Below are 55962 nucleotides of genomic sequence, written 5' to 3'. Positions count from 1 at the left end.
GGATCGGGATGCTCACCTCGTCCCCGCCGTTGTCGGCGTACATGCAGACCGCGCCGCCGTGCCGCAGCACCCGTGCGTCGACCGAGGCGTTGCGGGCGGGGGAGACCTCCACGATCGTGTGCACCCCGTCGGGGGCGATCTTGTGGACCTCCTCGACCACGTCCTGCTCCCGGTAGTTGATCACGAAGGAGGCGCCGGCCGAGGCAGCGAGCTGCGCCTTCTCCGCGCTGCTCACAGTGGCGATCACCGTGGCGTCGGCCCAGCGGGCGAGTTGGATCGCTGCGTTGCCGACAGCGCCCGCGCCGCCCTGCACCAGCACCGTGTGATCCGCCAGCGCGCCGGCCCGCAGCGTGTCCGGCATGAACTCGCCAGCGGTCAGGCAGCGGTGCGCGGTGAGGAACGGGATGCCCAGGGCTGCGCCCAGCTCGAACGGAGCGGGGCCGAGGCGTACCGCCTGCCGGACCGGCACCAGTGTGTACTCCGCCGTCGTGCCCCACTGTCGCTGCCAGGCGGCCTCCCAGACCCACACCCGCTCACCGATCAGGTCGGGGTCGACCCCCTCGCCGACCGCTTCGACCACCCCCGCGCCGTCCTGCCCGGGGATCTGCCACCCGTTCGGCGGGGCGTTGCGGCGGGACTTCCAGTCGGTCGGGTTCACCCCGGAGACCGCCATCCGCACCAGCACCTCGCCCGCGCCGGGCTCCGGCACCGGCCGGTCGACCAGTTCGAGCACCGAAGGGTCGCCGTTGCGCTCGTACACGATGGCCTTCATCCGTGGTCTCTACCCGGCTCGACCCCTGTCAACCCAGCTCGTCCACGAGCTCGGGGGTCAGCTCACCGATCGCGTTCAGCGTCACGGCGGCCAGCCCGGCGGCGTCCGGATCGAGCGGGTACGAGCCGTGCGGCACCGCCACCACCCGCATCCCCGCCGCCGCGGCGGAGCGCACCCCGTTGGACGAGTCCTCCACCGCCACACAGCGGGTCGGGTCGACGCCGAGGCGCTGCGCCACGCTCAGGTACACGTCCGGTGCGGGCTTGCCGCGCTCGGTCTGCTCGGTGGAGAGGGTCGCGCCGAACGCGTCGGTCAGGCCGGTCGCCGCCAGCGCAGCCTCGATCAGCCGGGTCGGCGACGAACTGGCCAACCCGAGCGGCCACCGCGCGGCCAGCCGGCGAACGACCTGGTCGGCGCCGTCGATGAGGGGTACGTGCTCCCGGTAGCGTCGGGTCATCTCCTCGACCACCTCGACGGCGACCTGCTCGGCGGTGCGGTCGACGCCCAGCTCTGCGCTGAGGTAGTCGGCCCACTCGCCGGTGCTCATCCCCATCAGCCGACGTTGCGTGTCCGGCTGCCACGTCCCGCCGTGCGCCGCCACGTACGCCCGGCGCACCTCCTCCCACACCGGCTCGGAATCCACGATCACGCCGTCCAGGTCGAAGACCACCGCATCAGTCACGGGCCCATCCTGCCCGACCGGCAGGTGCCCGGTCAGCTGGGCAACGCGGGCAGACCGAGCGGGCTGCCCTCGGGGAGCAGGGTGTGGCCGGACCGGGCGATCGGCTCCAGCAGCTCCCGGAGCCGGTCCGTGTCGTGGGCGCCGAGCGCCTGCCACGGGTGCGCGGCGGCCCGGTCGGTGGCGTCCTCGATGGCCTGGAACTCGGCCCGGGCGTGCTCGGTGGCCGCACCGTCCCCGGTGAGCCAACCCCGCTCGGTGAGCCGCTCACGGGCGGCCTGCCACTGCTCCTCGGACCAGCCCCGTCCCAGTAGGTACTGCGGCGACGAACCGTCCAGCGCGACCCGCCCGGTCAGCGTCTCCACCGGGTCCAGGCCGGCGGCCACCAGCGCGGCCACGTGCCCGTCCCCCCGGTGCTCGCGCAGCGTCGTGGCGGCCTGCCAGAGCCGCGCCAGCGGGTACTCGCCGGCCGGGAGGGCCGCGTTGGCGGCACCGAGCACCCGGCCGGCAGTGTGCGCCGCCGCGGCGGCCCGCCCCAGCAGGTCGGCGGCCTCCACCAGGTGCGACTCCGGAAGCTCGTAGGTCAGCTCGGCGAGCGCCTGCACGGCACCGGTCAGACGGGCGCGCAGCGCCTCCTGCGGGGTGGCCAACCGCCACACCGCCGGCAGCGCGCGGGCCACCATCGGCGGCGCGAAGTTGAAGAAGGCGGCGATCACCGGGGCCGCCTCGGCGGCTCCCAGCGGCGCGGCACGGCCGGCGAAGTAACCGCGCCAGTAACCGCGCAGCCCGACCGCCTCGTACGCGGCCCGGGCCCGGGGGTGGAGGTAGGTGACAGTGTGCACCGGCTCGAAGTACGCCCACATCGACCGGGCGGTCCGCCCAGGCTCGTCCAGCGCCGTCACATGCACCTCCGCGTCCCGGTTCCGGATGCTGCTCACCCCGGGCGGCGAACCGCCCGGGGTGACGCCGAACCTACTGCCGCTGGGTGACGGGCCGGAAGCCCCATGTGAACAACTCCATCGCGTCCCGGCGACAACTGGGACGACCCGGACAGGTCACTGGGCGGCGAGCACGTCCACCACGAAGCGCAGCGGACCGGTCGGACGTCCACCGGCGGCGGCCTCGTCGTTGCCGTACGCCAGCTCGCCCGGGATGTCGAGCTGCACCCGGCTGCCCACGGTGACCCCGACCAGACCCTGGTCCCAGCCGGGAATGACCTGGCCGACGCCGATCGGGAAGGTGGCCGGCTGCCCGGCCTTCCAGGAGGAGTCGAACTCCTTGCCGTCCTTGAAGAACACCCCCACGTAGTTGGTGGTGATGTTCTGGCCCTTCTGCACGGCCGGGCCCTTGCCCTTGATCAGCGGGGTGACAGTGAGCTTCTTGAGGTCGCCAGTGCCCGGCGTCACCGCCGGCTTGGTGCCCAGCGCCGGGTCGGCGCCCTCGGGCAGCTGCGGAGCGGGGGGTGCGCCGGCCTCGTCGGGGGCCGGGGCGGAGGCGGACGGGGTCGCGTCGGCCTGGGTCTTGGGCTTGTCGTCGCCCCCGCCGATCGTCACGAAGACGCCGATCAGCACCGCGACCACGGCGACGGCGGCAAGGCCGCTGGCCCACGCGTTGCGCTTGCGCCTCGCGTCGGCGGCCTTCTTCTCCGCCAACTGGGCGGCCAGGCGGCGCCCCGACTTGGTTGCCGGGCTCTGGTCCGGGCCCGTCTGCTGCGTCCGCTCGCTCACGTCGTCGACTCCCTGCTGCGAAGTGTGGCCGGCACCCGGTGCCGGGGGGAAAGCCGACGCACACGGTACCCGCACCGCGGCCTACCGTGCCCGCCGCGGACGCCTCGGATCGCCCAGCGCGACACTTCCGGAGCTTTCCCGGGCGGTTATTCCGGGACGACCATGAAGTCGGTCACGAACGAGGTGACCCGGCCGTCGGCGGCACGGCCGATCCAGGTGCCGTAGCAGCCGTCGCCCCAACCCGTGGACACGGTGACGACGTTGGCGCCGGTGGCCTCGTCCAGCACGGCGGTGATCAGCCCCGGGACCGGGGACGGGGGCAGCTCGGCCGGGATGAAGACCTCCTCGACCCGGTCGGAGTCCCAGCCCTCCAGGACGGCGAGCGCCGTCGGGTCGGCGAAGGTGCCGACCCCGGCGTCCACGCCGTAGCCGAAGTAGTCGTCGGCGCCGAGCGTGGCGACGTTCTGGTCGCCCGCGACGGCCGGCTCCCAGCGGATCGTCGGCTCAGCCGAGACGACCAGCTCCAGCGCTGCGACGCGGCGGTCCACCTCGGCGTCCTCGCGGAGCACCACCGCCACCCAGGCGCGGGCGGGATGCCGCCCCGGCGGCACTGGAACAGTGAACGGCTCGGCCTCCGGGCAGACCAGCGGGTCACACCCGACCACGCTGCCGGTTGGCAACACGATGTCGCCCACCGGGTGAACCTCGATCAGGTATCCGCCGTGCTGGTCGGTGAAGCGGGCGCCGGGCGTCAGTAACCGGTCCAGATCAGGGGTGTACGGCATGAGGGCTCCTCCGGTCGCCAGCGGCCGGCGGAGCGTACCCGGCGAGGCGGACACCGCCGCCGCTGCCGTACGGTCAGGCGCTCTTGCGGGGTGCGGTCTTGCGCGCGGCGGTCTTCTTCGCCGGCTCCGCCTTCTTGGCGGCGGTCTTCTTGGCGGCGGTCTTCTTCGCCGGCTCGGCCGCCTTCTTCTCGGCCGTCTTCTTCGCCGTGGTCTTCTTCGCTGGTGCCTTGGCCGCCTTCTTCTCGGCTGCCTTCTGCGCCGACCGCGCCGACGAGATGGGCGTCGGCTCGCCGCCACCACCCCCGCCACGGGCCGGCTGCTCGCCGCGAGCCGCCTTGGCGCGCTCCACCGAGGCCTTCAACGCCGCCATCAGGTCCACCGCCGCGGCCGGGGCCTCCTCGACCTCCTCCGGCTGGACGACCTCCCGACCCTCCACCTTGGCGTCGATGACCTCCTGCAACGCGGCCCGGTAGTCGTCGGTGAAGACGTCCGGCTCGAACTCGCCGGTCATCGAGTCGATCAGGGAGCTGGCCATGGCCAGCTCCGGCGGGCGCACCTTGAGGTCCTCGTCGAGGAAACCGAAGTCCGGGGTACGGATCTCGTCCGGCCAGAGCATGGTGTTGAGCAGCAGCACACCCTCGCGGACCCGCAGCGTGGCCAGCTGCTCCCGCTGGCGCAGCGCCACCTTGACGATTGCCACCCGCTCCGAGTCGATGAGCGCGTCGCGCAGCAGCACGTACGGCTTGGTCGCCGCGCCCTCCGGCTCCAGAAAGTACGCCTTGTTGTAGAGGATCGGGTCGACCTGCTCGGCCGGCACGAACTCCAGCACGTCGATGGCGCGGGAGCTGGTCAACGGCAGGTCGGCGAAGTCCTCGTCGGTGAGAATCACCATTTCGCCGCCGCCGATGTCGTAGCCCTTGGCGATGTCGTCGTAGGTGACCTCTTCGCCGCAGACCGAGCAGGTGCGCTTGTAGCGGATCCGACCGCCGTCCTCGCGGTGCACCTGGTGGAACCGAATGTCCTTCTCCTCGGTCGCGGAGTAGAGCTTCACCCCGATCGAGACGAGCCCGAACGACACGGCTCCCTTCCAGATGGCACGCATCCTGCGCTCCCTTCCCCGGTATCGACCATGCTCGCATCCGAAAGAACCGGACGCGAGGTGTTCGGGCTGCTACTACAGTCGGGTCGTGCCCGGCGCGCCGCTCAAGCCGATGCTCGCGATGACCGGGCCGCTCCCGGCGGGTGACGGCTGGGCGTACGAGTTCAAGTGGGACGGCGTTCGCGCGCTGGCCGACATCTCAGGTGGCGGTCAGCACCTGTATGCCCGTTCCGGCGTGGAGATCACCGCCGCGTACCCGGAGTTGGCCACCCTGCCCGAGCAGGTCGACGACGCGCTGCTCGACGGTGAGGTGGTGCTGCTCGGCGAGGGCGGGCAGCCGTCCTTCACCGCGCTGGCCGAGCGGATGCACGTCCGGGACCGGGCCAAGGCAGCCCGGTTGGCCGCGGCCAGGCCGGTGACGTACATGATCTTCGACCTGCTCCGGCTGAACGGCGACGACCTGACCGGCTGGCCGTACGAGCGCCGCCGGGAGGCGCTGGACGCGCTCGCGCTCGGTGGCCTGCGGTGGGCGGTGCCGCCGATGTTCACCGACGGGCCGGCCACCTACGAGGCGGCCGGAGAGCACGGCCTGGAGGGGGTGATGGCCAAGCGGGTCGGGGCCGTCTACCGCCCGGGGGTGCGCTCGCCGGACTGGGTGAAGGTCAAGCTGGAGGTGACCGGCGACTTCGTCATCGGCGGCTGGCGACCGGGCGCGCGCCGGATCGGCGGGCTGCTGGTCGGGGTGCCGGGCCCGGACGGCCGGCTGATCTACCGGGGTCGGGTCGGCGGCGGGATCGGCGCGGCCATCGAGCGGCAGCTCCTCGCCGTGCTGGAACCGCTGCGCTCCGGCGTGTCACCGTTCGCGCCGGGTGTGCCGCGCGAGGATGCGCGGGGTGCCATCTGGGTAACACCCCAGGTGGTGGTGGAGGTGAAGTACGGCCAGCGCACCCCCGACGGCCGGCTGCGCTTCCCCCGGGTGCTGCGGTTGCGCCCGGACAAGCCTCCGGAGGAGGTCGACGATGCCGGCTGAACGGCTACGGGTGGACGTCGAGGGCCGCGCGCTGGAGTTGTCCAACCTGGACAAGGTGCTCTACCCGGCGGCCGGGTTCACAAAGGGTGAGGTGATCGACTACTACACCCGGATCTCCCCGGTGCTGCTGCCGTACCTGCGGGACCGGCCGGTCACCCGGATCCGCTATCCCAACGGGGTGGACGACAAGTCGTTCTTCGAGAAGAACACCCCGGCCGCGACCCCGGACTGGGTGCGGGTGGAGAACCTGCCGGCGCCCGGCTCGACGAAGGGCCGGGAGACCATCGACTACGTGGTCGCCGACGACCTGCCCACCCTGGTCTGGCTGGCCAACCTGGCCGCGTTGGAGCTGCACACGCCGCAGTGGAAGGTGGGCGAACACCCGGACATGATGGTCGTCGACCTGGACCCGGGGCCGCCGGCCGGGCTCGCCGAGTGTTGCCCGGTGGCGGTCCTGATGCGCGACCGCCTCGCCGACGACGGCATCGAGTCGTACCCGAAGACCTCCGGTAAGAAGGGCATGCAGCTCTGCTGCCCGATCGCCGGCACCCAGTCGTCCGACCTCGTCTCCGACTACGCCCGACGGATCGCCCAGGAGTTGGAGAAGGCCCACCCGAAGCTGATCGTGTCGAAGATGGCGAAGAACCTCCGACCGGGCAAGGTCTTCATCGACTGGAGCCAGAACAACGCGGCGAAGACCACTGTGGCGCCATACTCGCTGCGTGCCCAGTCGGTGCCGTCGGTGTCGACGCCGCTGACCTGGGACGAGGTGCAGGCCGGCGCGCGCGGCCGGAAGCCGGCCGTCCGCCAGTTCACCGCCGCCGAGGTCCTGGCCCGGGTCGAGGAGTACGACGACCTGCTCGGCCCCCTGCTCGACGGCGGCCCGGAACTGCCGATCAAGGGCTAGGCCAGCCGCCACCGGCGGGCGAAGCACGCAGCCGCCACCAGGCGCCCACGATCAGGGCGACCGTGATGACGGTGACCGCGATGTCGCCGGCCAGGGCCGCAGCCGGGCTCGCCGGGGAGTATGGCGGCACCACGTACGCGAACGCGGCGGCGGTGACCAGGCCCGCCGTGCCCGCCACGAGCACGTGCCGCTGCCCCCAACCGCTGCCCGACGACCAGTACGCGATCAGTCCTCCCACGGCGGCGGCGAGTCCCAGCGCGATGGCCACTCCCGCCCAGCCGGGCGTCAGGTCGGCCCCGACTCGGACGAGGACGACCAGCAGACCCACCCAGAGCGGGTGCGGCACCCGACGGGCCCGACGCGGGCGGGGGTGACGCCAGCGGGGCAGCAGGGCGACGGCGACCAGGGCGAGGACCACAACGGTGGCGAAGGCGAGTTGGAGCGGACTGGCCAGGAAGCCCTTCCGGCCGCTGCTGTCCGAGAAGATCAATAGGCTGCCGAGCAGGTAGAGCACGCCCACCACGGCGAGACCGGGCTGGCCCAGCCACGGCCGCAGCCGCCGCTTCGGCCCGAGGAACGACTCGATCAGCACGATCGGCGCGCAGATGGTCAGCACGATGTGGTTGCCGACGTAGTCGAAGGCCTGCCGGAGGCTGAATTCGAGCCCCGGCACCAGCGTCGCCTCGGCGGCGGTCCAGGAGTCGGCGTACTGGGTGTCGTCGAGGTAGTCGGGGTTGAACAGCGACTGGTCGACCAGCCCGGCCTGGAGTACGCCGAACGCGGCCGCGAGCAGCACGATGGTCGGCCAGCCCGCGCCGAGGTGCCGGGCGGTCTCCCGGATGAGGATCGCCGCGCCGCCGTACATCGGGCCCAGGAAGATCAGCACCGGCAGGAAGTCGTCGATGGCGAAGCCACCCCACGAACACTCGGCCGCCCAGGGCGCGAGCAGCAGCAACGCGATCACCGGCAGGAGCCGCCGACGCAGTGGCAGACGGCCAGCGGCGACCGGGCGGTCAGCGGCGGCATCCTCGGCGGCGGGATGGTCGCCGGTGACGGGGTCGGGTCCGGTCGGCATGGGCGCTCCTCGGCGGCGTTTCGGGGATCGTTCCCTGCACCGTGCGCGGGCCACCCGGTCACCCGATACGGCCATCGGCCGACGACCGGTGCGACCAAAGTCGTTGAGTACTGTGATGCCGACGTCGACCCGGGGAGCGTGGAGATGCAGCCAACCGTCACGGCCGACCTGACGGCCCGGCCCGTCGAGGCCGAGCGTCCGCTGCTCAGCTACCGCGACGAGGCGACCGGCGAGCGCGTCGACCTGACCGCACAGCAGGTCGGCCAGTGGGCGGCACGCAGCGCGAGCCTGCTGCGGGACGGCTGCCGGCTCGGCCCCGGCAGCCGCGTAGCGGTCCTGCTGCCGCCGCACTGGCGTACCGCCGCGGTGTTGTTGGGCGCCTGGGCCTCCGGCCGGGCGGTGTCGTTTCGACCGCGCGCCACAGCGGGCCTGGCGGTGCTCGAACCGGGCGGCGACCGGCCGTTCGACGCGGTCTTCGTGACGCCGGAGCGGCAGGACGACTGGTTGGAGGACGTGCCGGACGCGCCGCACCGCTATCTCGTCGGCACCGGGCCGGGGCGGCTGGACGACGTGCCGTTGGGCTGGTTGGACTGGTCCGCCGAGGTGCTTCGGTACGGCGACGGCGCGCCCGACCACACCGCCATCCACCCGTCGGACCCGGCCACCGCTGACGGCACCACCTACGGTCAGTGGGGTGCGCTCGCCCAGGAGTTCGCCACGATGCTGGCCCTGCGCGCCGGCGATCGCCTGCTGGTCGACGCCGCCGAGACCGAGCAGCCGCTGAAGTGGTTGCTCGCGCCGCTCTCGGCCGGCGCGTCCGTGGTGATCAGCGCCAACCTCGACCCGGCGCGGCGGGACGCGGTCGTCGCCGCCGAACAGGTGACCCGGGTCCTCTGAGGCCGTCTCGTCACCCGACCGGTGGAGCCGCAGCCTTCCGTCAGCTCTCACGTTTCGCCTGCTCATACGCTTCGCCGGAGGCACGCGCGATGGTCCGGGCGCGGCCACTGTGCACACTGGCGGAGGGTCGATGGCTTCGAGGCGTACCCGTCGGAGCGCGGTTGCGGCGGTGGCCGGCGCTCTGTTCGCCCTCGGGGTGGTCGCGCCCGGTCCGGCGGCAGCGCCGCTGCCCCGCGCGGCCCAGGCCGACGGCCCTACGGTCCCCGATTCGCGGGAGCCGCGCCCACCGCTGCTCCCCGCCGACTTCCAGGGCACCGGCCGGTACGTGGTGCGGGACCTCGGCATCGACGTGCCGTTCTCCTGGCAGGGCCGCGACGGCAACAGTCAGATGACCGCCGGCGGCCCGGACCACCCGATCTGGTTCACGAACCTGATCTACGAGAACACCCTCTACACGCTCACCTACAAGTGGCCGAACATCCCGCTGTTCCCGCCCCGCGCGTGCAGCAAGGTGCCGGGGTTCTTCAACCGGCAGATCTTCAACGACAAGCTGAAGACCGCCCGCTACGTGGGGCCGGAGGTCCTGCAGGGTGAGAAGGACCGGCACGTGGACCACTGGCGGGTCGGGGTGGTCGGCGGCTCCACGGTGCCGGGGGAGTTCTTCCGGTTCCCGATCGCGCTCGGCGACATCTACGTCGACCAGCACGACCCGAGCCGGTGGTGGCAGGTGTTGCAGTTCGGCCTACAGAACCTCTTCGACCCGGAGCTGGACGAATGGTTCACGATGGACACCTTCGACCACCGTCCCGGCGAGGTCACCCTCCCCGACCGCTGCCCACCCCCCACGTCGTAGCGCGTCCCGGCGCTCACAGGGCGAACAGCAGGGCGGCGTCGAGGAGGACGACGAGCGCGGTGGCGAAGTGGATGCCGAAGGCGACGGCCTTCGTCCCGCCGTTTCTTAGCACGATGACTGTGTCGCCCAGCGGGACGAGCGCGACGATCAGCATGAACCACGCGACCGCGTCGGCGGTCGTGAAGGCGATCAGAGCGAGGCCGAGCAGCCCGAACGTGAGATCCTTCAGCCCTTTCACCGTCAGGTAGGCGGGGTCACCGTCCGGGCGGGCCGGTACGCCGTAGCCGGCGGCCGCTGCCTGCGGTGCCAGCAGGAACCGCGCGCCGATGAAGACGACGAAGAGGCTGAGTACGACGGCGAGCCCGTAGGCGAGGGGTGTCAGCATGGGTCTGCTCCAGTTCCTAGCGCTGCTAGATATAAGAGCGACGCTAGCAGAGCACCGACAGGATAGCTAGCGGTGCTAGGGTTGCTGTCATGTCGACACAGGCGCGCCGGGAGCGTGAGCGGGCTGAGCGGGAGCGGGCGATCATCACCGCGGCACGGGACCTGGCGTTGGCCGAAGGCTGGGACGCGGTAACCACCCGACGGCTCGCCGCCGAGATCGAGTACAGCCAGCCCGTCCTCTACAGCCACTTCAAGGGCAAGGACGCCATCATGGCGGCGGTAGCCGTCGAGGGCTTCGCCGAGCTGGCAACCGCACTGGTCTCGGCCCGCGCCTCCGCCGCCGACCCCCGGCAGGCGGTCGCCGACGTGGCAGCCGCGTACGTCGCGTTCGCCCAGCAGCGGCCCGCGATCTACGACGCGATGTTCACCCTCGCCGTGGACCTGCCGTTCGCCAGCCAGGACGTGCCAACCGACCTGGCCCGAGGCTTCGCCGAGTTGGCCGAGACGGTGCGCCCATTCGTCGCGGACGACGACCTGGAGACGGTCACCGAAACCTTCTGGGCCGGCCTGCACGGGCTGGTCACACTGATGCGCTCCGGCAGGCTCCGCCGCGCCGACCACGACCGGCGGCTGGCGGTGCTGGTGAGCCGATACTCCCGTTGAGGGCCGCCATCAGGGCCGGGGTCGCGGGCGGCTGGGCCTGGGCGTGCGTCGGGCGCAGGGCGCGAGGTGGTCGACCGGCAGCGCGCAGCGCGCGCCGCCGGGCAGTGGCCGGTCGCAGAAGACCCAATGTCGTACGCCCTGCTGGTCCTCCGCGGAGACGGTCACCCCGCCCGGCTCGACCCGCGCGCTCAGTCGGACCAACACCCGAGCGGCGGTACGCGCGAAGATCCGGGCGCGCAGCAGGTCAGGCACCGTGATCGGCAGGTGGATCACCCAGCGGTCGGTCATCGGTAGCGGCACCGCTGGCGAATCTGCCAGGGCCGTGGCGGCCTTTCCCGTCCTTTTGTCGGAGGTGGCTCGTCGCGTCGGCTCGCCAGCCGACTCGTCTGGTTGCGCACGTGGCTGCCCTTCCTCGGATGGGATCGACGTGGAGGGGCGGTCTCCGCCGGTTGCGCTCGGCGGAGACCGCCCACCCGCGGCCGTCCGGGGGGTACGGCAGCGGGGCCGCGCCCGGGGGCGCGGCGGGTGGGGTCTCGACGGGTGGGGTCTCGACGGGTCGGATCTCGACGGGTCGGATCTCGACGGGTCGGATCTCGACGGCGATGCGAGGCCAGTACGAGAGGCGCCAACCGACCGCAGCAGCACCGCATCACCGAGAGCGACGCTACCGATACCTCTCACCTCTGTCAACACACTCCTATCTAGCAAATCTCGCTGCTGTGGTTGCTGTTGCTTCACCTCCAGTTGTTGCCGCTCTGTCATCCGGTGCTCAATACTGGGCGGGCCAACCGACTGCAAGGGGCCTCCGCGTGCCGATTCCCCCGACGATGAGCGAGCTGATCGATGATCTGCTGAGGCGGATCAAGGTGGGAGAGTTTCCGCCCGGGTCGCAGATACCGTCCACCCAGCAGCTGTCCGACCACTACGACGTGTCGGTGTCGACCATTCACCGCGCGGTGGCGAAGCTGCGGAAAGAGGGCGTGCTCGTTGGGCGTCCGGGGCGCGGGGTCTTCGTCGCGGAGTCCCGCAAACGCTGACGCTCGTTGACTGCCTGGAACGCGCCGGAGCGCGAGGTCGTCGAGATCTTGGACAGTTTCCGTTCAGACGGGACGGAAAGTGTCCAAGATCTAGAGTGTTGGACCAGCACGGCACGGATCAGGGTGGCGCGCACGAGAGTTGCCGCGTGCCGGTGGCAGCCCCACGCGGGCGACTGATTCGTCTACGACATCAGCTCCACAGCGAGCGCGAGAGGCATCCCGTTCCCGCGCCACGGCCCGCGCCCAACGCGCTGATCGACGCGGGTTCCAGGAAACCGGGGCATCAATCTGCTCCGGACACCGCGACTTCCTGGAAACCGAGTCGATCAAGGCCGCGCGGCTCAGTCGACGGTCGGTAGCTTCGGGCCGAGGACGTCGTCGGCGTCGACGATCGTGTACGCGTACCCTTGCTCGGCGAGGAAGCGCTGCCGGTGCGCCGCGTACTCCGTGTCGATCGTGTCCCGGGACACCACCGTGTAGAAGTGCGCCTGTCGGCCGTCGGCCTTCGGCCGGAGCACCCGACCGAGCCGCTGCGCCTCCTCCTGGCGTGAGCCGAACGTCCCGGACACCTGGATCGCCACCGCCGCCTCGGGCAGGTCGATGGAGAAGTTGCCGACCTTCGAGATGACCAGGGTTCGCAGCGAGCCGGACCGGAACGCGTCGAACAGCCGCTCCCGCTCCTTGTTGGTGGTCGAGCCCTGGATGATCGGCGCGTCGAGGTACTCGCCGAGCTGGTGCAACTGGTCGATGTACGCGCCGATCACCAGCACCTGGTCGTCCGGGTGCCGGTCGACCAGCGCCTTGACCACCGGCAGCTTCGTGCGGGCGGTCGCCGCCATCCGGTAGCGTTCCTCGGCCTCCGCCGTCGCGTACGACATCCGCTCCGCGTCGGTCAGGGTCACCCGGACCTCGGTGCACTCGGCCGGGGCGATCCAGCCCTGCGACTCGATGTCCTTCCACGGCGCGTCGTACCGCTTCGGACCGATCAGGCTGAACACGTCACCCTCGCGGCCGTCCTCGCGTACCAGAGTCGCGGTGAGGCCCAGCCGGCGACGGGCCTGGAGGTCCGCGGTGAACCGGAAGATCGGCGCGGGCAGCAGGTGCACCTCGTCGTAGACGACCAGGCCCCAGTCGCGGGCCCCGAAGAGGTCCAGGTGGGTGAACGCGCCGCCGCGCCGCGAGGTGAGTACCTGGTACGTGGCGATGGTGACCGGGCGGATCTCCTTGCGCTCGCCGGAGTACTCGCCGATCTCCTCCTCGGTCAGCGACGTGCGGGCGATCAGCTCCCGCTTCCACTGCCGACCGGCGACAGTGTTGGTGACCAGGATCAGGGTGGTCGCCTTCGCCTCGGCCATCGCCGCCGCGCCGACCAGGGTCTTGCCGGCGCCGCAGGGCAGCACCACCACCCCCGACCCGCCGGCCCAGAACGCCTCGACGGCCTCCCGCTGGTACGAGCGCAGCGTCCACGGCTTGCGACCGTCCTTGCCGGCCTCGGCCAGCTCGATCGGGTGCGCCTCACCGTCGACGTAACCGGCCAGGTCCTCCGCCGGCCAACCCAGCTTGAGCAGCGCCTGCTTGAGCCGGCCGCGCTCGGACGGGTGCACCCGGATGGTGTCGTCGTCGATCTTGTCGCCGAGCATCCCGGCGAGCTTCTTGCTCTTCGCCACCTCGATCAGCACCAGCCGGTCCAGTGCGCGCAGCACCAGCCCGTACGCCGGGTCGTTGGCGAGCTGAAGCCGGCCGTACCGGTCCATCGTCTCGGCCACGTCCACCAGCAGCGCGTGCGGCACCGGGTAGCGGGAGTACTTGAGCAGCGAATCCACGACACCCTCGGCGTCGTGGCCCGCCGCACGGGCGTTCCACAGACCCAGCGGGGTCAGCCGGTAGGTGTGCACGTGCTCCGGCGAGCGTTCCAGCTCCGCGAACGGCGCGATCGCCATCCGGCAGGCCTGCGCGTCGGGGTGGTCGATCTCCAGCAGCAGGGTCTTGTCCGACTGCACGATCAGTGGTCCACCGCTCACGCCAGCGTCCTCTCCTCGGTTGGCCGACCGGCCGAAACGGGTCGCATACCCGCTGCTGGCCGACCATCCAGTGTTACACGATGCGGGACGGCGAAAGAAAGATGCTCACCGGGCGCAACCGTGATGGCACTCACGAACGTCTAGTAAACGGGACGACTGTCTGGGGAGGTTCCATGGAGCATGTCCGGATCACTTCCCGGCTGGTCGCCCTCGTGGTGGTCGTGCTGGTCGGCGCGGGAGCGTGCGCGTTCGATCCGCAGTCCGGCGGGAGTGGTGGCGGGGGAGCCGCCCCAGCCGGTGCTGCGGAACAGGCAACGGGGGCGGGCGACACGCCCGGGCCCGACCAGCGCGGCCGGCCCACGCCGGCCGCGCCCACAGCGAAACCCTCCCGGAAACCCACGCCGAAGCCGACCCGCCCGGCGCCCACCACGACCCCCGGCACCGGTACGCCGACCGTCGCCGGCTGCCCACGGGGGCAGCACCAGCGCGCTGTGGAGACCCACCTGGCCCGGTTGGGCGGGTTCGGGGCGGTGACAGTGGACGGCCGGCAGTCCGCCGCCGACTGCGCGGCGATCAAGAAGTTCCAGAAGAGGTACGGCATTCGCCCCGTCGAGGGTCGCGCCGGACCAACCACCCTCGACGTGGCCCAGCGCCTCGCTACCACCGATACGACCCGCTGCAAGGCCGGCACCGGCACCACGTTCTGCGTCGACCTGACCCGGCAGACCGTGTGGGCGCTCCGCGGCGGCAAGGTGATCATGGCGCCGACGGTGACCCGCACCGGCATGTCCGGCTACCGCACCCCGGCCGGCACGTACGCCGTCAACTACCGCAACCCCAAGGAGTGGTCCGACCCGTACGAGGTGTGGCTGCCGTACTGGCAGCACTTCACCCAGGGGATGGGCTTCCACGAGACCACCACCTACCTGCACGAGAAGTCGATCGGCTCGCACGGGTGCGTCAACCTGCTGCACGCCGACGCCGTCCGGATGTGGGAGCTCGGCAAGGTCGGCACCCGGGTGGTGCTGATCGGCCGACGCCCCGGCACCTGACCGACACGGAGCGAATCGGGGGCATAACCCCCTGTCCGACCAGACTTTCGAGTGTCACCCTTGGAGTCCAGGGCCGGACCGGGCGGGGAGGCTGCGCATGACGGTCGACCAGGACGTGATCGCGGAGCACGAGCACGCACCACCCGACGAGGTGTCCCGAACGACGGTGATCGCGTACGCCGTCGCGGCGACGCTCCTCCTCGGGTGGTTCCTCTTCGGCTGGCTGGTGCTCCAGCAGGGCTTCGTCGACTCGGTCGGGGAATCCGCCGGCGCCGGCTTCGCGCTGCTGCTGATCATCTCGGTGGTCGGCACCGTACGCCGCAGCCGCCGCTGACCGAGAGCGCCCGTCCGGTGGCGCCACCGGTCAGTCCGCTACCACCGCCGCCGTGATCCGGTGCAGCGCGAACGTGTGCAGCATCTCGGTCCGCTCGTCCTCGGCCCGCAGGTAGCCGGCACCTATCGAGACCGGCTTGAGCAGTCGGGACGCCGTCGCCCCGTGCGCGTCGACGTAACCCACCCAGACCAGCGCCTTGTCCCGCACCGCCTGCTGGAGCACCGCCAGTGCCTCGCTGTGGGTGTGCGCCGGCACCGGGCCGCCGCCCAGCCCGGGCGCCCCGCCGCGCACCACCGCCGGCGCCCGTCGGGCGGCCCGCGCCGCCGCGTCGCCTCGCCGGATGTGCTCCACCACGCCGAGCAGCCGGGGCATGGGCAGCTTCGGGGCGGCCAGCGGGTCGATCGTCCGGGTGGTCACCGACACCCGGGGCGGGGCCCGCCGGATTCGCGGCCGGGCCAGCACCGTGCTGCCGGTGCCGTCCTCCTGCACCGGGGCGTACCCCGCGTCGCGCAGCGCGCCCAGCAGCCGACCAACCTGGTACTGAGTGCACAGCACCGTCGGCGCGAGCCGGCGCAGCGCCAACGACTCCAGCCGCCGGTCTGCCAACACCTCGCTGATCAGCGTCTCGTCGTCGCTGCGCAGGTACGCCCCGGCCAGGCCTACCCGCAACCCGCCGTGCTTACGGGCCACGTCGTCGATCAGGTAGCTGAGCCCCTGCGGCACCGGGGTACGCGACCGGCGCCGGAACACGTCGTGCAGGTCGTCGGCCGTGTAGCCGGAATCCAGTGCCCGCCGCACGCTCGCCGTGGTGACCCGGTGCACGCTGGCCCCGCCGGCCGACTCGAGCTCGGTCATCGCCTCCAACTCGACGGCGAGCGCCGGCTCGGGTGGGCCGGGCACCACAACGGTCAGATCGGCCTGCACCAGGAAGTGGTCGACCGGTGCGGGCAGCAGGGCGTCCAGCGCCCGCGCGGCACCGGACGGGTCGCCACTCTCGACGTCCGCGTGCACGCCCAGCGGGTCGTCACCCCGCTCGTCGGTCGACGTCAGGTCCCCCAGCAGCAGCCGACCGTACGAGGTGAGCGCCCCCAGCCCCGTCACGCCCAGCTGTGCGGCCTCGGCCAGCACCTCCCGGTGGGCGGCGTCCCTGCCCCGGCTGCGACGCGGTGCCCGCCAGTCCAGCAGGTCCTGCACCTCCTCCGGGGTGGGCGCCGTCGCCTGCTCCAGATCGGCGAGTACGCCGAGCACCGCCCGTCGGGTGGCCGGCACGCTGGCCCGCTCAGCCTCGGCGGAGAGCGCGGTGATCGGCCGGTCCCGGTCGTCACGGCGGCCCACCAGCCCCACCTGCCGGGTCATGGTCAGCCACGCTCGGGCGAGCTGCTCCCACCGCTGGGCCAGCGAGGCGGCCCGCCACACCTCGTACCCGCCGGTCGGCAGCACCTGCTGATCGGCCCCGTACCGGCCGGTGGTCGCGCCGGGCATCTCCAGCTCACCGAGGAGCCCCGCCGCGTACGCCACCTCCAGCAGCAGCGCGGTGGTCGGTTCGTCCAGCCCGGTGGCACGCGCCAACCGGCGCAGGTCCCGCACCCCGATGCCACCCGAACGCAGCACCGGCGCGGGCTCGTCGGCGAGTTGCTCGAGCAGCCCTTCGGTGTGCCGGACGACCTCCATGCTCTGCCCGGCCCCGGCCGAGTCGACCGCCTTCGGCTCGCGCGGCGCGGCGGACACCGACGGAGGGCTGGTCCGCAGCGCCCCGAGGGGGCCACTGTCGCGGCGCAGCAGCAGGCCGACCTCGCGGGGCAGCTCCACAGTTCCGCTGGCCGTGGACGAGCCGGTCGTCACGGGGACCAACAGCCGGTTGTCGACGAGCCACCGCACCGGGGAGCCGGTCGGCGCGCCGCCGTTTGTCGGGTCGGAGAGGACCGGGTCGGCCGCGCCGAGCGGCGGCGCCTGCAACGCCCCCGGCGGCACGCTGCCCACCGGCGGGCCGGCCGCCAACCGATCCAGGATCGCCCGGGCCGAGGGCGGGGCGGCGAGCACCGTCCGTCGGAGCTTCGCCGGGTCCGCGCAGAGCGCGGCCGTGCGCGGGTCCAGCTCCGCGGCCGGCCGGCCGAGCCCAGCGGGGTACGGGGCGACTTCGTCGACGGCGGGCACCACCTGGAGCGCGTGCTCCGGGCCGTACAGCAGGAAGAGCGCACGCAGTCGGCCCACGGCGGCCCGGACGGCCGTCGGAGCTGGCGGTTGTGGCCCCGAGGTCGCCATCGCGAGCACTGTGTCGGTGGCCGTGGTGGCGTCGTCCGGGTTCCGGGTGAGGCGGGCGGCGTCGAGGATCTGGAGGGTGAACTGGTCCAGACCGTCCAGCGCGCGGGCCACGGAGACCCGGGACTGGGCCCGGATGGCCAGGGCGGAGACGTCGGCTGGCACGGGCACGACGAGGTCGGGCCGCAGCTGGAGGAGCGCGGCCAGTGACTCGTCGGGCAGCGACCGCAGGTGGTCGGCGAGTGAGGTGGTCATCGTCTTTCCACGCTAGCCCGGCACCGGGCTTCCGCGCCCCTCGGACGTCCGGCCGACTGGGAGTAGCCGGTACGTTTCTCGACATGCCCGCACTGACCGTCGGATTCGACCTCGACATGACCCTGGTGGATTCCCGCCCCGGCATCGCCGCGGCGTACCGGGCGCTGACCGCGGAGACCGGTGTGCCGGTCGACGCCGAACTGGCGGTGTCCCGGCTCGGGCCGCCGCTGCGTACCGAGATCGCGCACTGGTTCCCACCGGAGCAGGTCGAGTCGGCCGTGCGGGTGTATCGCGAGCTGTACCCGGCGTACGCGATCACCCCGACGCTCCTGCTGCCCGGCGCGCGGGAGGCCATCGACGCGATCCGTGCGCGGGGTGGCCGGGTGCTGGTCGTCACGTCCAAGATCGGCCGGCTGGCCCGGTTGCACCTGGACCACCTCGGTCTCGCTGTCGACGAGTTGGCCGGCGACCTGTTCGCCGAGCAGAAGGCGACCGCTCTGCGGGAGCACGGCGCGACCCACTACGTCGGTGACCATGTCGCGGACATGGTGGCGGCGGCAGCGGCCGGGGTGCCCGGCATCGGTGTGGCGACCGGGCCGTGCTCCGCCGATGAGCTGCGCGCGGCCGGGGCGGAAGTGGTGCTGGACGAGCTCACCGAATTCCCAGCGGCGCTCGACCGGATGATCCAGCTAGCCTTGGAGCAGTAGCGGCTCAAGTGAAGCAGGGGTTTTCAGGTGCCTACGGGTCGAGTGAAGTGGTACGACACGGCCAAGGGATACGGCTTCGTCACGAGTGACGAGGGCGGCGACGTGTTCCTGCCCAAGGGGGCGCTGCCGGCGGGTGTCACCGACCTCAAGGGTGGCCAACGGGTCGACTTCAGCGTGGTGGACAGCCGCCGGGGCGCGCAGGCCATGGGGGTCAAGCTGCTGGACGCGCCGCCGTCGATGTCGGAGCTGCGCCGTCGGCCGGCCGAGGAACTGCACGGCCTGGTCGAAGACATGATCAAGGTGCTGGAGGCGAAGGTCCAGCCGGACCTGCGCCGGGGTCGGTACCCGGACAAGAAGGCCGCGCAGAAGATCGCTCAGCTGGTCCACGCGGTGGCCCGCGAGCTGGAGGTCTGAGGCACCAGGCCGGCGGTGGCGGCCCGGTCGAGCAGTGCCGCCACCGCGGCGAAACCGGCCTCGCCCAGGTCCGCGGTGAACTCGTTCACGTAGAGGCCGATGTGCCGGTCGACGACGTCGAGCTCCATCTCCTGGGCGTGCGCCAGCACGTACTCCCGGCTGGCCGCCGGGTCCGCCCAGGCCTGCCGGACCGACTCGCGGACCCAGCCGGCCGCGGCCTCCGGGTCTACCGCCCCACGTCGGGCCAGGATCGCACCGAGGGGGATCGGCAGGCCGGTGTCGGCCTCCCACCATTCGCCGAGGTCGACCAGGGCGCTCAGGCCGTGCCGGTGGTAGGTGAACCGGGCCTCGTGGATGACCAGCCCAGCGTCGTAGCGCCCGGCCGCCACGCCCGGCATGATCTCGTGGAACGGAACCACCTCGATCCGGGCCGGCGGTCGCCCCGCCGACCAGAGCCGGAACAGCAGGTACGCGGTGGTCCGGTCGCCCGGCACCGCCACCGTGGCACCGGTCAGATCGGTGCGGTCCGGCCCGCCGTCACGGTCGCCCCGGGTGAGCACCAGCGGGCCGCAACCACGACCGAGAGCGCCGCCGCAGGGCAGCAGGTGGTAGTCGTCGAGCAACCAGGGCAGCGCCGCGAAGCTCACCTTTACCAGGTCGAAGGCGCCCCGCTCGGCCGCCGTGTTCGTGACGTCCACGTCGGCGTACGTCACGTCGACCGGCGGCGCGCCGGGCACCTGCCCGTGCACCAGCGCGTGGAAGACGAACGTGTCGTTGGGGCAGGGCGAGATCGCCAGGGAGAGCGCCACACCCTCACGGTAGCCCCGCCCTCCGCCCGGGGTCCGTGCCCACCCCTCGACTGTGATCCAAGACCGGGCCGAGTGAGGCGGCGGCGTCGACGGCGGCGACGCCCGCCGGGTGGAACAACGCGTAGGGACGACTTGCCCAGCAGGGTCGAGCACCCGGCCCAGTCTTCCTTTGGAGCTGATGTCGTAAACGAATCGCCGGGGCCGGGGCCGGGGCCGGGGGCGAGGGTTCTTGCCGGGGATCCCAAGAGGGTGGTGATGCCGCAAACGATTCAGCTCCAAAGGGATCGCGGAAGTAGGTCATCCACCGGTCGGAGAGGTTTTCCACAGCGTTATCCACAGGTTGGCGCGGGGTGTTGATAGCGCGTCGACCGGCCGGGAACATCGGCCTGTGACCGAGGCGAGTGACCACATCGACGAGTCCGGCGGAGCCGATCTCGGCCGGGCGCTCCGCGCGCTGCGTCGGCGGGCCGATCTCAGTCAGCGGCAGTTGGCCGAGAAATCCGGGGTGCCGCAGCCGACGCTGGCCCGGATCGAGTCGGGGCGGGCCGTCGATCCTCGGTTTCGGACAGTGGAACGCCTTGTCCAGGCGGCAGGTGGGCAGTTGGCCATTGGCGTCCCGCCATCCATCTCCGGCGTCACCGAACCCACGCCGGTCCCGCACGACGACATGCGGGACGAGGCAGGCCGCCGGTATCCGGCTCACCTGGACGTGTGGCCGGTCCACGAGCCTCGGGACTGGCCCGGCGCCTGGTGGGCGGAGTGGTACCGGTTGCCGCCCCAGCGGTATCCACTGCCGCTGCCACCGGCCGCTTACGAGTTGAACCGGCGCTATCGGGACAACCGGCGGTGGGCTGCCGAGGTCCGGCGGACTGCGCAGGTGCGTCGGGTGATCAATAGCGATCTGCCGGCCACCTGCTGGCGGTACGTCGCCGAGCTTCCCGACGGAGCGCTGGTTGGTGAACTGCGGGCCCATGAGCGCAGCCCGTTCCTGGAGTTCGGGGAGTGGCATCCGGGCATGCCAGAGCGGGAGATGGTGCTCGACGGCGTGCTTGTCGATGCCCGGTATCGGCGGTTGGGGCTCGGACGTCGGCTGGTCACCGCACTGGTGACCGGCATGCGCGCGGCCGGCATCGATGATGCGGCCGCCACTGCCGAGGGGTTCGGCATCGACCTGCTGCTGGCGTGCGGCTTCGAGATCGAGGCACGCCGCCCGGCCGCACTACGTCTGGGCCATCCTGGCAAGCGCTGTTTCTCCTGAACGGAGGCATGGTTACCGCAGTGCCGGGGCTGCCGCGGTCAGGGCGGCCAGGGCTTCGCGCAGCCGCCAGGCGTTCCGGTCGCGGGGGCCGATCGGGTTGGAGATGGTGCGTAGTTCGGCGAAGGGCACCCCGGCCTGCGCCGCGGCGACCGCCACGCCGTACCCCTCCATGGCCTCGGCGACCGCTTCCGGATGCCTCCGGCGCAGCTCGTCGGTGCTGACCGTGGTGCCGGTGACGGTGCTGACCGTGAGCACCGGGCCGGCCGTGGCCGTCGGGAGGGCGGCTCGTAGTGCCGCCAGCAGGCCCGGGTCCGCCGGCACCCTGCTGCCGGCACCGAGCAGTGCGGGCGGCATGCCCAGCTCGTCGACCGGGATGAAGCCGCCGGGCGACTCGGCGCCCAGGTCGGCGGCGATGCTGGCGGTGCCGAGCACCGTGTCGCCGACCTCGGCCCGCCCGGTGAAGCCGCCGGCCACACCGGCGCTGACCACCGCACGGTACGGGCGGCCGGCGGCCTCTGCCAGCGCCAGCAGCCGGGCGGTGGCGGCACCGGCGAGGGCCGGGCCCACACCGATCGGGGTGACTGTCACGCTGGGGTCGGTCAGCCCGGCGCGGACCGCGTCCGCCTCGGCGGGAACCGCCGTCACCACCAGCAGACCGGTCACGAGAGTGAGCCGGGTGACTCGCGGCGGGTGTCGTCGTCGGCTCCGCCACCCGGGCCGCCGACGGCCGACGACGGACGGTAGATGTGGTAGCCCGGCGGGGCGAGGCTCGGGTCGTCGTACTGCGGTGAAGAGGTCTGGGCCGGTGCCGGTGAGGTGGGCGTGGGGTCGCCGGGCTCGTCCGCCGGCTCGTCCTCGGTCAACTCGTCGTCACCGAGCGGTCGGCCGGCCAGCTTCTCGCCGTGCAGCCGGGCGGCGGCCAGCACACCCCGGATCGCGGCCAGGACGCCGACCCCGGCGGCCACGGCGATGCCCATTCGACCATCGAACGGCACCAGCCCGAGCCCGCCACCGGCGACGAAGGCGAGCATCAGCGCCGTCTCGGAGTGGGCGAAGGAACTGGCCCGCAGCCGTTCCGGGATGCGCTCCTGGATCGAGGCGTCCACCGCCAGCTTCGCTATCCCGCTGGCCAGCGCGGCGACCAGGCAGAGTAGGGCGACCATCAGCAGCGAGAACTGGATGACGGCGAGCACCGCCACCCCGGCCACGATGATCATGCTGCTGGACTGGATGGCGGTCGGCCGGTGGATGCGCAGTCGGGTGCCGATGGCGGTGGCCAGGAAGGTGCCGACCGCGAGCGCGCCGCCGACAACGCCCAACGCCCACTCGGCGCCCAGTTCCCGGCCGAACACCACTGTGGTCAGGTCGCCCTTCTTGATGGCGAAGGCGAGGAAGAGCAGCAGGAAGCCGTAGAGCGCGCGGAGCGTCGCCGCGCCGATCAGGGTGGCGATCACCAGCCGGCCGGACGGTCGGCCCCGGCCCAGCGGCCGGTCGCCGCGGCGGCGGCCCAGCGCGCGCAGTGGCCGGGGGACCCGCTCCGGTGGCTCCGAGTCGGCCTTCGGTGGCAGCCGCAGCGAGATCACCATGCCGACCAGGAAGATCACCGACGCGACCCGGAGCGGCCACTGCGGCCCGAACCAGAACGCGGCCAACCCGATCGGCGCCACCAGCGCGCCCGCGACCGTGCCGTAGACGCTGGCCCGAGCACCCACCTGGGACAGGCCGAGGCCCTCCGGCAGCAACCGGGGCACCGCCGCGGAGCGGGCCACGCCGTACGCCCGGGAGAGCGCGAGCACCCCGAACGCGGCCGGATAGAGCCCGAAGCCGTGGATGTAGTCGGAGATCAACCAGGCCAGGAAGGCGCGGCCGAGCATCGTCGCGGCCAGGGCGTACCGCCGGCCGTGCCGGAAGTGATCCAGCAGCGGGCCCACCACCGGGGCGAGCATCGCGAACGGCACCATGGTCACCAGCAGGTAGAGCGCGACCTTGCTGCGGGCCTCGCCGAGCGGCACGTTGAAGAAAATCGTGCCGGCCAGACCGATGGCGATCAGAGTGTCACCGGCACAGGACAGCGCGTGCAGGTCGAACAGGCGAACCATGCCGACCTCGCCGCCGGCACCCCGGGCGCGGGCCCGACCGGCCCGGCGGGTCACCCATCGGCCGCTGCCCACCGAACCACGCAGCAGCAGACGAATGGCGCGAATGCCGGTGCCGACGGTCCGCCCGAGGACGGATCGCCCGGAGCGGGAGTACGACGGCATGTGCACCATCCTCGCCCATCTGATCCGGGTACGCCGCACCACCGCTGGGAAAGGTTCCCCGGGAGTCCCTGTCACCCCTGCGAGGCGCATGGGGAACAATGGTGAGGTGACCAGGCCCGTCTCCACCCGTGCCGCCCGTCTCGACCAGGTCTGCGCCGCCGCCGTCGAGGTGGCCCGCGCCGGCATCACCGAGGTGGACGCCGACGATGTCGGCGACCACCTGCAGGTCGTTGCCGAAGGTGATCGACTGGTCACCCACTACTTCGAATGTCGCCTCGCCGGCTACAACGGCTGGCGCTGGGCGGTCACCGTCACCCGGGTGCCGCGCAGCAAGACGGTGACCATCTGCGAGACGGTCCTGCTGCCCGGCCCGGACGCGCTGCTCGCGCCCGGCTGGCTGCCCTGGCAGGAGCGGCTCAAGCCGGGCGACCTGGGCCCGGGTGACCTGCTCCCGACCTCGCCCGACGACGATCGACTGGTCCCCGGTTACCTGCTCTCGGACGACCCGGCGGTCGAGGAGACGGCATGGGAGCTGGGCCTCGGGCGCGCCCGCGTGCTCTCCCGGGAGGGCCGCATCGACACGGCGCAGCGCTGGTACGAAGGTGACCACGGCCCCGCCGCGGCCATCTCGTCCGCCGCGCCCACCGCCGCCCGCTGCGGCACCTGCGGCTTCTACCTGCCGCTGGCCGGTGCGATGCGGCAGGCATTCGGGGCGTGCGGCAACTTCTACGCCCCCGACGACGGCCGGGTGGTGAGCGCCGACCACGGTTGCGGCGCCCACTCCGAGACGTTGATCGAGGCGGTCGAGACCGCTGTCGACGAGCTACCCACTGTGTACGACGACAGCGCGGTGGAGGCCATGTCGGTCAGCCGGGCCCCGGGCTCGGTGGAGGCGGCTGAGCCGGCGGAGCCGTACGGGCACTCCTGATCGTCCGCGCCGGAGCGCCCCGGCGCGGCGGCCGGCTCACCTCGCGCGGCGGCGGCGTCGGTTGGCGTCGTGCCGCATCATCACGGCGAGGCCCGGGAAACCCCACAGGAAACCGGCGAGGCAGGTCCAGAGCCAGTTCTGGTGACCGTGGTCGGTCAGCCAGCCCCGGAAGAAGATCAGCAGGACCAGCCCGGCGACCGCCCACGCGATCAACCCGGCGAGGGCGAACGGCACCATCGGCGGATCCAGCGGTGCGGGCCGCGGTGGCTGCTCGTTCGGCATTCGGCAAGCGTACGGGATCTACTTCCCCTGCCCACCGACGATCTGGGACGATGCGCGCGACAACTGGAAGATCACCTGCGAGGACCTGATGGCCGTAGCGCCGCCCGAGAACGGCACACCTCCCAACCCCGCTCATCCGCGTAACGGTTTCGACCGTTACTTCGAGATCTCCGCCCGTGGCTCGACGTTGAGCCGTGAGGTACGCGGTGGCCTGGCGACCTTCTTCACGATGGCGTACATCGTGGTGCTCAACCCACTGATCCTGGGCGGTGCCGTCGACGGTGACGGCAAGAGCCTCCCGATTCCCGCGCTGGCTGCCGCGACCGCGCTGGTCGCCGGCCTGATGACCATCCTGATGGGTGTGGTCGGCCGATTCCCGCTGGCGCTCGCCGCCGGTCTGGGTGTCAACGCGCTGGTGGCGTACGAGATCGCCCCCGAGATGACCTGGGCCGACGCGATGGGCCTGGTGGTGATCGAGGGTCTGATCATCGCGGTGCTGGTGCTGACCGGTCTGCGGACTGCTGTGTTCCGCTCGGTGCCGACCCAGATGAAGAGCGCGATCGGGGTCGGCATCGGTCTGTTCCTGACCATCATCGGCCTGGTGGACGCCGGCTTCGTCCGACGCATCCCGGATGATGCCAACACCACGGTTCCGGTCGGCCTGGGCATCGGCGGCAAGCTGGTGAGCTGGCCGATGCTGGTCTTCGTGGTGGGCCTGCTGATCACGCTCGTGCTGGTGGTCCGTCGGGTGAAGGGCGCGATCCTGATCGGCATCCTCGCCTCGACGGTGCTCGCGGTGATCGTGGAGGCCGTCGGCAACATCGGCCCGTCGTTCGTCAACGGTCAGCCCAACCCGAAGGGCTGGTCGCTGAACGTTCCGGAGCTGCCGAAGTCGGTGGTCGACCTGCCGGACCTGTCGCTGCTCGGCAAGTTCAACGTGCTCGACTCGTGGGGCCGGGCCGGTTGGCTGGTCGTGCTGATGTTCATCTTCACGCTGTTGATCACGGACTTCTTCGACACCATGGGCACGATGGTCGCGGTCGGCCAGGAGGGCGGCCTGCTCGACGAGCAGGGCACCCCGCCGAAGGCCAAGGAGATCCTGCTGGTCGACTCGATCGCCGCGGCGGCCGGTGGTGCGGCCAGCACCTCCAGCAACACGTCGTACATCGAGAGCGCCGCCGGTGTCGCGGAGGGCGCCCGGACCGGCGCGGCCAACCTGGTCACCGGCGCGCTCTTCCTGCTCGCGATGTTCCTGGCGCCGCTGGTCGTGGTCGTGCCGTTCGAGGCGGCGTCGACGGCGCTGGTGGTGGTCGGCTTCCTGATGATGACAGCGGTGCGGACGATCGACTGGTCCGACTACGAGATCGCCATTCCGGCGTTCCTCACCATCGTGCTGATGCCGTTCACCTACTCGATCTCCAACGGGATCGGCGCTGGCCTGATCACCTTCGTGGTGGTCAAGCTGGCGCGGGGTAAGGCCCGGGAGGTCCACCCGTTGCTGTACGGGGTGGCCGTGCTCTTCGTGCTGTACTTCCTGCGTGGGCCCATCGAGTCCCTGGTGCTCTGAGGCATATCCGGGCGGGGAGTCGATCAGGATTCCCCGCCCGTACCATCTGAATCCCCTCGTGAGCCTGGTCATAACGGATGTCGTTAGCCATGCTCATTAGTTAAGCTAACTACTGTGACGGAGCGGACGGTGACGGCGGAACGCGTGCCACCGGCGCAGCTGGCTCCCCAGCTGCGTGATGCGATCACCCGACTCAACCGGCGGGTCCGACAGGCCCGGCCGGTCGGCGACCTCACGGTCACCCAGGTCTCCGCGCTCACCAGCCTTCGGCTGGCGGGCACGATGACACCCCGGGAGCTGGCCGATGTGGAGCGGGTGCAGCCGCCGACGATGACCAAGATCGTCGGGAAGTTGGAGGACCGCGGCCTCGTGCGGCGGACACCCCATCCGACCGACGGGCGGCAGGTCATCCTCGCGGCGACCGAAGGAGGGCAGGCCGTGCTCGACCAGTTCGAGCGGGCCCGCGACGAGTGGCTGGCCCACCGGCTGGCCGCCCTCGACGAGGACGAACGGGAGACCCTGCAGAGGGCCGCCGAGATTCTTCAGCAGCTCGCTCGCGCCTGAGCCGTACCCGCGCCACCGGGTTCGTGCCGTCACCTGTCGATGACGCGTACGTCCTCAAGGAGGCGCACCAAGAGTGCAGGCGAAGCTGAGCACGATGTTCCAGTCCCTACAGGTCCGCAACTACCGCCTCTTCGCATCCGGGCAGCTGATCAAGTTGATCGGCGTCTGGATGATGTTCATCGCCCAGGACTGGCTCGTCCTCGAGCTCTCCAACAACTCGGCGACCGCGCTCGGCGTGGTGACCGCCTGCCAGTTCACCCCGGTGCTCCTGCTCACCCTGCTCTCCGGCCGGCTCGCCGACCGGTACGACAAGCGGGTGCTGCTCTTCGCCGCCAACGCCTTCTGGAGCCTGCTGGCGCTCGGCATGGCGGTGCTGGTCCTCACCGACCTGGTGCAGCTCTGGCACGTCTTCGCCTTCGCCGCGCTGCTCGGCACTGCCAACGCTGTGGAGACCCCGGTCCGGCAGGCGTTCGTCTCCGAACTGGTCGGCACGCCGCTGCTGCCCAACGCGTTGTCGCTGAACGCCGCCGTGTTCAACTCCGCCCGGATCGTCGGCCCGGCCGTCGCCGGCCTGGCCATCGCCGCGTTCGACGTGGGCCCGGTCTTCCTCTTCACCGCCCTCAGTTCGGTCGCGCCCCTGGTCAACGTGGTCCGGATGCGGACGACCGAACTGCACCGCGACGCCCTGCTGCCCCGCGACGAGCGGGCGTCCGCCCGGGTCGTCGACGGGCTGCGGTACGTGTGGCGCCGCCCCGACCTGCTGCTGCCCATGGCGGTCATGTCGGTGATCGGCATGTCGCTGTTCAACTTCCAGCTCACCCTCGCCGCGTTGGCGAAGACGGTCTTCCACACCGGCGCCGCCTCCTTCGGCCTGTTCAGCACGGCGCTGGCCGTCGGCGCGCTCGGCGGCGCGCTCAGTGGCACCGGTCGGCGTAGCCGCCCGTCGGTGTGGCTGGTGCTGGGCGCGGCGATCGCCTGCGCCAGCTTCGGCACCCTGGTCGGCCTCTCCTCGGCGTACTGGCTGGTCGTGGCGCTGCTGGTGCCGACCGGCTTCTGCATGGTCTTCTTCGCCCAGGCCGCCAACCAGCGGATCCAGATGGGCGTCGACGCGGCCTTCCGGGGACGGGTGATGGCCCTGTGGGTGCTGGTGTTCCTGGGCACCAACCCGGTCGGCGCGCCGCTGATCGGCTGGGTCGCGGAGCACTACGGCGCCGGTGCCAGCATCTGGATGGGTGGCCTCATCTCGCTGGCCGCCGCGCTGGTCGCGCTCACCTGGCAGCTGCGCCACTCCGGTGCCCGGCTGCGGTTCCGGGTGCTGCCCATGCCCCGCTTCTACGTCACCTCCACCGACTGCTGAGGTTTAGCGCCGGCGCCGGGCACGTCCGGTTGCGCGGATGCGGCCAAACCGCTGGCGGGGTGGCACGGTGGGGCTTAGCGTCGATACGTGGGAGTCGGACGCGCGCTGATGCTGGCCCTGGCGTTCCTCGCCGTGGCCACTCTGCCGGCGGCATTCGCCCTGCTCTTCTGCTACGACGAAATCGTCGACCGGGTGGTCTGCGGCTGGTCCGAGTGGCGTGACCGCCGACGGGAGAGGCGCACGATCGCCCGGCTCGACCGGGCCATCGAGGCCGACGCGCTGACCCGGGACATCGACCTCAGCGAGTTCGACCGCGTTGACCGCCGGCCGCTGGAGCAGCTCGCCGCCGACCTGCGCCGCCTCGGCGGTCAGCGGATCGGCGGCGGCGGCCGATCGATGGTCTGGCACAGCGCGCTGCTCCAGGCGTACGACGACCGGCTTCGCCTCGCCTGCCGCGCCCTCGGCATCGCCGAACACCTCGCCGAGCTGGCGGGCGTCGATCAGGAGATCGAGCGGGTCCGGGTGGAAGGCGTGCTGCACGCCGCCGGGCTCGCCCTTCCGGCGGCCCGGGCTGGGCTTCGGCAGCGGCACCGCTGAGCGGCAGCACACTGTGCGACTCGGCGGCCGACCGCGTTACGAGCGGATAGCCGCCTGGTCGCTGTGACCCGGTGGCACGTGGCTGGCCGCTGTCGAAGGCCTGCTGCGGAGGACCTCGCGGGCCTGTTCGGCGGCGCGGGTGATGCTCTCGCTGATGAAGTCGAGGAAGCGGGCGATGTTCTCCAGACGGGCGGCGGCGGGGGTGTGCGCGCCGAGGAGGGCGACGCCCTGCCGTGCGATCACGACGAGATGGTCGTTGGCCCGGGCACTGGCGATCGTCGCCTGGAAGAAGAGCTCGTCGTCGACGACGTAGCGGTCGCGGCGGCGCTCGTCGCGTTCGCGGCGGACGAGGCTCTGGCTCTCCAGGAAGGTGATCGCCTTGGAGATCGACGCCGGGCTGACCTGGAGGCGCTGGGCGAGTTCGGAAGCGGTGAGACTGCCCGAGTCGGTGAGGAACAGCCTGGTCAACACTCGGGCCCCCATCTTGTTCAGACCGGAGGCCATGAGGACGGTGGTGAACGCCTCCTCGTAGTCGGCCACGGCCTGGGCGTCGCGTCCGTCCGGTCGGCGGGCCGCCTCGGCCCCACGGGAGGGGGCGGGCCTGCGCCGGCGGGCGCGGCGCTCGGTCGCGTGGTGGGCCAGATCGGCGCGGTAGCCGGTGGGACCGCCGTTGCGCATCACCTCGCGCGTGACCGTCGAGGTGGGACGGTCGAGGCGCCGGGCGATCTCGGCGTAGGGAAGGCTGTCGGCCAGCCCCAGCCCGATCTGCTGGCGTTCCTGCTGGGTGAGCCTGCCTCCCGGCATCGCGATCTCCCTCGTGGTCCCGTAGGGCGGCGGCCCCAGACTCCGCCACCATAGCGTTAACGCACACACTAATGCAACGATGACGGCAAGATCGTTGCATTAGATTCAGAGTAGTTGCAACAACTTTGTTGGTCTGAACAGCTAAAACACTCTTTGGTTGCAACAAAGTTGTTGCAGAAACTGGAAAGCAACGTAGCGTTTCCCATATCAGAAACAAGCACCGACTTGGGAGAGCGCAATGCAGACGTTCGACACCCCCGCCCCCATCTCCGCCGTCCTGGACATCCCCGCCGGACGCATCCAGCTCATCGCCGCCGACCGCGCCGACACCACAGTCGAGGTCCTCCCTGCCGACCCCGCCAAGAGCCGCGACACCAGGGCCGCCGAGCAGACCACCGTCGCCTACGCCGACGGCGTCCTGCGAATCACGACCGCACGGCCCATCAACAAGATCTTCGGCCCCTCCGGCTCTCTGGAGGTCATCGTCCGGTTTCCCGCCGACTCCCGTGTCGAGGCCAGGGCCGCCAGCGCCGAGCTTCGGGGCGTCGGCCGCCTCGGCGACGTCACCTTCGACGGGGCGTACCGGGAGATCAAGATCGACGAGGCGGCGAGCGTGCGCCTCACGGCCATCGACGGCGATGTCGAGATCGGCCGGCTCAACGGGCCCGCCGAGATCAGCACCGCCCGGGGTGACATCACCGTCGCCGAGGCCGTGCGCGGCACAGTCGTCCTCCGTACCCAGTCCGGCGACATCTCGGTCGCGGCGGCGGCCGGCGTCTCGGCCGCCCTGGACGCCGGGACCGGCCACGGCCGCGTCAGCAACGCCCTCAAGAACGACGGCGCCGTCGAGCTCGACATCCACGCCAGCACCCTGCAGGGCGACATCAACGCCCGCAGCCTCTGAGAAGGACGGATCGAGATGACGAACAACAGCATGCCCTCGACCACCTCGCCGTGGACCGGCCTGGCGTCGGTCGACGACACGGCCCTGGCCGTCACCGACACCGGCGGTCCCGGCATCCCCGTGGTCTACCTCAATGGCCAGTTCGCCACCCAGGGCTACTGGCGGCGGGTGATCGCCGAGCTGGGCACCGAATTCCGGCACATCACCTACGACGAGCGGGCTCGCGGCAGGAAGTCGAGGCGCTCAGCCGACTACTCCTTCGAGGCGGCCGTCCGGGACGTCGACGCCGTGCTCGCCGCCCGAGGCGTGGACCAGGCGGTGCTGGTGGGCTGGTCCTACGGAGCGGTGGTCGGGGCACACTGGGCCAACCGGAACCCGGAGCGGGCCCTGGGCGCGGTCCTGGTCGACGGCGCGTTCCCGCACGACTGGCTCGACGAGGCCATGGCGCAGCGGATCCGCAAGATGTTCCGACGGATGAACCTGTTCATGCCGCTGCTCCGCCCGACCGGCCTGACCCCACGGATGAACGCCGACCAGATGGCGGACAGCAACATCGAACTCGGCGAACTCTCCCGCGAGCGCGAACTGGGCCCGGTGCTGGACGCCATCACCGTTCCGGTGCGGTACGTGGTCGCCTCGGGAACGTCCCTCGGCAGTCGCGGGGACGAGCAGGAGCAGATCCGCGCCAGCCTCGACGCGGTGACCGCCCGCAACCCGCACATCACCATCGGGGCGAAGGTCGCCAGCAACCACGGTGCGATCCTCAAGAAGGACTTCCGCGCCGTCGCCGAGGCCGTACGCGGGGTCGCCGCCCCTCATCGGGAAGAGGCCGGAGACATTCGGTGAGGTCCGAACGCTCGCGTTGGCGGGTGACGCACTGTCACCCGCCAACGCGAAGCGTCAGGAAGATTCGCGGGCGGCCGGGCCGCTGCCGAAGAGCACGTCGTCCCAGCTCGGCAGCCGCTTGCGTGGCTTGCCGTTGGCGTCGGTGGACTCGCCGGCGGCCGCCGCAGCGCCCGTCCGGCGGGGCCGCAGCACCGCCAGCGACGGCACGGCCGGCACCTCCTTGGGCGCGTCCGAGTCATCGTCGAAGGCCGAGCCCTGGCCACCGCCGAGCAGCGCGGCGGCACCCCCACCGACGGGCCGTTGCCGAGGAGCGTCCGACCCGGCGAGGGCAGCCGGGGTACGCGGCTCAAGCCCGCGACCCGACGAGCCGCCGAGCGGGCGGTCCAGTGAGGCGAGCAGGGCGTCACGGCCGGCCCGGATCGGATCACGGCCAGGACGCGGGTGCTCGGACGCCGCCGGCAACCCGTGCCCACCACGACTCGGCTCACCGCGCTTCGGACCAGGCAGGGCGTGCCCGCCCCGCTCCGGTGCCGGCTCCTGGCCGAGGATCGGCGTGGGGCGCTCGGCGCACAGGTACTGCGCCATGTCGTCGTGCGGCGTGACCACCTGCCGGGCCTTGTCCATGTCCCAGATGGCCTGCGCGGTGGCCTTGCCGGACGGCCAGGTGGCGAGGATCCGCCAGGTGCCGTCGTCGCGCCGGTAGGCGTCCCAGGAGATCTTCTCGGTGTCGATGCCGTGCTGGCTCAGCCGACCGTTGACCACCTCGGCGAGCGGGGTGGGCTTCTCCGCGCCCTTGAGGCGGGTGCGACGGGCGTGCTGGGCGAGCATCGCCCGCTCCTGCAACACCGGGCCGGCATAGCGCAGCACCCGGTCGACCGGCACGCCAGCGATGCGGGCGACATCCTCGGCGGACTCACCGGAGCGGATGCGGGCCTGGATGTCGCGAGGAGACAGTGAGGGAATCGGATCGACGGTGGTCGGTGCCACCGCGAGCGGCGGGGCACCCGGCTCGGGGTGCATCACGCCGGCGATGCGTTCGTCGATCGGCAGGGCGAGAAGTCGCCCCACTTCGTCGGCGAGCACCAGGGCCTGGCCGTCCTCGGAGAGGGCGACGAAGCGTACTGGGCGCATAGCGTTGCCTCCGTCCCGCTTCGCTGACCGCACGCCACGAGTCGGCCACCCAGGCGTCTCGGACCACCGTACGCGCATCTGCCTCGGGGTGGGGGAAGCGACACCCCGCATGTCGTGACTGAGCTGCGGCGATGATCACGGTCGGTGTCCGTGGAGGCTCCAACGGACACCGACCGTGACGAACGTCAGAGTCGCTCGACCACGTAGTCGATGGACGCGGTGAGCGCCTCGACATCGGCCGGCTCGACGGCCGGGAACAGCGCCACCCGCAGCTGGTTGCGACCAAGCTTGCGGTAGGGCTCAGTGTCCACGATGCCGTTGGCGCGCAGCGCCTTGGCGATCGCGGTGGCGTCCACCCCGTCGGCGAAGTCGATGGTGGCGACCACGTTGGAGCGCAGCGCCGGGTCGGTGACGAACGGAGTGGCCACGCTGGACCGCTCGGCCCAGCCGTAGACCGCGGCGGCGCTCTCGGCGGTGCGCTTCGCCGCCCAGGACAGGCCACCCTGCGCGTTCATCCAGTCGGTCTGTTCGGCGGCCAGGAAGATGGTGGCCAGCGCCGGGGTGTTGTAGGTCTGCTCCAGCCGCGAGTTGTCGATCGCGGTGACCAGGTCGAGGAAGGCGGGGATGTAGCGCCCGGACGCCTTGATCTCGGCGGCCCGGTCCAGTGCTGCCGGGGACATCAGGGCCAGCCAGAGACCGCCGTCGGAGCCGAAGCACTTCTGCGGGGCGAAGTAGTAGACGTCGGTCTCACCGACGTTGACCTCCAGGCCACCCGCGCCGGAGGTCGCGTCGACCAGCAGCAGCGCGCCCTCGTCGGCACCGGCCACCCGGCTGATCGGGACGGCCACACCGGTGGAGGTCTCGTTCTGCGGCGTCGCGTACGCGTCCACGCCGGACTCGGCGACCAGGGTCGGCGCGCTGCCCGCGTCGGACTTGCGGACTGTCGGCTCACCCAGGAACGGGGCGTCCTTGACCGACTTGGCGAACTTGGCGCCGAACTCGCCGAAGCTGGCGAACTGGGCCCGGTCGCGAATCAGGCCGAAGGTGGCGACCTCCCAGAACGCTGTGGTGCCACCGTTGCCGATCACCACCTCGTAGCCCTCGGGCAGCGAGAAGAACTCGGCGATGCCGGAGCGCAGCCGGGCCACCTGGTCACGGACCGTCTTCTGCCGGTGCGAGGTGCCGAGGTAGGTGGTCGCGACCTCGGCGAGAGCGGACACCGCCGCCGGGCGGACCTTGGACGGGCCGCAGCCGAAGCGTCCGTCGGCGGGCTTGATCTCATCGGGAATCCGGATGATCGGTGCGTCAGCCACGGTCTTGAAGATCCTTCCGCAAGGGCGAGGGCGGGCCCGGCGACACTGCCGGCCCTCATCCTCGCACCCGGGCCGGGCGGCGACGGGCGCGGTCCCGGCGGTCGGTCTGAGTCCTTCGCCACAGTCGGCCCCGTAGACGTCGAGACGGGCCCCTCCTCGACGCCCGGCGTCGGGGAGGGGCCCTTTCCTACCAGCTCAGACGCCGTGCGGGATGGCCGCCCAGCCCTCGACGTCGGACGGCTTGCGGGTCTCCGGGCCCAAGTAGCGGGCGGACGGGCGGACCAGCCGCTGGAGGCGCTTCTGCTCCAGGATGTGCGCGCTCCAGCCACCCATCCGTGCGCAGGTGAACATCGAGGTGAACATGTGCGCCGGCACCTCGGCGAAGTCCAGCACCACGGCCGACCAGAACTCGACGTTGGTGGCCAGCACCCGGTCCGGGCGGCGGGCCTGAAGCTCGGCGAGGGCGGCCTTCTCCAGCGCCTCGGCGATCTCGAAGCGCGGCGCGCCCAGCTCCTTGGCCGTACGCCGGAGCACTCGGGCGCGCGGGTCCTCGGCACGGTAGACGCGGTGGCCGAAGCCCATCAACCGCTCGCCGCGGTCGAGGACGCCCTTGACGTAGCCCTCCGCGTCGCCGCTGCGCTCCACCGCCTCCAACATGCTCAGCACCCGGGACGGGGCGCCGCCGTGCAGCGGGCCGGAGAGGGCGCCGATGCCCGACGAGATGCAGGCGGCCGCGTCCGCCCCGGTGGAGGCGACGATGCGAGCGGTGAAGGTGGACGCGTTCAGGCCGTGCTCGGCGGCCGAGATGAAGTACGCGTCGACGGCCTTGACGTGCCGCGGGTCGGGCTCGCCGCGCCAGCGCTTCATGAACCGCTCGACGATGGTCTGCGCCTTGTCGATCTCCTTCTGCGGCACCGCCGGCAGGCCGAGGCCGCGGGCGGACTGGGCGACGAAGGAGAGCGCGGTCACCGAGACCCGGGCGAGATCCTCACGGGCCTGCTCGTCGGAGATGTCCAGCAGTTGGTTGAGACCCCAGTACGGGGCCAGCATGGCGACCGCGGACTGCACGTCGACGCGGATGTCACCGGAGTGCACCGGCACCGGGAACGGCTCTGCCGGCGGCAGGCCCGGCCCGAACCGGCCGTCGACCAGCAGTGCCCACACGTTGCCGAACGACACCTGGCCGATCAGATCCTCGATGTCGACTCCGCGATAGCGCAGCGCACCGCCCTCACGGTCAGGTTCGGCGATCTCGGTCTCGAAGGCGACGACGCCCTCCAGCCCGGGTTTGAAATCGGCCATGTCGCTCTCCTGGATCTGGTAGGTGCGCCCGATCGCTCATCCGGCCCGATCGGCCGAGCGCCTTAGGCGACCCTCAGGGATGTGTTCGGAACATACTGCCTGCTGAGTAAGGGATACGCGACCCGCTGCGACTGTGCTGCACGCGACATCCCCGGACGCGCATTCTCCGCCCGGCTCAGTGAGACTGGGGCAGGGCGGGCTGGTCAGCGCGGGAGGGTGCTGGCGGGGCCCGCGAAAAGGAGTGGGGACGTGACGGGTGACACACCCGCCCCGGCCGCGATGCGTAACGAGTACGCCGCGGACCTGGGCCTGACCGAGGCTGACCTGGCCAGCGACTGGCACACCCAGTTCGACAGTTGGTTCGCCGACGCGGTGGCCTTCGGGCTGTCCGAACCCAACGCCATGGTGGTGGGCACCGCCGACTCGGCCGGCCGGCCGAGCGGGCGGACGGTGCTGCTGAAGGGGTACGACCCGGAGGGCTTCGTCTTCTTCACCAACCACCTGTCGCGCAAGGGCGTCGAGGCGACCGCCAACCCGTACGCCAGCCTGGTCTTTCCGTGGTTTCCCATGCAGCGTCAGGTGGTGGTCGCCGGGCGGGTCGAGCACGTCGACCGCGCCACGAGCGAGGCGTACTTCGCCAGCCGGCCGCGCGGCTCCCAACTGGGTGCCTGGGCCAGCCCGCAGTCCCAGGTGGTGTCGGGTCGGGCGGCGCTGGAGCAGCAGTACCAGGAGGCGGCCGAGCGGTTCGCCGACCAGGCCGAGATCCCGACCCCGTCGCACTGGGGCGGGCTGCGGGTCCAACCCGAGTCGGTGGAGTTCTGGCAGGGCCGCGCCGGCCGGTTGCACGACCGGCTCCGCTTCCGTCGCCTCGACGAGGGTGGCTGGGTCGTCGAGCGGTTGGCGCCGTGACGGGTGTGCGGGAGAACCGGCCGCGCGCAGCGCGCCGCTGGGCGATCGACGTACGCCCGCTGCGGGTTCCGGCGTACCGCCGGCTCTGGCTCGGCAACACCGTGGCGATGTTCGGCTTCCAGTTCACCGCCGTCGCGGTGCCGGTGGAGATGTACGCCCTGACCCGGGACTCGTTCTGGGTGGGCCTGCTGGGAGTGGCCGCCTTCGTACCGTTGCTGGTCTTCGGGCTCTGGGGTGGCGCGGTCGCCGACGCCCGCGACCGGCGTGCCGTGCTGCTCGGCGGCTCATTGTTGCTCTGGGCATCCACTCTCGGGCTGCTGCTCCAGGCGGTGCTGGACGTGCGCAGCCCGGTGCTGCTGCTGGCGTTGATGGCGTTGCAGTCGGTGGCGTTCGCGATCAGCTCGCCGGCCCGCAGCGCCATGCTGCCCCGGCTGGTGCCGGAAGACCTGGTGGCGTCCGCGACCACCCTGAACTACACGACCTTCACCGCCGCCTCGGTCGCCGGCCCGCTCGCCGCCGGCCTGATCCTCTCCGCCTCGCCGGACACCGCTGTGGTCCTGCCGATCGCCTACGGGCTGGACGCGGTGCTGTTCACGGCGATGCTCTGGGCCGCGTTGCGGCTGCCCTCGCTCCCGCCCGAGCCCACCGCCGACGGCCAGGCCCGACGTGCCGGCCTGGCCAGCGTCGTCGACGGGTTCCGCTACCTGGCCACCACCCCGGTCCTGCTGCTGTCCTTCGGGGTGGACCTGATCGCGATGATCCTCGCCATGCCACGGGCCCTCTTTCCGGAGATCGCGCACGAACGCTTCGGCGGCGGTGGCTCTGTCGGTCTGCTCTACAGCGCCATCGCGATCGGCTCGATGATCGGTGGGTTGACCTCCGGCTGGATCGGCCGGCTCCGCCGCCAGGGGCTCGGCCTGGTGCTCGCGGTGGTCGGCTGGGGCCTGGCCATCGCCGCGGCCGGGTTGGCCCACCAACTCTGGCTGATGGTCGTGCTGCTCGCCGTGGCCGGCGCCGCCGACCTGATCAGCGCGGTGCTGCGTCAGTCGATGCTGCTGGTCTACGCACCGGACCGGATGCGCGGTCGACTTCAGGGCGTCAACACTGTCGTGGTGGCGGGTGGCCCACGCCTGGGTGATCTGCGCGCCGGCACCATGGCCGCCGGGTTCGGCGGCGGGGTGGCCTGGGTGGCCGGTGGGCTCGCCTCCGCGGTGCTCGTGGTGGTGCTCGCTGTCGCGTTCCCGGCGCTGCTGCGTTACCGGGCGGCGACGGCGTCGAGCGACAACCGGGCCTGACCGGTTAGGGTCGCCGGCATGGAAAGCCCCGATCCGCGCCCGTTCTCCGGCGCCCAGTGGACCATCTCCGCCGCCGGTCACGAGGCCGTCATCGTGGAGGTCGGCGGTGGGCTCCGGACGTACCGGCACGACGGTGTCGACCTTCTCGACGGGTACCAGACCGACGAGGTCTGCCCCGGTTGCACCGGGCAGGTGCTGGCACCCTGGCCGAACCGGATCCGCGATGGTCGCTACCCGTTCGGCGGGCAGACGCACCAGCTCGCACTGACCGAGCCGGAGCGGCGCGTGGCCATCCACGGGCTGGTCAACTGGGTGCCGTGGCAGTTGCTGGAGCAGTCGGCGGACGCCGTGACTGTCGGCTACGACCTGCCGCCGCAGCCCGGCTATCAGTGGCCGCTGCGGCTGCGCAGCCGGTGGAGCGTCGACGCGGACGGGCTGCGCGCCGAGCACGAGGTGACCAACATCGGCGGGGAGCTGGCACCATTCGGCTTCTCCGTGCACCCGTACCTGCAACTGCCGGGCGTCGCTGTGGACGACCTGGTGCTGCGGCTGCCCACCCGGAGCCGGGTGCTGGTGGACGGTCGGTTGCTGCCGGTGGGGGTGACCCCGGTGGCCGGCACCGAGTACGACTGGACCAGCCCCCGGCGGATCGGCGCGGCCGTGCTGGACTCCTGCTTCGGCGAGGTGATCCGGGACGCCGACGGCGGTTCGTCGGTGAGCCTCGCCGCTCCGGACGGTTCGGCCGGAGTGCGCATCTGGGCGGACGCCGAGTTCGGCTGGTGGCAGGTGTTCACCGGGGACGCCCTCACCGGCGAACGGCACCGCCGCTCGGTGGCGGTCGAGCCGATGACCTGCCCACCGGACGCGTTCCGGTCGGGCAAGGACCTGCTCACCCTCAAGCCCGGCACCACCTGGCGAGGTGCCTGGGGCATCCGCCCCGGCGCCTGATGGAGTTCGCCGAGGTCGTCCGCCGTCGACGGATGGTGCGCAACTACGACCCGGACCGCCCGGTCCCGCCCGACGTGGTGGACCGGCTGCTCGACCACGCGGTCCGCGCGCCGTCGGCCGGCTTCGCCCAGGGCTGGGGTTTCCTGGTGTTGGAGGAGCCGGCCGATCGGGAACGGTTCTGGGCCGCCACCACCCCCGATGGCGGTGGGCGGGAGCGCTGGCTCGCGGGCATGCGCAGGGCGCCCCTGATCGTGGTGCCGCACGCCAACGAGTCGGCCTACCTGCGGCGGTACGCGGAGCCGGACAAGGGTTGGACTGATCAGTCCACGGACCGGTGGCCGGTGCCGTACTGGCACGTGGACGCCGGCTTCGCGGCGTTGCTGATGCTGCTCACCGCTGTGGACGAGGGGCTGGGGGCGTGCTTCTTCGGCATTCCGCCGCAGCGGCTGGCCGCCTACCGGGACGCGTTCGGCGTGCCGGCGGAGTACCAACCCATCGGTGCCGTCACAATCGGTTACCGGGCAGCTGACCATCGGTCACCATCGTTGCGCCGTGGGCGTCGCCCAATGGACGAAGTCGTGCGGCGCGGCCGGTGGAACTGAGGCGGACGTCCCGTTCGTCCGGTTGAGGATCGGACGAGCGATAGCGAAACTGACATCAGGGAGCAGAACGTAGCGTGCGCTGGGCGGCTAGGCTGGCACGGTCATCGGTGCCGCGCCGCGCGGTGCCCGCCGCGGCCCGGCTCGGCGCCGTCGGTCGGCCCGGCCACGGGGAGGGGAGCGTGCCGTCGTGATCTTCAGAGCGGTCCGGGACGGGCGTCCCTATCCGGAGCACAATCTGACGCTCAAGCAGTGGGCGGAGATTCCGCCGCGGCCACTGCGCCTGGATCAGATGATCACCACCAAGCGCGAGCTGGCGCTCGACAAGCTCCTCGCCGAGGATTCCACCTTCTACGGTGACCTCTTTCCGCACGTCGTGCAGTGGAACGGCGGGCTCTACCTGGAGGACGGGCTGCACCGGGCGCTGCGCGCCGCCCTCCAGCAGCGCAACCAGATCCACGCGCGAGTGCTGGTGCTCTCCGAGCCGATCGAGTGACGAGCCCTTCTTTCGTGCGCTGAACCTTCGTTAGGGTGGCGTCCATGACCGCTCCGCTGGACCTGCTCGACCTGGACCCGTCGCTCAGCGAGGAGGAGCGGCAGATCCGCGATGTCGTCCGCCAACTCGTCGACGACCGGGTGCGACCCCACGTCGCCGACTGGTACGAGGACGGCCGGGTGCCCGCCCGGGAGTTGGCCCGCGAGTTCGGCAAGCTCGGCCTGCTCGGCATGCACCTGAGCGGCTACGGCTGCGCCGGCGCCTCCGCGGTCGCCTACGGGCTGGCCTGTCAGGAGTTGGAAGCCGGCGACTCCGGCCTCCGTTCCCTGGTCTCCGTGCAGGGATCGCTCGCCATGTACGCCATCTGGCGCTACGGCAGCGAGGAGCAGAAGCAACGCTGGCTGCCGTCGATGGCCACCGGTGAGGCCATCGGATGCTTCGGCCTGACCGAGCCGGACCACGGCTCCGACCCCGCCTCGATGGCCACCCGAGCCCGCCGCGACGGCGACGACTGGGTGCTCGCCGGCGGGAAGATGTGGATCACCAACGCTCCGATCGCGGACGTCGCGGTGATCTGGGCCCGCACCGACGAGGGCGTACGGGGTTTCGCCGTACCCATGGACACGCCCGGCGTCACGGCCCGGGAGATCCGCCGCAAGATGTCGCTGCGCGCGTCGGTGACCGGCGAGATCGTGCTCGACGACGTCCGGCTCCCGGTCGACGCGCAACTGCCCGAGGCGGTCGGGCTCAAGGCGCCGCTGAGCTGCCTCACCGAGGCCCGCTACGGCATCGTCTGGGGCGCGCTCGGCGCGGCCCGCGACTGCCTGGAGACCACCCTGGCGTACGCGACCACCCGCACCCAGTTCGGTCGCCCACTGGCCGGCTTCCAGCTCACCCAGGCGAAGCTCGCCGACATGGCCGTCGAGTTGGTGAAGGGGCAACTGCTCGCGCTGCACCTGGGCCGGCTCGCCGACGCCCAGCGGCTGCGGCCCGAGCAGGTCAGCGTGGGCAAGCTGAACAACGTGCGGGAGGCGCTGGCCATCGCCCGGCAGTGCCGCACCATTCTCGGCGCCAACGGTGTCTCCGGTGAGTACCCGGTGATGCGGCACGCCAACAACCTGGAGAGCGTGCTGACCTACGAGGGCACCTCCGAGATCCACCAACTGGTCATCGGGCAGCGGCTCACCGGGCTTTCCGCGTTCGCCTGACCTGCCCGTTTGTCGCTTCCTGGCGCTCGCCGCGCGAGTGTCGTAACGGGGCCGTACCGTCATTGACAGACGACGTGTCTGACGAGGACGGTGAGGGTGATGGCCCGCGACGCTGGCAGCAACGAGCCCACGAGAGAGTTCCCCGGTTACCCGACCGGCGACGATCTCAAGGCGCGGTCGAGCGCGACACCCGAGTGGAGCACTGATACGCCGGGTGACCCCGGTGGGCCTGGTGGTCCCGCTGGCCCTGGTGGTCCTGGTGAGCCGGGTGGACCGACGAGCGGTGGCGATGGCCCCGGTGGTGGCGGTGGCGGTGGGGCGGCCCGCGGTCTGCTCCTGCTGCTCGGCGCCGCCGCGCTGGCCGTGGTCGTGCTGCTCGGCATCCAGGCGACCGGCATCCTGCCGGAGTTCCGCAACCCGTTCGCCAAGGAGCAGACCGACCGCAGTCAGCCACCGCTGCTGAAGTCGATCCAGGACCTCAGCCGCTACGTGGCCGCGGAGGGCAACTTCCAGGTCGTGGTCGACACGCAGAACGACCGGCGCAACGTTCCGGACTTCCTGCTCAACGAGCGCACCCTGTTCGTCGGGGCTGGCAGCGTCGAGGCGTACGTCGACTTCACCAAGATCGCTGAGGGCGCCATCGTCCAGTCCGCCGACGGCAAGTCGGTCGAGATCAAGCTGCCCGCGCCGCAGCTCGGCGAGACCAACCTCGACATGGAGAAGAGCTACGTCTTCGCCGAGCAGCGCGGTCTGCTCAACCGACTCGGTGACCTGGTCGGCAACGACCCCAACCGGCAGCAGCAGGTCTACCAGCTCGCCGAGGACCGGATCACCGCCGCCGCCCGGGACAGCGGGCTCTCCGCCCGAGCCGAGGAGAACACCCGCAAGATGCTGGAGGGGCTGCTCCGCTCCCTCGGCTACCAGCAGATCACTGTGACCTACGTGGCTCCCTGACCTGCCCCTCCGTACGCCGAAGCGCCCGCACCGACTCCCGTCGGGACGGGCGCTTCCGTCTGGTGCTCGCGCGGATAGGTCTGCGACTGCTCCGCGGGTGCGTCTGTGAATGCCACGCGCGTGGGTGCGTCCCCAAGCCGAGCGTTCTTAAGGAGAGCCCGGCACGTCCACCTTCGCTCCGCTCCGTTGCCGATTTGCCGGATTTTAGGCGTCGAGCGGGCTGCGGTACGAGCAATCTTGGACAGTTTCCGTTAGCTCTTAGCGGAAACTGTCCAAGATCTCGGATTACCTGGGCGGTGCGGGCGGGATCAGTGCCCGGTGGAGGCGAGGTAGCGGTCCTCGTTCGGCATCAGCACCCACAGGATCAGGTAGACGATCACCTGCGTGCCGGGCAGCAGCAGCGACAGCAGGAACAGCAGCCGGACCATGCCGGCCGACATGCCGAACCGCCGCCCGAGGCCGGCGCAGACACCGGCGATCATGCGCCCCTCGCGGGGCCGGACCAGTTTGCGACTCATCGTCGTACTCCCACTCTGCGGCGGTGCGCCGCGTCTGCAATCCACGGTAGAAAGGGATGGCCACCTTGCCCTCGGTCCCGAGGACGAGCGGCGACCCGTGGACCCGTAGGTGCATTACCCGGGCAACCCCGCACTGACGCCTCCCCGCGCAGCCTGCCTGCCCGCGCGCCGTTGAGTCAGGACCGCGCCGATCTTGCAGTTTCTGTCATTGATGTGCCCTGATATGCCCTTTATGTCGCGACAGAAGCTGCAAGATCGCGGGGCGGGGCGGGGCGGGGGTGGGGACGGTGTTCACGTCCCGGACCGGGTGGGCGGTGAGCTGGGCGGGTAGGCTGGCTGATCGGCCTTCCACACCCCGGAGGGCCGGCACCCCATACCCCGGACGGTCACGAGCGGGGCCGCCAGACCGGCGGTCACGACCCGGCCGGGTCCCGTACGCCGGGACGACGGCGAGGAAGCGCGGCCATGATCAGTGTTTTCGACCTCTTCAGCGTCGGTATCGGGCCGTCCAGCTCGCACACGGTGGGGCCGATGCGGGCCGCGCGGACGTTCGTCGGCGGGCTGAAGGCCGACGGGCTGCTCACGGACACGGCGCGGGTGCAGGCCGAGCTGTTCGGCTCGCTGGGTGCCACCGGGCACGGCCACGGCAGCGGTCCGGCGGTGCTGCTCGGGTTGGCCGGCGAGTCGCCGGAGACGGTCGACACTGACACCGTCGGCCCTCGGGTCGAGCGGATCCGGGCCGAACGGCGGATCAACATCCTCGACGCGCACGAGATCGACTTTGACCCGGATCGGGACCTGACGCTGCACCGCCGCCGGTCGTTGCCGTACCACCCGAACGGGATGACCTTCGTGGCGTACGACGGGGCCGGCGCCGAGCTGCGCAGCCGCACCTACTACTCCGTCGGTGGCGGGTTCGTCGTGGACGAGGCGGCGGCCGGGGCGGACCGGATCAAGCCGGACAGCACAGCGGTGCGGTACCCCTTCCTGACCGGGGCGCAGCTGCTCGACGTCACCACCCGCACCGGGCTGTCGATCAGCGAGGTGATGCTGGCCAACGAGCGTTCCTGGCGCAGCGAGGCGGACATCCGGGCCGGTCTGCTGGAGATCTGGCGGGTGATGCAGGAGTGCGTGCAGCGCGGCTGCGAGCGGGACGGCGTACTCCCTGGGGGGTTGAAGGTTCGGCGGCGCGCGGCGGAGCTGCGGCGCGGCCTGGAGGCGGAGGCCGGGTCGACCGACCCGCTGCACGTGATGGACTGGGTGACGCTGTTCGCGCTCGCTGTCAACGAGGAGAACGCCGCGGGCGGCCGGGTGGTCACCGCGCCGACCAATGGCGCGGCCGGGATCATTCCGGCGGTACTGCACTACTACACCCGGTTCGTGCCGGACGCCGATGACGACGGTGTGGTGCGGTTCCTGCTGACGGCGGGAGCGATAGGTGTGCTCTTCAAGGAGAACGCCTCGATCTCGGGAGCCGAGGTGGGCTGCCAGGGTGAGGTCGGTTCGGCGTGCTCGATGGCGGCGGCGGGGCTGGCCGAGGCGCTCGGTGGCACCCCGGAGCAGGTGGAGAACGCTGCCGAGATCGGGATGGAGCACAACCTGGGGTTGACCTGTGACCCGGTGGGTGGCCTGGTGCAGATCCCCTGCATCGAGCGGAACGCGGTGGCTAGCATCAAGGCGATCACGGCCGCCCGGCTGGCGCTGCGCGGCGACGGGGTGCACAAGGTGTCGCTGGACAAGGTCATCAAGACCATGCGGGAGACGGGCGCCGACATGAAGGTCAAGTACAAGGAGACGGCGCGTGGCGGTTTGGCCGTCAACGTGATCGAGTGCTGAGTCCGGTCGATTCGGGGCAATCGTTCACCGACTGCTAACCTGTCGTCCGTTTCAGGAGGCGGGAGGCTGCGGTGACCTCTGGCGTCGCGGCGTTGTGGTCGCACCGCAACTCGCTGCGCATCCTGGTCAGGCGGGATCTGGCGGTCAAGTACCAGCAGTCGGTGCTGGGCTACTTCTGGTCGTTGATCGAGCCGCTCGGCATGGGCGCCATCTACTGGTTCGTCTTCGGGGTGCTCTACTCCTCCGACACCGGTCGGCACCTCGGTGAGGCGGCCGGGTCGTACCCGTTGTTCCTGATCACCGGCATCTTCGCCTGGATGTGGACCAGTTCGGCACTGAGCGAGGCGACGAACGCACTCACCGGCCAGTCCCGGCTGATCACCACGATGAACGTGCCCCGTCAGGTCTTCCCGATCGGCCGGGTCACCGGACGGTTCGCGGAGTACGCGGCCGGCCTGCCGATCCTGATCGCCATCGCGGTGATCTACGCGGTGCACGGTCGGATCCACCCCGGTTGGTCGCTGCTCTCCCTGCCGCTGGCGGTGGCCGTCCAGGCCGTCCTGTTGACCGGGCTCGCCCTGCTGCTGTCCGCGTGGAACGTGCTGATGCGCGACGTGGAACGGTTGATGCGGCTGATCATCCGGGTGCTCTTCTACGCCACGCCGATCATCTATCCGCTCAGCCTGGTCCGGGAGTCCGGGCTGCCCGGCTGGTTGAAGGTGGTGTACGAGCTGAACCCGCTGGTCGGGATCTTCCAGCTGCACCACGCGATCTGGTATCCGGACGAGTTCCCGGACGCCCGGCTGCTCGCCACCACGATCGTCGGCAGTGTGCTGGTGCTGGCCGCCGGTTGGTGGTCGTTCCGCCGGTTGGAGCCCGCAGTGCTCAAGGAGCTCTGACGTGGCCGCGCCGATCATCGAGGCGGACGGCCTGGGCATCCGGTTCGTCCGTAACCGTCGCCGCCAGCTTCGGCTGCGGGAGTTGTTCATCCACCGGGGCGGCCGTGGCGCGTTGCCCGGCCAGTTCTGGCCGTTGCGGGACGTGTCGTTCACCGTGCAGCCCGGCGAGACCGTCGGGGTGATCGGGCGCAACGGCACCGGCAAGAGCACCCTGCTGCGGCTGATCGCCGGGGTGCTCATTCCGGATGAGGGCGGCATCCGGGTGCACGGCGCTGTGGCGCCGTTGCTGGAGTTGTCCGCCGGTTTCTCCAACGACCTGACCGGGCGGGAGAACCTGCACCTGGTCGGTGGGCTGCACGGACTGTCGACGGGCTACCTGAAGCGGCACTTCGACGAGATCGTCGAGTTCGCCGGTGAGCAGGTGGAACGGGCCATCGACACGTCGGTTCGGCACTACTCGTCGGGGATGAAGGTGCGGCTGGGCTTCGCGATCATCTCGCACCTGCCGCACCCGATCCTGCTGATGGACGAGGTGACCGCGGTCGGGGACGCGGAGTTCCGCAAGAAGTGTTACGCGACGATTGATCGTCTGCTCGGGGAGGGGCGCACGCTCGTGCTGGTGTCACACAACGAAAAGGACCTGACCCGGTTCTGCCGTCGGGGGTTGTACCTCGACGCGGGCCGGTTGACGCTCGACGGCACCATCGGCGAGGCGCTCGACGCGTACCACGCCGCGGTTCCGCGGTGACGCTCGCGATCGTGCTCGCCGCCGGGACGCCCGCGGCGGGCCTGACCACCGCGACCGGTGAGCCGCTGGCCGACCGGCTGGCCGCCCAGTTGCGCCTGGCCGGGGCGGACGAGGTGCGCTTCGCCGCCACCCTCGACGAGCTGACCGACCTGGTCACCACCGCGACCGCCCCGGTGTTGATCACCGGCACGGACCTGGTCGCGCACACCGCCGTACTGCGGCACCTGGCCACCAGCCCGGTGGGGCCCACTGTGGCGCTGGTGCTCGGCGACCCGCCGGTCCCCGGTCGGACGGCGGTGCGGGAGGAGCGCGGGCAGGTGGTCGACGCCGGCGCGTTGGACTCCCTCGACGGCACCGCCACCGGCGTGTTCGGCGGCGCGCTGCGGGTCGGCGTGGACGATCTGCCGACCCTCGCGGCCGCCGCCCGGGCCGCCGCGTCGGGGATGCTCCCCGTCGCCGCCCCGATCGGCCCGGCCGGCGACGTGGCGCCGCTTCCGGCGATCGGCAGGGGGCCCGGGGGATCGGTCGCGGCCGGTGGCCCCGGGTCCGCCGTGGACCAGCTCTTCGCGGGTCTCGCGGCGCTCGGCACCCTGGTCTTCGCCCAGCGGGTACGCCTGCTCGTCGCCCACCGGGTCGAGGACCAGGCCGGGCTGACCGCTGCCGAGGCGGCGGTGACAGCTGTCGACGAGGACCGGGCCGAGCTGCGGTTGTCGGTGAAGGAGAAGGACGACTTCTTCTCCACCTACTTCGTCAGCACCTGGTCGCCGTACGTGGTCCGGCTCTCGGCCCGGCTCCGGCTCACCCCGACCGGGGTGACGGTGATCTCGGTGCTCTTCGCGCTGGGCGCGGCGGTGCTGTTCGGGGTCGGTGGGCGGCCCGCGCTGGTCGGTGGCGCGGTGCTGCTCTACCTGGGCTTCGTGCTGGACTGCGTGGATGGCCAGCTGGCCCGCTACACCCGGCACTTCAGCGCCTGGGGTGGCTGGCTGGACACGATGGCGGACCGGGCCAAGGAGTACCTGGTCTACGCCGGGCTGGGCTTCGGGGTGAGTCACGCCGGGCTGGGCAACGGGTGGGCGCTGGCGATCGCCGCGATGACGTTGCAGACCGTCCGGCACATGACCGACACCTGGTACGGGGTGCTGCACGACGAGGCGGCCCGTCGCCCGCGTACGGCGACGAACGCCAGCGGCGGGATCGGTGACCGGCTCAACGCGGCGTCGACCCGGGTGCAGGCGGACACCGGCTCGGTGTCGTACTGGCTGAAGCGGACAGTGGTCTTCCCGATCGGTGAGCGGTGGGCGCTGATCGCGCTGACCGTGGCGCTGTTCAACCCGCTGGTCAGCCTGATCGCCGTGCTGGTCTGGGGGGTGCTGGCGTTCGCGTACACCGGGGCGCTGCGGACGCTGCGGGCCCGCTGGATGTGGGTGCCGGTGCTGGACACTGTCGATGCCACACTGCACCGCGACGACGGGCCGTTGGCCCGCTGGTTGCCGGTGGTCCGTCCGATGGGGCCGCTGACCCTGGCGGTGATCGCCGCGCTCGGCCCGGCGGCGCTGCTGGCCGGGGCGGTGCTGAGTGACGAGCCCGACGGGCTGCGCTGGGCGGTGCCGGTGGCGCTGCTGGTGCTGCTGGTCGGTGGCCTGGGCGCCGGGGCGGCGCACAACGGCCCGTTGGACTGGCTGGTGCCAGCGGCGCTGCGGGCCGCCGAGTACCTGTTCGCCATCGCGGTCGGGGTGGTCGGTGCGGTGCCCGGCTGGCTGATCTTCGGGTACGTCTTCGTGCTCACCGTGCACCACTACGACCTGACCGCCCGGCTGGAGAAGCGGCAGACGGCACCGCCGCTGCACGCGGCAACGCTGGGCTGGGAGGGGCGCTCGGTGCTGCTGGCCCTCGCGGCGATCGGCGGTATTGCGGGTATCGGACTGACTACACTGGGTGCGTACCTTCTCGTGGTTTTCGTGGTGAGCGTCGTCCTGGCCTGGTTCGTGCGACCGGCCCGTAGCGCGCGGGCGTCGGTGGCGCCGGCGGGCGCTGGAGGTGCCGTGCCGCGCTGACGGAGGGCGGCCGGATGACCCTGATCAGCTTCGTGGTGCCGGCCTTCCGGGTGCAGGGATACCTGCGGGAGTGCCTGGACTCCATCCTCGGTCAGCCGGAGACCGACATCGAGGTGATCGCCGTCGACGACTGCTCGCCGGACGCCAGCGGCGACATCATCGACGAGTACGCGGCCCGCGACCGGCGGGTCCAGTCGGTCCGGCTTCCGGAGAACGTCGGCCTCGGTCCGGCCCGCAACATCGGGCTGGACCGGGCCGCCGGTGAGTACGTGTGGTTCCTCGACGGCGACGACTGGCTGGCTCCGGAGTGCCTGACCGAGGTCGCCGAGCGCTTGCGGGTCACCCGTCCGGACGTCCTGCTGGTCGACCATGTCCGCACCCACTGGAACGACACCGCCACCCGCAGCGCGATGGCCGAGGTGTTTCCGGAGTCGCCGGGCCCGGGCACCTTCCGGTTGCGGGACCGGCCGCGAGCGATGCACCTGCTGCACACCGCATGGAACCGGCTGGTCCGTCGGGAGTTCCTCGCCGACCTGGGGCTGCGCTTCGCGCCCGGCTGGTACGAGGACGTCTCGTTCAGCTACCCGGTGCTGATGGCCGCGCACCGGATCGGCGTACTGGATCGGGTCTGCGTCAACTACCGCCAACGCCGTGCCGGCGCGATCACCCGGACCCGGGGTGACCGGCACTTCGAGGTCTTCCCGCAGTGGCACCGGGTCTTCCACCTGATGGATTCGTGGGGGTCGGCGACGGAGGCCCTGCGCCCGGCGGTCTTCGAACGGATGATCTGGCACTACCTGACAGTGCTCGGCAACGGTCAGCGGATCGCGCCGGAGCTGCGGGAGGCGTTCTTCGCGCAGATCACCGCCGACTACGAGCGCTGGCTGCCGCCCGGCGGTTATCCGGTTCCGGACGGGGTCGAGGGGATCAAGCACAAGCTGGTCGCCTCGGGTCGGTGGCGCACCTTCAGCGCGTTGCGGGCCGCCAGCCGGGCCCGCGACGCCGCCCGCCGGCACACCCGCACCGCCCGGCGCACTGTCGGGCCGGTCGCCCGGCGCGGTGCCCGGCTGACCCGCGACGGGCTGCTGCGCGAGTACTACCGGGCCGAGATGCGGCGGCCGGTCGACCCGACGCTCGCGGTGTACGCGGCGTACTGGTACCGGGGTTACTCCTGCAACCCGGCGGCCATCTACGAGGTCGCCCGCCGGTTGGCGCCGGGGGTGCGCGGGGTGTGGGTGGTGCGCCGGGACCGGGTGGACACCGTGCCGGCCGGGGTGGAGTACGTGGTGGCCGGCACGCCGACGTACTACCGGGTGCTCGCCCGCGCCCGGTGGTTGGTCAACAACGTCAACTTTCCGGACTTCGTCCGCAAGCGACCGGAACAGGTGCACGTGCAGACCCACCACGGCACGCCGGTCAAGGTGATGGGGCTGGATCAGCAGCGCTACCCGATCGGCGCGGGCCGGATGGACTTCGCCGGGCTGCTGCGCCGGGTGGACCGCTGGGATTACAGCGTCAGCGCCAACAGCTTCTCCACCCAGATGTGGGACCGTGCGTACCCGGCCACGTACACCACCCTGGAGGTGGGCTACCCGCGCAACGACCGCCTGGTCACCGCCGGCCCGGACGAGGTGCGCCGACTCCGCGCGGAGTTCGGCCTCGACCCCGACGAGCAGGTCGTCCTGTACGCCCCGACGCACCGCGAGCACCTGCCCGGCTACCGGCCGCCGTTCGACCCGGACCGGTTCGTCCAGGCGCTGGGTGACTCGGGCCGGTTGTTGATGCGCAGCCACTACTTCCACGACCGTGATCGAGGTCCTGGCCAGCCGAAGGACTGGGAGCGGGTCCGTGACGTCAGCGGCCATCAGCGGGTGGAGGACCTCTACCTGGTGGCGGACGTGCTGGTCACCGACTATTCGTCGGCCATGTTCGACTATGCCGTTCTGGACCGGCCGATCGTGCTCTACACCCCGGACTGGGAGGCGTACCGGCTCGCCCGGGGGGTCTACTTCGACGTCACTGCCGAACCGCCGGGCGCGGTAGCGTCCACTTTCGCCGATCTGCTCGACCTGTTCCGTACCGACGGAGTGCGCTCGGACGCGGCGGCGAAGGCCCGCGAGCATTTCCGGACCCGGTTCTGCACGTTGGACGACGGACGGGCGGCGGAGCGGGTGGTGCGGCAGGTGTTCCTCGGTGAGCCGGGCGAGCGGTCCACGCGCTGCTGATCAAGGCTTCTGTCGTGTAATAGCAGCGTCATCGATCGAACATGAGACGTTTACCCGATGTCACAGACCCATGATCCTGGTCACAGTCTTGTGGGGTTCGGCCGACGCGCTGAGGGGGAAGACGGTGAGCACCGTCACGCTCAAGGATGTGACCAAGGTTTTCCGGGATGGCACGCTGGCCGTCGACAGCGTCAACCTCGATGTGAACGACGGCGAGTTCATGGTGCTGCTTGGGCCGTCCGGGTGCGGCAAGTCGACAGTGCTGCGAATGATCGCCGGGTTGGAGGAACCGACCACCGGAGCGGTCATGCTCGACGGGGAGTTGGCGAACGACCTCCCCCCACGGGACCGCAAGATCGCCATGGTCTTCCAGGACTTCGCCCTCTACCCGCACATGACCGTCGGCGACAACATCGCGTTTCCGCTGCGGCTGGCCGGGGTCGAGCCGGAGCCGCGGGGCGAGCGGGTCAGCGACGTGGCGAGCGCGCTGGGCATCGGTGACGTGCTGGCCCGCAAGCCGGGTCAGCTCTCCGGCGGGCAGCGGCAGCGGGTGGCCATGGGCCGCGCGATCGTCCGCCGGCCGGGCCTGTTCCTGATGGACGAGCCGCTGTCCAACCTGGACAGCGGCCTGCGGGCCGAGTTGCGCGCGGAGATCTCCGGCCTGACCCGCGAGCTGGGCGTCACCACTGTCTACGTCACGCACGACCAGGCCGAGGCGCTCACCATGGCCGACCGGGTGGCCATCATGCGCCGCGGCGTGCTCCAGGACGTGGGCACACCGACCCAGGTGTACGGCCGACCGGCGACGCTCTACGTGGCGGCGTTCCTGGGCAGCCCACGGATGAACCTGTTGGAGGCGTCGGTCTACGTCCATCTCGACCGGTACGTCACGCTCAACCTCGGCGACCAGTCGCTCTACCTGCCCTGGAACGACATCCGCAGTCGGGCGGTGGCGCATTACCACGGTGAGCGGATCGTGGTCGGCATGCGGGCCGAGGCGCTCACCCCGGTCGCACCGGACAGCCCCGGCGACGTGCTGCGCGGGCGGATCCGCTACCTGGAGCATCACGGGCACGAGTCGTTGGCGTTCCTCGACATCGGCGCGACAGCGATCGTGGTCGACGAGATGGGCGCGCCGCAGGAGACGCCGCCGGTCGGCCAGCGCGGCCTGCGCCGGTTCGGCTCGGTGATGCAGCGGCTCACCGGCAAGCCGGTGGACGCGCAGGAGGCCCCGGCCAGTGGCGTCCAGACCAGCGTGCTCCCCGATCCGGGCCGGCACCACCGCCGCCCGGCGGAGCTGGCGGTACGGCTGGCGCCGTACCCGGCGGTCAGCGCCGGCCACCCGCTCGCCGTCTCCGTACGGATGGACGCCCTGCACTTCTTCGACGAGCGCGGCGACCGGATCGACGTGGGTTGGCGCTGACGACGTGCCCGGACGGGGTGGCGGGCCCACTGTCCAGTGACCTACCGTCTGCCCACCAGTCCACTGTGAAACACCACCGAGAGGGGTGCACCCGTGTCGGGTGACCGTCCCAGCCCGCTCGTCATCGAGCGCATCCTGCGGGATCGCGAGGGCATCTGGCAGCAGATCGTAACCGAGCGTGACCTCAACGCCCTGACCGGGCGGATGCTGGCCAGCTCCGCCATCGCGTTGGCCTGCTACGGGGCGGTGCTGGGCTTTTTCCACAGCCCGCTGATGGCGGTGACCTCGGCGGTGAAGCTGCCACTGCTGTTCCTGGTCACGCTGGTCATCTGCCTGCCCACGCTCTACCTGTTCAACCTGGTCTTCGGTGCCCGGCTCTCGGTGCGGCAGTCGTTGGCTCTGGTGATGGTGGCGATCACTGTCACCTCGATGCTCGCGGTGGCGTTCGCGCCGATCAGCCTGTTTTTCCTGATCACCGCCAACGACTACGGGTTCTTCAAGCTGCTCAACGTGGCGATCCTGACCCTGTCGGCGCTGGTCGGTCTGCGCTTCCTGACCAGCGGGATGCAGGTGCTCAACGACCACGGCCTGCTCGCGCCGGTGGCCGCCAACGCCACTGTCGGCGAGCAGGCCAGCGCCCCGGCGCCGGTCCAGGCCGTGCCGGCCGCGGTGCCCGTCGGGGCGACGCCGGCCGCCGCGCCGGTCGGTGGTCAGAGCGCCGAGCCGGTTGCCGTGCCGGCTGGGGCCGCCGTGGCCGAGTCGACTGCGAACGGTGCCGTGACCACCACGCCGGCTCCGACCCAGGTGCCGGCACAGTGGCCCGGGCAGCCGGCCGGTGCCTCGTTCCCGCCCGGCATGCTGCCGCCCGGCTACGTGGCGCAACGCCCGTTGGACGGCCGCCCGGTCCGACGCGGGGAGCCGACGCAGCGGCCGGCCAGCATGACCCTGCTCTACATCTGGATCCTGCTCTTCGGTTTCGTCGGCACCCAGCTGGCCTGGACGCTGCGCCCGTTCTTCGGCGACCCGGGCCAGGACTTCGCCTTCTTCCGCAGCATCGACGGCAACTTCTACGCGGAGATCCTGCGCACCATCGCCAACCTCTGAGCGTGCCCTGACGGCGAAGTCGCTGGTTGCCGGCCTGGTTACCGGTTAGTAACGTCAGGTCATGACTATCGACTCCCGCCAGGTGGCGGCCGGCATGCTGGAAGCGGTGCCGTTCGCTCGTACGCTCGGTATCGAGTTCGTCGAGGTGGCACCCGAGGCGGAGGGCGGCGTGCGGGCGGTCGTCCGGCTGCCCGACTCGCCGGCCACCCACAACCACATCGGCGGGCCGCACGCCGGCGCCATGTTCACCCTCGGCGAGACGGCCTCCGGCGCGGTCGTGCTGGCCGCCTTCGGGCAGCTGCTCGACCGGGCCGTGCCGTTGGCCGTCCGGGCCGAGATCGCCTACCGGAAACTCGCCATGGGTCCGGTGCTCGCCACCGCGCGACTCGGCCGGCCGGCGGCCGAGGTGACCGAGGAACTGGCCGCCGGTCAGCGCCCGGAATTCCCCGTCGCGGTCCAGATCGCCACCGAGGACGGCAAGCCGACCTCGGAGATGACAGTGATCTGGACGCTGCGACCGAACTGAAACACCCCAGGGCTGCCGAAATGGGTTTGCGGGCCCAGCGGGGTGGATAGATTCGTACCGTGCTGGGCCTACCTGCTCACGTGACCGCCTGTCTCTTCGATCTGGACGGTGTGCTGACGCAGACCGCCCGCGTACACAACGCCGCCTGGACGCAGACGTTCGACGAGTTTCTCCGCCAGCGCGCCACGGTCTCCGGCGAGCCGTTCCAACCGTTCGATCCGGGCCCGGACTACAACCGCTATGTCGACGGCCGCCCCCGGGCCGACGGCGTCCGGTCGTTCCTCGCCTCCCGGGGGATCGTGCTGCCCGAGGGCGGCCCGGACGACCCGCCGGAGGCCGAGACCGTCAACGGCCTGGGCAACCGCAAGAACGTCCTGCTGCTGCGACGTCTGCGTACCGCCGGCGTCGAGGTCTACCCGGGCTCGGTGCGGTATCTCAAGGCGGCGACCGCCGCCGGGCTCCGCCGAGCAGTGGTCACCGCCAGCGCGAACGGGGCTGAGGTGGTCGCCGCCGCCGGGTTCGAGCCGCTGCTGGAGGCCCGGGTGGACGGGCTGGTCGCTCGTGCGCAGGGGCTGCGCGGCAAACCACAGCCCGACACCTTCCTCGCCGGGGCCAGGCTGCTCGGCGTCGACCCGACGCAGGCAGCCGTCTTCGAGGACGCGCTCTCCGGGGTGGCCGCCGGCCGCGCCGGTGGCTTCGGCTACGTGGTCGGCGTCGACCGGGTCGGGCAGGCCGACGAGTTGCTCGCCCACGGCGCCGACATCGTGGTGACGGACCTCGCCGACCTGCTCGACGGCGCGGACCCACCGGCGCCGAACCGCACCGCGACCGACCCACTCGCCGCCGAACGAGGCTCCGGATGATTCGGGAGCGCGCCTATCCGGTAGAGCCGTGGCACGTCCGGGAGACCCGGCTGGACATGGACGTGCTGGCCCAGTCGGAGTCGGTCTTCGCGCTCTCCAACGGGCACGTCGGCCTGCGGGGCAACCTCGACGAGGGCGAACCACACGGCCTGCCCGGCACCTACCTCAACTCGTTCTACGAACTGCGTCCGCTGCCGTACGCGGAGGCGGGCTACGGCTTCCCCGAGTCCGGGCAGACCATCGTCAACGTCACCAACGGCAAACTGATCCGGCTGCTGGTCGACGACGAACCGCTCGACGTGCGCTACGGCGAACTCATCGCCCACGAGCGGATCCTCGACATGCGCGCCGGCACGCTGCACCGGGAGCTGCACTGGCGCTCGCCCGCCGGGCGGGAGGTCAAGGTCCGCAGCACCCGTCTCGTCTCGTTCACGCAGCGTTCCGTGGCCGCCATCAGCTACGAGGTGGAGGCCGTCGGCGGCCCGCTGCGGCTGATCGTGCAGTCCGAGCTGGTGGCCAACGAGTCGCTGCCCGCGCAGAGCAAGGACCCCCGGGTCGCGGCCGTGCTGGAGTCGCCGCTCCAGGCCGAGGAGGAGCTGACCACCCCCGACGGCGGGCAGTTGATCCACCGCACCAAGGTCTCCGGTCTGCGGGTCGCCGCCGCCATGGAGCACGAGGTGCACGGCCCGGACCACACCACCATCGAGTCCGAGGGATACCAGGACTGGGTGCGTACCACCATCGCCTGCGTGCTGCAGCCCGGCGAGAAGCTGCGGGTGATCAAGTATCTGACGTACAGCTGGTCGAGTCGCCGGTCCCTGCCGGCGCTGCGCGACCAGGTCGGCGCGGCACTGGCCGGTGCCCGGCTCGACGGGTGGGACGGGCTGCACCGGGAGCAGCGCAACTACCTCGACGCGTTCTGGGACGCCTCCGACGTGCTGGTCGAGGGCGACCCGGAGGTGCAGCAGGCGGTCCGGTTCGGGCTCTTCCACGTGTTGCAGGCCGGCGCGCGGGCCGAGCAGCGGCCGATCTCGGCGAAGGGGCTGACCGGCCCCGGTTACGACGGTCACGCCTTCTGGGACACCGAGATGTTCGTCCTGCCGGTGCTCACGTACACCCAGCCGAGCGCGGTGCGCAGCGCGTTGCAGTGGCGACACAGCACGCTGGACTCGGCGCGGGAACGCGCCGAGACGCTCAACCTCCGGGGCGCCGCCTTCCCCTGGCGGACGATCGGAGGCCCGGAATCATCCGGGTACTGGCCGGCCGGGACGGCGGCCTTCCACATCGCCGCCGACATCGCCGATGCCGTGCGCCGCTACGTGATGGTCACCGGGGACACCCAGTTGGAACGGGAGATCGGGCTGGAACTGCTGGTGGAGACCGCCCGGCTGTGGCGCTCGATCGGCCACCACGACCGACACGGGCAGTTCCACATCGACGGTGTCACCGGCCCGGACGAGTACACCGCCGTGAAGAACGACAACATCTACACCAACCTGATGGCGCAGCGGAACCTGCTCGCCGCCGCCGACGTGGTCATGCGCTACCGGGACGAGGCGTTCCACCTCGGGGTCACCGACGAGGAGGCCGCGAGCTGGCGGGACGCCGCCACCTCCATGCACGTCCCGTACGACGAGGAACTCGAGGTCCATCAGCAGGTGGAGGGCTTCACCCGACTCCAGGAATGGGACTTCACGCACACCCCGGCGGAGAAGTACCCGTTGCTACTGCACTATCCGTACTTCGAGCTGTACCGCAAGCAGGTGGTGAAGCAGGCCGACCTGGTCCTCGCCATGCACTGGCGGGGGGACGCCTTCACCCCCGAGGAGAAGGTGCGCAACTTCCTCTACTACGAGCGCCGCACCGTCCGCGACTCGTCGTTGTCGGCCTGCACCCAGTCGGTGCTCGCGGCCGAGGTGGGCCACCCCGAACTCGCGCACACCTACCTGCGTGAGGCCGCTCTGATGGACCTGCACGACCTCAACGAGAACACCCGCGACGGCGTACACATGGCGTCGTTGGCGGGCGCGTGGCTCGCCCTGGTCAGCGGGCTCGGCGGTCTGCGGGACCACGACGGCGAGCTGTCCTTCGCCCCCCGGCTCTCCAGCCGACTCAGTCGGTTGGAGTTCTCGCTCCAGTGGCGGGGGCTGGCGCTGCGGGTGGATGTCCGGCCGCACCAGACGACGTACTCGCTGCGCCACGGCGGCCCGGACGACGTGGTGGAGCTGCGCCACCACGACCAGATGCTGCGGGTGACCTGCGACGAACCGGTGACCGTGCCGGTGCCGCCGGCCGAGCCGTCCGGCCCGCCACCCGAGCAGCCACCGGGCCGGTCTCCGCTGATGCGGTTGCCCGAACGCGAACAGTGACGGGCGGGGCGGGAGTCTGCCCCCCCCCCCCCCCCCCCCCCCCGGGGGCCGGGGGGGCCCCCCCCCCCCCGGGGGGGGGGGGCCCCAAGCCGGCCCGGGGCCCCCCCCCCGACGG

General features: G+C 71.5%; 55 protein-coding genes (1 of these 55 only partly in view). 35 read left to right on the top strand and 20 right to left on the bottom strand.

The features are described from left to right. From ABZS40_RS18250 to ABZS40_RS18225, 6 genes are all read right to left on the bottom strand, one after another. A protein-coding gene (locus ABZS40_RS18250) for an NADPH:quinone reductase (RefSeq protein WP_354944387.1) crosses the window boundary here: on the bottom strand, positions 1–772 show its 5' portion. The gene continues 239 nt to the left of window position 1, outside the view; the window shows 772 of its 1011 coding nt (coding positions 1–772); the start codon lies at positions 770–772; the stop codon falls past the left edge of the window. Positions 773–800: 28 nt separating this feature from the next. Next, positions 801–1454: an HAD family phosphatase gene (locus tag ABZS40_RS18245; protein WP_354944386.1), complete on the bottom strand. Its 654-nt coding sequence runs from the start codon at positions 1452–1454 to the stop codon at positions 801–803. Positions 1455–1486: 32 nt separating this feature from the next. After that, a complete protein-coding gene (locus ABZS40_RS18240) occupies positions 1487–2314 on the bottom strand; it encodes a hypothetical protein (RefSeq protein ID WP_354944462.1) in 828 nt (275 codons plus the stop codon). Between the two features lie 192 nt (positions 2315–2506). Continuing rightward, positions 2507–3178: an FKBP-type peptidyl-prolyl cis-trans isomerase gene (locus ABZS40_RS18235; RefSeq protein ID WP_354944385.1), complete on the bottom strand. Its 672-nt coding sequence runs from the start codon at positions 3176–3178 to the stop codon at positions 2507–2509. 146 nt (positions 3179–3324) lie between these two features. Further along, positions 3325–3963, bottom strand: coding sequence for a DUF4241 domain-containing protein (locus tag ABZS40_RS18230; RefSeq protein ID WP_354944384.1), 639 nt, complete (start codon positions 3961–3963; stop codon positions 3325–3327). 73 nt (positions 3964–4036) lie between these two features. Continuing rightward, complete coding sequence (locus ABZS40_RS18225) at positions 4037–5065, bottom strand: Ku protein (RefSeq protein WP_354944383.1); 1029 nt, start codon at positions 5063–5065, stop codon at positions 4037–4039. Positions 5066–5150: 85 nt separating this feature from the next. On the opposite strand from ABZS40_RS18225, the gene ligD (ABZS40_RS18220) reads away from it, so the two are divergent. Next, positions 5151–6092, top strand: a complete 942-nt coding sequence (ligD, locus tag ABZS40_RS18220; protein ID WP_354944382.1) for a non-homologous end-joining DNA ligase — start codon at positions 5151–5153, stop codon at positions 6090–6092. After that, on the top strand, positions 6082–6999 hold the full coding sequence (gene ligD / locus ABZS40_RS18215) for a non-homologous end-joining DNA ligase (RefSeq protein WP_354944381.1): 918 nt from the start codon (positions 6082–6084) through the stop codon (positions 6997–6999). The genes ligD (ABZS40_RS18220) and ligD (ABZS40_RS18215) overlap by 11 nt, the downstream gene beginning before the upstream one ends. Here the strand turns inward: ligD (ABZS40_RS18215) and ABZS40_RS18210 are convergent. Continuing rightward, a complete protein-coding gene (locus ABZS40_RS18210; protein WP_354944380.1) occupies positions 6989–8074 on the bottom strand; it encodes a hypothetical protein in 1086 nt (361 codons plus the stop codon). The genes ligD (ABZS40_RS18215) and ABZS40_RS18210 overlap by 11 nt on opposite strands. 144 nt (positions 8075–8218) lie before the next feature. Between ABZS40_RS18210 and ABZS40_RS18205 the strand changes: the two genes are divergently transcribed. Together ABZS40_RS18205 and ABZS40_RS18200 are read left to right on the top strand one after the other, a co-directional pair. Then, positions 8219–8971 carry a TIGR03089 family protein gene (locus tag ABZS40_RS18205; RefSeq protein WP_354944379.1) on the top strand — a complete coding sequence of 251 codons (753 nt, stop codon included), beginning with the start codon at positions 8219–8221 and terminating at the stop codon, positions 8969–8971. 130 nt (positions 8972–9101) lie between these two features. Beyond that, a complete protein-coding gene (locus ABZS40_RS18200) occupies positions 9102–9824 on the top strand; it encodes a hypothetical protein (RefSeq protein ID WP_354944378.1) in 723 nt (240 codons plus the stop codon). Between the two features lie 13 nt (positions 9825–9837). On the opposite strand, the gene ABZS40_RS18195 is transcribed toward ABZS40_RS18200, so the two are convergent. Then, positions 9838–10209: a DUF4267 domain-containing protein gene (locus tag ABZS40_RS18195; protein ID WP_354944377.1), complete on the bottom strand. Its 372-nt coding sequence runs from the start codon at positions 10207–10209 to the stop codon at positions 9838–9840. Positions 10210–10298: 89 nt separating this feature from the next. On the opposite strand from ABZS40_RS18195, the gene ABZS40_RS18190 reads away from it, so the two are divergent. Continuing rightward, positions 10299–10871: a TetR/AcrR family transcriptional regulator gene (locus ABZS40_RS18190; RefSeq protein ID WP_354944376.1), complete on the top strand. Its 573-nt coding sequence runs from the start codon at positions 10299–10301 to the stop codon at positions 10869–10871. 9 nt (positions 10872–10880) lie between these two features. Here the strand turns inward: ABZS40_RS18190 and ABZS40_RS18185 are convergent, their stop codons facing one another. After that, complete coding sequence (locus ABZS40_RS18185; protein WP_354944375.1) at positions 10881–11159, bottom strand: hypothetical protein; 279 nt, start codon at positions 11157–11159, stop codon at positions 10881–10883. 521 nt (positions 11160–11680) lie between these two features. On the opposite strand from ABZS40_RS18185, the gene ABZS40_RS18180 reads away from it, so the two are divergent. Further along, complete coding sequence (locus tag ABZS40_RS18180; protein WP_181545459.1) at positions 11681–11908, top strand: winged helix-turn-helix domain-containing protein; 228 nt, start codon at positions 11681–11683, stop codon at positions 11906–11908. 341 nt (positions 11909–12249) lie between these two features. Here ABZS40_RS18180 and ABZS40_RS18175 read toward each other — a convergent pair whose 3' ends face one another. Beyond that, positions 12250–13929, bottom strand: coding sequence for a DNA repair helicase XPB (locus ABZS40_RS18175; protein WP_124854244.1), 1680 nt, complete (start codon positions 13927–13929; stop codon positions 12250–12252). 173 nt (positions 13930–14102) lie between these two features. On the opposite strand from ABZS40_RS18175, the gene ABZS40_RS18170 reads away from it, so the two are divergent. Next, positions 14103–14981, top strand: coding sequence for a L,D-transpeptidase family protein (locus ABZS40_RS18170; protein WP_354944374.1), 879 nt, complete (start codon positions 14103–14105; stop codon positions 14979–14981). A gap of 97 nt (positions 14982–15078) precedes the next feature. Next, on the top strand, positions 15079–15315 hold the full coding sequence (locus ABZS40_RS18165) for a hypothetical protein (protein ID WP_354944373.1): 237 nt from the start codon (positions 15079–15081) through the stop codon (positions 15313–15315). A 30-nt stretch (positions 15316–15345) separates the two neighbouring features. On the opposite strand, the gene ABZS40_RS18160 is transcribed toward ABZS40_RS18165, so the two are convergent. Continuing rightward, entirely contained in the window at positions 15346–17829 is a 2484-nt protein-coding gene (locus ABZS40_RS18160; protein ID WP_354944372.1) for a helicase-associated domain-containing protein, read from the bottom strand. 83 nt (positions 17830–17912) lie between these two features. Between ABZS40_RS18160 and ABZS40_RS18155 the strand changes: the two genes are divergently transcribed. Together ABZS40_RS18155 and ABZS40_RS18150 are read left to right on the top strand one after the other, a co-directional pair. Further along, the gene (locus ABZS40_RS18155; RefSeq protein WP_354944371.1) at positions 17913–18536 is read left to right on the top strand and encodes an HAD hydrolase-like protein; all 624 of its coding nucleotides are present in this window, start codon (positions 17913–17915) and stop codon (positions 18534–18536) included. Positions 18537–18563: 27 nt separating this feature from the next. Then, complete coding sequence (locus ABZS40_RS18150) at positions 18564–18950, top strand: cold shock domain-containing protein (protein ID WP_196920747.1); 387 nt, start codon at positions 18564–18566, stop codon at positions 18948–18950. On the opposite strand, the gene ABZS40_RS18145 is transcribed toward ABZS40_RS18150, so the two are convergent. After that, positions 18911–19759: a 1,4-dihydroxy-6-naphthoate synthase gene (locus ABZS40_RS18145; RefSeq protein ID WP_354944370.1), complete on the bottom strand. Its 849-nt coding sequence runs from the start codon at positions 19757–19759 to the stop codon at positions 18911–18913. The genes ABZS40_RS18150 and ABZS40_RS18145 overlap by 40 nt on opposite strands. A gap of 388 nt (positions 19760–20147) precedes the next feature. Here ABZS40_RS18145 and ABZS40_RS18140 point away from each other — a divergent pair, with 388 nt between their 5' ends. Beyond that, a complete protein-coding gene (locus ABZS40_RS18140; protein ID WP_354944369.1) occupies positions 20148–21017 on the top strand; it encodes a helix-turn-helix transcriptional regulator in 870 nt (289 codons plus the stop codon). Positions 21018–21029: 12 nt separating this feature from the next. Here ABZS40_RS18140 and ABZS40_RS18135 read toward each other — a convergent pair whose 3' ends face one another. Together ABZS40_RS18135 and ABZS40_RS18130 are read right to left on the bottom strand one after the other, a co-directional pair. Further along, complete coding sequence (locus ABZS40_RS18135; protein ID WP_354944368.1) at positions 21030–21680, bottom strand: futalosine hydrolase; 651 nt, start codon at positions 21678–21680, stop codon at positions 21030–21032. Continuing rightward, on the bottom strand, positions 21677–23278 hold the full coding sequence (locus ABZS40_RS18130) for an MFS transporter (protein WP_354944367.1): 1602 nt from the start codon (positions 23276–23278) through the stop codon (positions 21677–21679). The genes ABZS40_RS18135 and ABZS40_RS18130 overlap by 4 nt, the downstream gene beginning before the upstream one ends. Before the next feature lie 88 nt (positions 23279–23366). On the opposite strand from ABZS40_RS18130, the gene ABZS40_RS18125 reads away from it, so the two are divergent. Further along, positions 23367–24206, top strand: a complete 840-nt coding sequence (locus ABZS40_RS18125) for a DUF3027 domain-containing protein (RefSeq protein ID WP_354944366.1) — start codon at positions 23367–23369, stop codon at positions 24204–24206. A 36-nt stretch (positions 24207–24242) separates the two neighbouring features. Here the strand turns inward: ABZS40_RS18125 and ABZS40_RS18120 are convergent, their stop codons facing one another. Continuing rightward, complete coding sequence (locus ABZS40_RS18120) at positions 24243–24488, bottom strand: DUF2530 domain-containing protein (RefSeq protein WP_091395273.1); 246 nt, start codon at positions 24486–24488, stop codon at positions 24243–24245. Positions 24489–24576: 88 nt separating this feature from the next. On the opposite strand from ABZS40_RS18120, the gene ABZS40_RS18115 reads away from it, so the two are divergent. From ABZS40_RS18115 to ABZS40_RS18100, 4 genes are all read left to right on the top strand, one after another. Further along, positions 24577–26055 (top strand): NCS2 family permease, encoded by a 1479-nt coding sequence (locus ABZS40_RS18115; RefSeq protein ID WP_354944365.1) that lies wholly within the window; start codon positions 24577–24579, stop codon positions 26053–26055. Between the two features lie 114 nt (positions 26056–26169). Beyond that, positions 26170–26619 carry a MarR family transcriptional regulator gene (locus ABZS40_RS18110; RefSeq protein WP_196928637.1) on the top strand — a complete coding sequence of 150 codons (450 nt, stop codon included), beginning with the start codon at positions 26170–26172 and terminating at the stop codon, positions 26617–26619. Positions 26620–26692: 73 nt separating this feature from the next. Then, a complete protein-coding gene (locus ABZS40_RS18105) occupies positions 26693–27976 on the top strand; it encodes an MFS transporter (RefSeq protein ID WP_354944364.1) in 1284 nt (427 codons plus the stop codon). Positions 27977–28063: 87 nt separating this feature from the next. After that, positions 28064–28573, top strand: coding sequence for a hypothetical protein (locus tag ABZS40_RS18100; protein ID WP_354944363.1), 510 nt, complete (start codon positions 28064–28066; stop codon positions 28571–28573). Between the two features lie 36 nt (positions 28574–28609). Here ABZS40_RS18100 and ABZS40_RS18095 read toward each other — a convergent pair whose 3' ends face one another. After that, positions 28610–29377, bottom strand: a complete 768-nt coding sequence (locus ABZS40_RS18095) for a helix-turn-helix domain-containing protein (protein ID WP_354944362.1) — start codon at positions 29375–29377, stop codon at positions 28610–28612. A 238-nt stretch (positions 29378–29615) separates the two neighbouring features. Between ABZS40_RS18095 and ABZS40_RS18090 the strand changes: the two genes are divergently transcribed. Together ABZS40_RS18090 and ABZS40_RS18085 are read left to right on the top strand one after the other, a co-directional pair. Further along, positions 29616–30281 (top strand): DUF4097 family beta strand repeat-containing protein, encoded by a 666-nt coding sequence (locus tag ABZS40_RS18090; RefSeq protein WP_354944361.1) that lies wholly within the window; start codon positions 29616–29618, stop codon positions 30279–30281. 15 nt (positions 30282–30296) lie between these two features. Beyond that, positions 30297–31127 (top strand): alpha/beta hydrolase, encoded by an 831-nt coding sequence (locus tag ABZS40_RS18085; protein ID WP_354944360.1) that lies wholly within the window; start codon positions 30297–30299, stop codon positions 31125–31127. A 54-nt stretch (positions 31128–31181) separates the two neighbouring features. Here ABZS40_RS18085 and sepH read toward each other — a convergent pair whose 3' ends face one another. From sepH to ABZS40_RS18070, 3 genes are all read right to left on the bottom strand, one after another. Next, on the bottom strand, positions 31182–32258 hold the full coding sequence (gene sepH / locus ABZS40_RS18080; protein WP_354944359.1) for a septation protein SepH: 1077 nt from the start codon (positions 32256–32258) through the stop codon (positions 31182–31184). A gap of 185 nt (positions 32259–32443) precedes the next feature. Next, positions 32444–33571: a phosphoserine transaminase gene (gene serC, locus ABZS40_RS18075; RefSeq protein ID WP_354944358.1), complete on the bottom strand. Its 1128-nt coding sequence runs from the start codon at positions 33569–33571 to the stop codon at positions 32444–32446. A 195-nt stretch (positions 33572–33766) separates the two neighbouring features. Then, positions 33767–34873 (bottom strand): citrate synthase 2, encoded by a 1107-nt coding sequence (locus tag ABZS40_RS18070; protein WP_110564647.1) that lies wholly within the window; start codon positions 34871–34873, stop codon positions 33767–33769. A gap of 279 nt (positions 34874–35152) precedes the next feature. Between ABZS40_RS18070 and pdxH the strand changes: the two genes are divergently transcribed. The 7 genes from pdxH (at position 35153) to ABZS40_RS18035 (ending at position 41282) form a co-directional block, all read left to right on the top strand. After that, the gene (gene pdxH, locus ABZS40_RS18065; RefSeq protein WP_354944461.1) at positions 35153–35782 is read left to right on the top strand and encodes a pyridoxamine 5'-phosphate oxidase; all 630 of its coding nucleotides are present in this window, start codon (positions 35153–35155) and stop codon (positions 35780–35782) included. Beyond that, entirely contained in the window at positions 35779–37077 is a 1299-nt protein-coding gene (locus tag ABZS40_RS18060) for an MFS transporter (protein WP_354944357.1), read from the top strand. The genes pdxH and ABZS40_RS18060 overlap by 4 nt, the downstream gene beginning before the upstream one ends. A gap of 18 nt (positions 37078–37095) precedes the next feature. After that, complete coding sequence (locus tag ABZS40_RS18055) at positions 37096–38025, top strand: aldose 1-epimerase family protein (RefSeq protein WP_354944356.1); 930 nt, start codon at positions 37096–37098, stop codon at positions 38023–38025. Then, positions 38025–38627 carry a nitroreductase family protein gene (locus ABZS40_RS18050; RefSeq protein WP_238681945.1) on the top strand — a complete coding sequence of 201 codons (603 nt, stop codon included), beginning with the start codon at positions 38025–38027 and terminating at the stop codon, positions 38625–38627. Before ABZS40_RS18055 ends, ABZS40_RS18050 begins: the two co-directional genes overlap by 1 nt. Before the next feature lie 187 nt (positions 38628–38814). After that, complete coding sequence (locus ABZS40_RS18045; RefSeq protein WP_030329612.1) at positions 38815–39120, top strand: type II toxin-antitoxin system VapB family antitoxin; 306 nt, start codon at positions 38815–38817, stop codon at positions 39118–39120. A gap of 44 nt (positions 39121–39164) precedes the next feature. Beyond that, a complete protein-coding gene (locus ABZS40_RS18040; RefSeq protein WP_354944355.1) occupies positions 39165–40328 on the top strand; it encodes an acyl-CoA dehydrogenase family protein in 1164 nt (387 codons plus the stop codon). A 99-nt stretch (positions 40329–40427) separates the two neighbouring features. After that, positions 40428–41282 carry a DUF4230 domain-containing protein gene (locus tag ABZS40_RS18035; protein WP_354944354.1) on the top strand — a complete coding sequence of 285 codons (855 nt, stop codon included), beginning with the start codon at positions 40428–40430 and terminating at the stop codon, positions 41280–41282. A gap of 308 nt (positions 41283–41590) precedes the next feature. Here ABZS40_RS18035 and ABZS40_RS18030 read toward each other — a convergent pair whose 3' ends face one another. After that, complete coding sequence (locus ABZS40_RS18030) at positions 41591–41800, bottom strand: PspC domain-containing protein (RefSeq protein WP_030486383.1); 210 nt, start codon at positions 41798–41800, stop codon at positions 41591–41593. Between the two features lie 465 nt (positions 41801–42265). Here ABZS40_RS18030 and ABZS40_RS18025 point away from each other — a divergent pair, with 465 nt between their 5' ends. The 10 genes from ABZS40_RS18025 (at position 42266) to ABZS40_RS17980 (ending at position 55847) form a co-directional block, all read left to right on the top strand. Beyond that, entirely contained in the window at positions 42266–43636 is a 1371-nt protein-coding gene (locus ABZS40_RS18025) for an L-serine ammonia-lyase (RefSeq protein ID WP_354944353.1), read from the top strand. A 71-nt stretch (positions 43637–43707) separates the two neighbouring features. Then, entirely contained in the window at positions 43708–44535 is an 828-nt protein-coding gene (locus ABZS40_RS18020) for an ABC transporter permease (RefSeq protein ID WP_354944352.1), read from the top strand. 1 nt (position 44536) lies between these two features. Then, positions 44537–45283, top strand: coding sequence for an ABC transporter ATP-binding protein (locus ABZS40_RS18015; RefSeq protein WP_354944351.1), 747 nt, complete (start codon positions 44537–44539; stop codon positions 45281–45283). A 41-nt stretch (positions 45284–45324) separates the two neighbouring features. Continuing rightward, positions 45325–47337 carry a DUF5941 domain-containing protein gene (locus ABZS40_RS18010; protein WP_354944460.1) on the top strand — a complete coding sequence of 671 codons (2013 nt, stop codon included), beginning with the start codon at positions 45325–45327 and terminating at the stop codon, positions 47335–47337. A gap of 14 nt (positions 47338–47351) precedes the next feature. Further along, positions 47352–49562, top strand: a complete 2211-nt coding sequence (locus ABZS40_RS18005) for a bifunctional glycosyltransferase family 2 protein/CDP-glycerol:glycerophosphate glycerophosphotransferase (RefSeq protein ID WP_354944350.1) — start codon at positions 47352–47354, stop codon at positions 49560–49562. 124 nt (positions 49563–49686) lie between these two features. Continuing rightward, entirely contained in the window at positions 49687–50985 is a 1299-nt protein-coding gene (locus ABZS40_RS18000) for an ABC transporter ATP-binding protein (RefSeq protein ID WP_354944349.1), read from the top strand. A gap of 93 nt (positions 50986–51078) precedes the next feature. Beyond that, positions 51079–52089, top strand: a complete 1011-nt coding sequence (locus tag ABZS40_RS17995; protein WP_354944348.1) for a hypothetical protein — start codon at positions 51079–51081, stop codon at positions 52087–52089. Positions 52090–52150: 61 nt separating this feature from the next. Then, complete coding sequence (locus tag ABZS40_RS17990; protein ID WP_354944347.1) at positions 52151–52615, top strand: DUF4442 domain-containing protein; 465 nt, start codon at positions 52151–52153, stop codon at positions 52613–52615. 59 nt (positions 52616–52674) lie between these two features. Further along, on the top strand, positions 52675–53478 hold the full coding sequence (locus ABZS40_RS17985) for a beta-phosphoglucomutase family hydrolase (RefSeq protein WP_354944346.1): 804 nt from the start codon (positions 52675–52677) through the stop codon (positions 53476–53478). Further along, positions 53475–55847, top strand: a complete 2373-nt coding sequence (locus ABZS40_RS17980; RefSeq protein WP_354944345.1) for a glycoside hydrolase family 65 protein — start codon at positions 53475–53477, stop codon at positions 55845–55847. Before ABZS40_RS17985 ends, ABZS40_RS17980 begins: the two co-directional genes overlap by 4 nt. Positions 55848–55962: the final 115 nt, after the last annotated feature.

Source organism: Micromonospora sp. NPDC005324, assembly GCF_040607155.1.
GTDB classification, from domain to species: domain Bacteria; phylum Actinomycetota; class Actinomycetes; order Mycobacteriales; family Micromonosporaceae; genus Micromonospora; species Micromonospora trifolii.
The sequence above is the reverse complement of the archived record's forward strand: the minus strand, read 5'-3'. Positions and strand labels throughout refer to the sequence as shown.

Excerpts from the sequence above, each read along its gene's own strand:
- ABZS40_RS18195 (WP_354944377.1), bottom strand. The coding sequence starts at position 10,209 with ATGCTGACACCCCTCGCCTACGGGCTCGCCGTCGTACTCAGCCTCTTC.
- ABZS40_RS18055 (WP_354944356.1), top strand. The coding sequence starts at position 37,096 with ATGGAAAGCCCCGATCCGCGCCCGTTCTCCGGCGCCCAGTGGACCATC.
- ABZS40_RS18025 (WP_354944353.1), top strand. The coding sequence starts at position 42,266 with ATGATCAGTGTTTTCGACCTCTTCAGCGTCGGTATCGGGCCGTCCAGC.
- ABZS40_RS18130 (WP_354944367.1), bottom strand. The coding sequence starts at position 23,278 with ATGCCGTCGTACTCCCGCTCCGGGCGATCCGTCCTCGGGCGGACCGTC.
- ABZS40_RS18125 (WP_354944366.1), top strand. The coding sequence starts at position 23,367 with ATGGGGAACAATGGTGAGGTGACCAGGCCCGTCTCCACCCGTGCCGCC.
- ABZS40_RS18200 (WP_354944378.1), top strand. The coding sequence starts at position 9,102 with ATGGCTTCGAGGCGTACCCGTCGGAGCGCGGTTGCGGCGGTGGCCGGC.
- ABZS40_RS18095 (WP_354944362.1), bottom strand. The coding sequence starts at position 29,377 with ATGCCGGGAGGCAGGCTCACCCAGCAGGAACGCCAGCAGATCGGGCTG.
- ABZS40_RS18205 (WP_354944379.1), top strand. The coding sequence starts at position 8,219 with ATGCAGCCAACCGTCACGGCCGACCTGACGGCCCGGCCCGTCGAGGCC.
- ABZS40_RS18090 (WP_354944361.1), top strand. The coding sequence starts at position 29,616 with ATGCAGACGTTCGACACCCCCGCCCCCATCTCCGCCGTCCTGGACATC.
- sepH (WP_354944359.1), bottom strand. The coding sequence starts at position 32,258 with ATGCGCCCAGTACGCTTCGTCGCCCTCTCCGAGGACGGCCAGGCCCTG.
- ligD (WP_354944381.1), top strand. The coding sequence starts at position 6,082 with ATGCCGGCTGAACGGCTACGGGTGGACGTCGAGGGCCGCGCGCTGGAG.
- ABZS40_RS18165 (WP_354944373.1), top strand. The coding sequence starts at position 15,079 with ATGACGGTCGACCAGGACGTGATCGCGGAGCACGAGCACGCACCACCC.
- ABZS40_RS18160 (WP_354944372.1), bottom strand. The coding sequence starts at position 17,829 with ATGACCACCTCACTCGCCGACCACCTGCGGTCGCTGCCCGACGAGTCA.
- ABZS40_RS18210 (WP_354944380.1), bottom strand. The coding sequence starts at position 8,074 with ATGCCGACCGGACCCGACCCCGTCACCGGCGACCATCCCGCCGCCGAG.
- ABZS40_RS17990 (WP_354944347.1), top strand. The coding sequence starts at position 52,151 with ATGACTATCGACTCCCGCCAGGTGGCGGCCGGCATGCTGGAAGCGGTG.
- ABZS40_RS18085 (WP_354944360.1), top strand. The coding sequence starts at position 30,297 with ATGACGAACAACAGCATGCCCTCGACCACCTCGCCGTGGACCGGCCTG.
- ABZS40_RS18185 (WP_354944375.1), bottom strand. The coding sequence starts at position 11,159 with ATGACCGACCGCTGGGTGATCCACCTGCCGATCACGGTGCCTGACCTG.
- ABZS40_RS18225 (WP_354944383.1), bottom strand. The coding sequence starts at position 5,065 with ATGCGTGCCATCTGGAAGGGAGCCGTGTCGTTCGGGCTCGTCTCGATC.
- ABZS40_RS18240 (WP_354944462.1), bottom strand. The coding sequence starts at position 2,314 with ATGTGGGCGTACTTCGAGCCGGTGCACACTGTCACCTACCTCCACCCC.
- ABZS40_RS18190 (WP_354944376.1), top strand. The coding sequence starts at position 10,299 with ATGTCGACACAGGCGCGCCGGGAGCGTGAGCGGGCTGAGCGGGAGCGG.
- ABZS40_RS17980 (WP_354944345.1), top strand. The coding sequence starts at position 53,475 with ATGATTCGGGAGCGCGCCTATCCGGTAGAGCCGTGGCACGTCCGGGAG.
- ABZS40_RS18230 (WP_354944384.1), bottom strand. The coding sequence starts at position 3,963 with ATGCCGTACACCCCTGATCTGGACCGGTTACTGACGCCCGGCGCCCGC.
- ABZS40_RS18050 (WP_238681945.1), top strand. The coding sequence starts at position 38,025 with ATGGAGTTCGCCGAGGTCGTCCGCCGTCGACGGATGGTGCGCAACTAC.
- ABZS40_RS18170 (WP_354944374.1), top strand. The coding sequence starts at position 14,103 with ATGGAGCATGTCCGGATCACTTCCCGGCTGGTCGCCCTCGTGGTGGTC.
- pdxH (WP_354944461.1), top strand. The coding sequence starts at position 35,153 with ATGCGTAACGAGTACGCCGCGGACCTGGGCCTGACCGAGGCTGACCTG.
- ABZS40_RS18040 (WP_354944355.1), top strand. The coding sequence starts at position 39,165 with ATGACCGCTCCGCTGGACCTGCTCGACCTGGACCCGTCGCTCAGCGAG.
- ABZS40_RS18115 (WP_354944365.1), top strand. The coding sequence starts at position 24,577 with ATGGCCGTAGCGCCGCCCGAGAACGGCACACCTCCCAACCCCGCTCAT.
- ABZS40_RS18120 (WP_091395273.1), bottom strand. The coding sequence starts at position 24,488 with ATGCCGAACGAGCAGCCACCGCGGCCCGCACCGCTGGATCCGCCGATG.
- ABZS40_RS18070 (WP_110564647.1), bottom strand. The coding sequence starts at position 34,873 with ATGGCCGATTTCAAACCCGGGCTGGAGGGCGTCGTCGCCTTCGAGACC.
- ABZS40_RS18030 (WP_030486383.1), bottom strand. The coding sequence starts at position 41,800 with ATGAGTCGCAAACTGGTCCGGCCCCGCGAGGGGCGCATGATCGCCGGT.
- ABZS40_RS18035 (WP_354944354.1), top strand. The coding sequence starts at position 40,428 with ATGGCCCGCGACGCTGGCAGCAACGAGCCCACGAGAGAGTTCCCCGGT.
- ABZS40_RS18155 (WP_354944371.1), top strand. The coding sequence starts at position 17,913 with ATGCCCGCACTGACCGTCGGATTCGACCTCGACATGACCCTGGTGGAT.
- ABZS40_RS18005 (WP_354944350.1), top strand. The coding sequence starts at position 47,352 with ATGACCCTGATCAGCTTCGTGGTGCCGGCCTTCCGGGTGCAGGGATAC.